Here is a 57,671-nt window from a genome sequence, read left to right as displayed (position 1 = left end):
GGCGGCCCCGGGGGCGGGGCCTGCGGGCTGTGCGGCGGGGCGTCGGAGGGGGCCGGGGCGGCGGGCGTCCGCGGTGCGGCGGCTGCGGCCTGCGGTCGGGGCTTCGGGGTGGGGGTGTCGTCGGTGAGGACGTATCCGGCGGCCATCGCGGCGCCGGCGACGGCGACGACCGCGACGCCGCCGGCCGTTGCGGCGGCCGGGCCGGAGCGGATGCGCAGCAGTCGGCGCAGCGTACCGAGGACGCTGCCGGGGGCCGGGGTGGTGCCGGACGAGGCCGCGGCGGCCGTCCCCGCCCCGGCTCCGGCGCCGAGCAGCGGGAGCAGGAACTTCGCCGAGCCACCGGCCAGGAACACCAGCAGTGCGGGGCCGGTGAGCGCGGGAAGACGGTGGTTGGCGCGGGTGAGCAGGGCGAGGCGGTCGCGGCAGTCGGCGCAGTCCGGGAGGTGTTCGGCGATGCCGTCGGCCTGCCGGGCGGTGGCCTCGCCGCGCAGATAGGCGGGCATCCGTTCCCAGTGGGTGCCGCAGGCGGCCGCCTCGGGGCTGCCGGGCAGTCCGCGCAGGAACGCCTGGCGCATACCCTCCCGGGCGCGGTGGAGGAGGACGGCGGTGGCGCCCTTGCCCGCGCCGATGGCCTTGCCGACGGCTTCCAGCGGCTGGCCTTCGGCCTCGGCGAGCCAGAGGGCCTTCACCCAGCGGTGCGGGAGTTGGTCGAGGACGCGGGCGAGCTGGTCGACGTAGGCGACGCGTTGTGCCGGGTCCTCCGGCGGGGTGGCGCCGCCGACGGTGACGGTCTCGGGCCAGGTCTGTCCGTCCTCGGGGTCGCGGGGGACCTCACGGGCGGCGTCCGATCCGGCGCTGGAGGCGAGGTGGCGGATGGTGGTCCGCAGATAGGCCGGGACGTTGTCGATGTGGTGGCCGCCGTGGATGCGGCGCCAGACGCGGAAGTGCGCCTCGGCGACGACGTCCTCGGCGAGCCAGGCGTTGGCGATCAGCGAGCGGGCGTAGCCGACCAGGCGCGGATGCTCCTGGGCGTACAGCTCGGTGTAGACGTCGACGGCGGAGGCGCCGGATTCCTCGGGGGCGCCGGCCTGTGCGGGGACCGACACCGTGGGGGTGAGCCGGTCCGCGGGCCACGCGGAGTCCGCGGGGGCTTCAGACATGGGGGGCAACCTTCGGATTTCGCCCCGGGACGTGCGGCGGTGGCCGTGCGTTCCGGGGAGGGTCGGTCCGGGAGCTGGCCCGGAGGAGTTCGTCCACCTAGGGGCCTTGATTCTCCCATCTGTCGGGCCATGACCGGCACGTGGCATTGGTGAAAGGCGTCACGGCGCGCTCCCGTACGCCCCGTGTGAGGCGCGGGCGCCCCTCCCGAAAGCGACAACTGAGGGCAAGCCCTGGTGAACAAGGGCAGTTAGGGGCGATCATCTTGAAATGCCTTCAGTGCAGGCAGGGGAGCGTCACCCCGGAAGCTATATACCGACTTGACGCCTCATCAGAGATGCGCGACGGAACACCCCGGCCCGTCCGTCACTTCTCCGCCCTCCCCCCGAAGAGTTGCTCCAGGTGGAGATCGAGCAGGCGCAGCGCCTCCTCCTGGGTGTGGACCTCCAGGAGGAGGTAGGTGGAGAGGCCGTCGGCGAGGGTGACAAGGAGCATCGCCTCGTCGTCCGTGGCGCGGGCGGGCGGGAGTTCGCCGCGGTCGGCGGCGCGGCGGAGCTCCCCGGTGAAGAAGTCGCGGAGGCGGGGGATGCCGTTCCTGGCCTCGGCGCGCAGGTCGGCGTCGTGGACGGCGCGGACGAAGTAGGCGGCGCCGACGAGGGCGCCGGTGCGGCTGCGGTCGTCCAGCGGCAACATGCCGGTCAGGCAGGCCCGGAGGACGTCGCGCGGGGCCGGCTCCCCGTCCATGGCCTCGATGCGGTCGCGGATGCGGCGGTCGGCGAGGGCGTTGATGTGGCGGAGGGCGAAGACGAGCATGTCGCCCTTGGTGCGGAAGTAGTGCTGCAGTTGCCCGAGGGAGATGCCGGCTTCGGCGGCGATGTCGCGCAGTCCGGCGCCGTCCAGGCCGCGGGTGCTCGCCACCCGCCAGAGCGCCTCCGCGATCTCCCGCCGCCTGGCCTCGTGATCGACCTTCTTGGGCACGCCCGGCCTCCCGTCGTCGGGCCGGTTCCGTCCGGCCCGCTTTTGCAAGTCACTCGTACGGTATAACGTACCCACGTCCAATACAGTTGACTTGCCAACGGGGGATCGCCATGCCCGGAACCGGAACCGCACCACCCGCACTACGGCCGCCACACCACCGCGTCGATCCGCGGGCGCGCCGCTGGTGGGCGGTGCGGGCGCTGCTGACGGTGAGCGGCCCGGTGCTGCTGACCGCGGTGGCGCTCGCGGTCTGCGCCCTGCTCTTCTTCCCGGGGGCGCTGCCGTGGCTGGGCCCGCTGCTGGCGGCACCCGTCGTCGCGGCGCTCGTCCACCTCGTGCTGATGCCGCGGGTGCGGTACGCGGTGCACGCCTGGGAGTTGGGTGAGCGGGCGGTGTACGCGTCCGACGGCTGGTACCGGCAGCGGCGGCGGATCGCTCCGCTGTCGCGGGTGCAGACGGTCGACACCGCCCAAGGCCCGCTGGAGCGCCGGTTCGGGCTGGCGACGGTCACCGTGACCACCGCCTCGACCGCGGGCGACATCAGGATCCGCGGGCTGTCCGAGGCGGGGGCGGACGAGCTGTCCCGGCGGATCGGCGCGGCGGCGCAGCTGGTTCCGGGGGATGCGGCATGACGGAATCGACGTATCTCGCCCCGGGCGGCGGGTGGCGCCGGACCCATCCGCGCACCCTCCTGGTGCACGCCGCCTGGCCGCTGCCGCCGCTGACCTCCCTCGCGGCGGCGGCCGTGGTCACCGGTGGGCGGATCCCGCCCGGCACCTGGATCGCGCTGGCCGCGCTCACCGTGTCGTTCGCCGTGGTCACCGCGGTGGGCGCGGTGCGGTGGGCGCGTACGGAGTTCCGGGTCACCGCAGCCGCGCTGGAGGTGCGGACGGGGGTGTTCACCCGGCGGCTGCGCACCGTGCCGCTGGACCGGATCCGTACCGTCGATCTCACCGCGACGCCGCTCCACCGGGTGCTGCGGCTCGCGGCGTTGCGGGCCGGGACCGCGGGCGACGGGAGCGGTGTGCTGACGCTGGACGCGCTGCCGGCCACCGAGGCCCGGCGGGTGCAGGGCGCGCTGCTGGCCCGGGCCTCGTCCGGTGCGGTGGCGGACGATCCGGTGCTGGCGCATTTCTCCCCGCGCTGGCTGCGGTATGCGCCGCTGACCTTCTGGGTGGTCGGCGGGGTGCTGATCGCGGCCGGTACGGTCCACCGCGTGCTGCACGGCATGGGCGTCGACTTCTGGGAACTGGGCTTCGTCCGGCGGGCGTTCGCGGCGTTCGGCACGGTGTCGCCGTGGCTGACGGTTCCCGCGGCGCTGCTGGTGCTGCTGGTCGCCGGGGCGGTCGGCGCGGTGGCGCTGTACGCGGAGAACTGGTGGGGCCACCGTCTGGAGTGGGTCGACGGCGCGACGCTGCGGGTGCGGCGCGGCCTGTTCACCACGCGGACGGTCACGATCGACCGGGCCCGGCTGCGCGGGGTGCTGCTCCGGGAGCCGCTGCTGCTGCGCGCGGGCGGCGGGGCGTCGGTGCGGGCGGTGGCCGGTGGGCTCGGTGACCGCGACGAGAACCGTGCGCGCAGCGGGCTGCTGCCACCGGCGCCGCGGACGTTGGCGGTGCGGGTGGCCGGCGGGGTGCTGGGCGCGCCGTTCCCCGATCCGCCGCTGCCGGGGCGGGGCGCCTCGACCACACTGGCGCGCCATCCCCGGGCGGCGCTGCGCAGGCGGCGGTTGCGGGGGCTGTGCTGGGTGACGCTGCCGGGGACGGCGGTCCTGGCCGGTGGCGGGGTGGCCTTCGCGCCGGCGCTGTTCGCAGGGGCGGGGGCGTACGCGGCGGTGTCGGCGGCGGTGGTGTGGTGGGCGGCGCGGGAGGCGTACCGGGCGCTCGGGCACGGGCTGCACGGTGGCCATCTCGTGGTGCGGTCGGGGGTGTTCGGCCGGGACACACTGGCGTTGGAGCGGTCGGCGGTCGCGGCGTGGACGTTCTCCAGCACCCCGTTCGGCCGCCGGGCCGGGCTGGTGACGCTGACCGCCGCGTTCGCCGCGGGCGAGGGGCGGCACCGGATCCCGGATCTGGCGGCGTCGCGGGCACCGGGTCTCGCCGCGGCCGCCGCGCCGGGCATCGTCGAGGAGTTCCTGGTGGGGACGGCGGAGGGCGGGTGCCACCGAGCGGACGCGGCGGCCGACCCCGGCGGCTACCCGCTTCTCCCCCGCCGATGCGCACCATGACACAGATCACACCCCTTGTGCGTGCACGACCGGGGCCCGTCGTTCGTCCTAGGGGGTGAGTGATGCCGTGAAACGACAGCTGTGAGGAGCCGCCGCGATGCCCGCCACCATCGACCACGCCGTCCAGGTCCGCCTCCTCGCAACGACCCCCGGGCCGCACACGGTCCCCGCCGTGCTGCGGTACCACCCCCGCGATCCGCTGGCGGTGCGGATGTCGTTCCCGCCGGAGATCTCCCTCGACGGGGCCGCGGTGGACTGGGCGTTCGCGCGCGAGCTGCTGGCCGAGGGCGTGCACTCCCCCGTCGGCCACGGCGATGTGCGGGTGCGGCCGGCGGGTCCGGAGCGCACGGTCATGGAGTTCCACGCCGACGAGGGCGTGGCGATGGTGCAGCTGCGCACGGCGGATGTACGGCGCTTCCTGGCCCGCTCGTACGAGGCGGTCCCGGCCGGTCAGGAGCCGACCCACCTCGATGTCGACCGTGGTCTCGCCGCCCTCTTCGGCGCCGCCTGAGCGCCCGGCATCCGCTCCCCCGCGCGTCCCCGGCGGGCACCGTTCCGTGCCCGCCGGGGACGCGGTGTCACTGCTGCGGGAAGCCGAAGCCGTAGCTCTGCTGCCGCAGCCACGGCAGCAGGTCGTCCAGCGCCTCGACGGTGCGGGAGCGATCGCCGCCGCCGTCGTGGAAGAGGACGGTCGGGCCGTTCGTCAGCTCGCCGCGGACGGTCGCCTCGATGGTGGCGACGGAGCCGCCCTCGAAGTCCTTGCTGTCGATGTTCCAGCCCAGCGGCCGCATCCCGTGCTTGGCCGCGAGGGTGCGGCTGTAGGGCGTGAACGCGCCGCCGGGCGCCCGGTAGTAGCGCACCGGCGCGCCCCCGGCCTTCTCGATCATCTTCTGGGCCGGGAGGATCTGGTCCGACTGGTAGCGCTCCGGCCGGTGGTCCATGCCGGTGTCGTGGCTGATGGTGTGGTCGCAGAGCCGGTGACCGGCGGCGACGACCCGGCGGACGAGGTCGGGGTGGGCCGCGGCCTGCGGCCCGATCATGCAGAACACCGCCTTGACGTGGTGGCGTTCGAGTACGTCGAGGACCTTCGGGGTCCACACCGGGTCCGGGCCGTCGTCGATGGTGATGTTGAGGCTGCGGCCGGGGCGGTCCGAGGCGTGCACGATCGACGGGTCCACGGGGCGGGCCGTCGGGCGGTGGGAGGCCGACTGCGTCGCCTCGGGGGTGTCCGCCTCCGCGCTGGCCGGGCCGCCGGGCCAGGTCAGGGCGAGCGCCCCGGCGGCGCCGAGCGCCACCGCCGTCGCGGTGACCGTCTTGAGAATGCCGCGCCCGCTCCCGAAGCGCCCCGCCCTGTTCATGCCGTCCCTCGCACCGTCTTGTGGGTCTGTCCGTGGTCTCGTACGGTCCGGGCGTTTTCCGCCCTCCGGCCGCACCCCCACAGATGCGCAGGAAACCGATCAGGATGCCTCTGTTACCGATCCATCATGAAAGTTCTTGATACTGAACCCATGCCACGTGTACTTCTGATCGAGGACGACGCCGCCGTACGGGACGGGGTGTCCCTCGCCCTGCGGCGGCGCGGCCACGAGGTCGCGGCGGCCGGCAGCGGTGAGGAGGGGCTCGATCTGCTGCCCGGCTTCCGGCCGGACATCGTGCTGCTCGACCTCATGCTGCCGGGCAAGGACGGCTTCGAGGTCTGCCGCCTGATCCGCACCGAGCGGCAGCTGCCGATCATCATGCTCACCGCACGCGGCGACGACCTCGACGTGGTCCTCGGCCTGGAGGCGGGCGCCGACGACTACATCGTCAAACCGGCCCGCGGCGAGGTCCTGGAGGCCCGGATACGGGCGGTGCTGCGCCGCACCGCGCCGCCCGCCGACGGCGCGGCCGCCACCGAACCCGGCCCCGCGCCCGTCGAGTCGTACGGCGCGCTCGCCATCGACCGCGCCGGGCTCGTCGTCGCCAAGGACGGCCGGGACCTCGCGCTCGCGCCCTCCGAGATGAAGCTGCTGCTCTTCCTGTCGGCCACCCCCGGACAGGTCTTCAGCCGCCAGCAACTGCTGGAACACGTCTGGGAGCACAGCTACCACGGTGACGCCCGGCTGGTGGACGCCTGTGTGATGCGGCTGCGGACGAAGATAGAGGACACCCCGCGCAGCCCCCGCTTCGTCCAGACGGTGCGCGGCTTCGGCTACCGCTTCGGCCCCCTGTGAGGTGCCGCCGGCTGCTGCCCCCGGGGCGGCTGCGCGGGCTGCGGGTCCGGCTGGTCGTGGCGTTCCTGCTGGTCGCCGCGGTCAGCGCGCTGACCACCGCCGGGCTGACGTACCGCGAGGCGCGCAACGCCATCCTGCAGCGCTCCCAGGACATGGCCGTCAACGATCTGCGCACCCAGATCAATTCGCTCGCCCCGGAACTGGCCGTACCGCCCACCCGCACCGATCTGGAGGCCCTCCGCCTCCAGCTGGAGCGCTCCGGCACCTCCCGCGACTGGGACGTCCGGGTCCGCTACCGCGGCGTCCCCGGCGGCGACGACGCCCCGGCCACCGGCCCGGTCCGCCTCCCCGCCGAACTGAAGAAATCCGTCGAGCGGCGCCATGTCCCGGCGTTCCAGCGGGTGGTGCGCGACGGTGACCCCTGGCTGCTGATCGGGATGCCGGTGCGCCAGCCCGACGGCGCGCCGTCCGCGCTGTCGGTCTACGCCCAACTCCCGCTGAACGCCGAGGAGGCCAACGTCGAGGCGCTGGTCAGCGCGGCGCAGCGGGGTGCGCTGCCGGTGCTGGCGCTGTCGGTGCTGCCCGCGCTGCTCGCCGCCCGGGGCGTGCTGCGGCCGGTGCGGCGGCTGCGGCAGGCGGCCGGGCGGATCGCCGAGGGGAAGCTCGACACCCGTCTTGAGGTCAAGGGCACCGACGAACTCGCCGGTCTCTCCCGGTCGTTCAACGACATGGCGGAGGAGCTGGAGGCGAGCGTGGCGGAGCTGCGGCGGCTGGAGGCCAACGCCCGCCGGTTCGCCGCGGACGTCTCGCACGAGCTGCGCACCCCGCTCGCCGCGATGACCGCGGTCACCGACGTGCTGGACGAGGACGCCGCGGCGCTGGACCCGGACACCGCGTCCGCGGTCCGGCTGATCAGTCAGGAGACCGGAAAGCTGACGCGCATGGTGGAGGACCTGATGGAGGTCTCGCGGTTCGACGCGGGCGCCGCAGCCCTCCACCTCGACGAGGTGGACGTCGCCGAGACCGTCCGCAAGACGCTTCAGGCCCGCGCCTGGCAGGACGAGGTCGGCGCGGAGCTGCCCGACGGCGTCCGCGCCCGCGTCGACCCGCGGCGGCTGGACGTCGTCGTCGCCAACCTCGTCGGCAACGCCCTGCACCACGGCGGCAGCCCCGTCCACGTCCGGCTGCAGGCCCCCGGGCCCGGCGCGGACCGGCTGCTGCTGGAGGTCCGCGACAGCGGCCCCGGCATCGACCCGCAGGTCCTGCCGCACGTCTTCGACCGCTTCTACAAGGCGGACTCGGCCCGCGCCCGCTCCGAGGGCAGCGGTCTCGGCCTGGCCATCGCCCAGGAGAACGTCCGGCTGCACGGCGGCACCGTCCGCGCCGCCAACGCGCCCGGCGGCGGCGCGGTCTTCACCGTGGAGCTGCCGGTACGGCCGCCCGACGGGACCGGCGCCCCGGCGGCGGACGGCCCCGCCCCGGACGGCCCCGCCCCGGACGGACCCGCCTCGGACACGGACGCCTCCGCCGACCCGGCGCCGGACCGTCCCGCCGCCCCGGACACCCCCGGCAAGGAGGCCGCCGCATGAGCGCGCCCCGCCCCCGTACCGCCCGGATCCTGACCACGACCGCGCTGGCCTGCGTCGCCGTGGCCGTGCCGGCCGGCTGCGGTATCGAGCCCAGCGACGTGATCGACGCGGGCGCCCCGGCCTCCGGGGTGCAGGCCCCGGGACGCCCGGAGACCGGCGTCCAGCTGTTCTTCTACGGACCGGCCGGACTGCGCTCCGCGACCCGCCCGGCCAAGGCACCGGCCGACCCGCAGGCCGCCCTCGACCTGCTGCTCGACGGCCCCGACCACGCCGAACGCCGGCGCGGCCTCTCCAGCGCACTGCCCGAGTTGTCCGGACGGCTGCAGGTGCGCGCGGGCCAGGGCCGGGTCGACATCGGGCTGCCCGTCCCGCCGCGGAAGCTGGACACCGCCGCCCTGAGCCAGCTGGTCTGCACGGCGGCCAACGCCGCCGTCCCCGGCGGCCACCCGCCGTCCTCGGTACGGGTCACGCTGACCGGCTCCGGCTCCCGCATCGGCCCGATGCTGTGCGGCGGCGACACCGCGCTGCCGGTGGTCCAGCCGTCGGCGGTGCCGCCGTCCTGAGTCCGCCGCCGCCCGCGCCGGGCGGGCTACCGTGGAGAGGCGCCCCGCACACGGCAGCGCGGCGCGGCCCGGAACTCCCGCGAGAGGCATCCGATGACCGAGCGCAAACCCCCCGGCGTCGACTTCGAGTCCTGGATCGACAAGCAGATCCGCGAGGCACAGGAGCGGGGTGACTTCGCCGGGCTGCCCGGCGTCGGCAAACCGCTGCCCGGGCTGGACAAGCCGTACGACGAACTGTGGTGGGTCAAGGAGAAGATGACCCGCGAGGATCTCTCCTACCTGCCGCCCTCGCTCGCCCTGCGCAAGGAGGCCGAGGAAGCCGCACAGGCCGCGGCCGACGCGCCGAGCGAGGCGGCGCTGCGCCGCATCCTGACCGCCGTCAACGAGAAGATCCGCGCGGCCCTGCGCGCCCCGCTCGAAGGACCACCGCTCGGCATCACCCCGTTCGACGTCGAGGAACGGGCCCGGGAATGGCGCCGGGAGCACGCCCGCTGAGGCGCGGCGGCAGGCGGCCGGGCGCGCCCCGACGTGCTCCGGCCGCCTGCCGACACGCCCTTAAGGGCTGTCCCGTAATCCCTGGCGGGCGCACGACGCCAGAGATCACGGGACAGCCCTTTGCACCCGCACGGATCAACGAGTTCAAGGTCACAGCGAGAGCCCCTGCTCCAGCTAACGCTCGTTCGCCTAGCCTGCTGCCATGACCGCCGAGTCCCCCGAACTCCCCCTGGCCGCCGCGTTCCCGGACGCCGATCGCGCGCAGTGGCAGCACCTCGTCGCGGGGGTGCTGCGCAAGTCGGGCGCCACCCCGGCGGCGGACGCCCCCGAGGACGCGCTCGCCACCGATCTGCCCGACGGCATCCGCGTCCGCCCCCTCTACACCGCCGACGACGGACACCCCGATGCGGGGCTCCCCGGCTTCCCGCCGTTCGTGCGGGGCGGCCGCCCCGAGGGCGCGACCGTCGCCGGATGGGACGTACGCCAGCGCCAGGCCCACACCGATCCGGGCGTCGTCAACGAGGCGGCCCTCACCGACCTGGAGAACGGTGTCACCTCGCTGTGGCTGCGCGTCGGCGAGGGCGGGGTGCCCGTCGGCGCACTGCCGCGGGCCCTGGTCGGCGTCCATCTGGACCTCGCCGCCGTCGCGCTCGACGCGGGCGCGGAGTTCGCCGAGGCCGCCGAGGCACTGTTCGCGCTGGCCGCCGACGGCGGCGTGGCCCCGGCCGCCCTCACCGGCACGCTCGGCGCCGACCCGCTGGCACTCGTCGCCCGCAGCGGTGACGCCACCGCACTCGACGACCGGCTGGCGGCCGCCGCCTCGCTGGCCGCACGGTGCGCCGCCGAGGCGCCCGGGCTGCGGGCACTGACCGTCGACGCGCTGCCGTACCACGAGGCGGGCGGTTCGGCCGCCGAGGAGCTGGGGTGCTCCCTGGCCACCGGCGTCGGCTATCTGCGGGCGCTGACCGCCGCGGGCCTGGACATCGACGCCGCCTGCGGCCAGCTGGAGTTCCGCTACGCCGCCTCCGCCGACCAGTTCCTGACCATCGCCACGCTGCGCGCCGCGCGCCGCCTGTGGGCGCGCGTCACCGAGGTCTGCGGCGCCTCGCCCGGGGCGCGGGCGCAGCGCCAGCACGCGGTGACGTCGCCGGTGATGATGACCCGCCGCGACCCGTGGGTGAACATGCTGCGCACCACCGTCGCCGGGCTGTCGGCCGGGGTCGGCGGCGCGGACGCGGTGACGGTGCTGCCGTTCGACGCGTCGCTCGGCCTGCCGGACGCGTTCGCCCGCCGGATCGCCCGCAACACCCAGGCGGTGCTGCTGGAGGAGTCGCATCTGTCGAAGGTGATCGACCCGGCCGGCGGCTCCTGGTACGTCGAGCAGCTGACGGACGAGCTGGCGCGCGCCGCCTGGGCGTGGTTCCAGGAGATCGAGGGCGCGGGCGGTCAGGCCGCGGCGCTCGGCTCCGGGCTGATCGCCGACCGGCTCGCGGCGACCTGGGAGCGCCGCTCCCATGAGCTGGCGACCCGCCGCGAACCGATCACCGGCGTCAGCGAGTTCCCCCATCTGGCGGAGGCCCCGGTGCACCGGGAGGCCGCGCCGGTGCCGGCCGGGGGCGGGCTGCCGCGGGTGCGGCGGGACGATGCGTACGAGGCGCTGCGGGCCAGGTCGGACGCGCATCTGGCGGCCACCGGCGAGCGTCCGAAGGTGTTCCTGGCGGCGCTCGGTCCGGCCGCCGCGCACACCGCGCGGGTGGCGTTCGCCGCCAATCTCTTCCAGGCGGGCGGGGTGGAGACGGTGCACGAGCCCGCGTCGGTGGACGCCGGGACGGTGGCCGCGGCGTTCGCGGCGAGCGGTGCGCGGATCGCCTGCCTGTGCGGCAGCGACGCGCTCTACGCGGAGCAGGCGGCCGAGGTCGCGGCGGCGCTGAAGGCGGCCGGTGCGGTGCGGGTGTATCTGGCGGGTGCGCCCGGTGAGCGGCGCGCGGAGTTCGGGCAGGCGGGGGTGGACGCGTACGTCTTCACCGGCTGCGATGCGGCCGGGGTGCTCGCCTCGGCCCTGGATGTCATGGAGGTGGCGTGATGGCCGGGACACGGCGGACGGACGGCCCGGGCACCATCCCGGATTTCCGCGGGGTGCCGCTGGACGGCGCGGCGGACGGCGCGGACCCGAAGCGGTGGGCCGAGGCCGTCGAGCAGGCCACCGGCGCGAGCGTCGCGGACCTGACGTGGGAGACGCCCGAGGGCATCGGCGTGAAGCCGCTCTACACCGAGGCCGACCTCGACGGTGTGGACTTCCTGCGGACGTACCCGGGCATCACGCCGTATCTGCGCGGCCCGTACCCGACGATGTACGTCAACCAGCCGTGGACCATCCGGCAGTACGCCGGGTTTTCCACCGCGGAGGAGTCCAACGCCTTCTACCGGCGCAACCTCGCGGCCGGTCAGAAGGGCCTGTCGGTCGCCTTCGACCTGCCCACCCACCGCGGCTACGACAGCGATCACCCGCGGGTGACGGGTGACGTCGGTATGGCGGGCGTGGCGATCGACTCGATCTACGACATGCGCCAGCTCTTCGAGGGCATCCCGCTGGATCGGATGACGGTGTCGATGACGATGAACGGTGCGGTGCTGCCCGTTCTCGCGCTCTACATCGTGGCCGCCGAGGAGCAGGGCGTACCGCCCGAGAAGCTGGCCGGGACCATTCAGAACGACATCCTCAAGGAGTTCATGGTCCGCAACACCTACATCTATCCGCCGCAGCCGTCGATGCGGATCATCTCCGACATCTTCGCGTACACCTCGCAGAAGATGCCGCGGTACAACTCCATCTCGATCTCCGGGTACCACATCCAGGAGGCGGGGGCGACGGCCGATCTGGAGCTGGCGTACACGCTCGCCGACGGGGTGGAGTACCTGCGCGCGGGGATGGCGGCGGGGATGGACGTGGACGCGTTCGCGCCGCGGCTCTCCTTCTTCTGGGCGATCGGCATGAACTTCTTCATGGAGATCGCCAAGCTGCGGGCGGCGCGGCTGCTCTGGGCCAAGCTGGTCCAGCAGTTCGATCCGGAGAACCCCAAGTCGCTGTCGCTGCGTACCCATTCGCAGACGTCGGGCTGGTCGCTGACGGCGCAGGACGTCTTCAACAACGTGACGCGGACGTGTGTGGAGGCGATGGCGGCGACGCAGGGCCACACCCAGTCGCTGCACACCAACGCGCTGGACGAGGCGCTGGCGCTGCCCACCGACTTCTCCGCGCGGATCGCCCGCAACACCCAGCTCTTCCTCCAGCAGGAGTCGGGGACCTGCCGGGTCATCGACCCGTGGGGCGGCAGTGCGTACGTCGAGAAGCTGACGCAGGATCTGGCGCGGCGGGCGTGGCAGCACATCGAGGAGGTGGAGGCGGCCGGCGGGATGGCGAAGGCGATCGACGCGGGCATCCCCAAGCTCCGGGTGGAGGAGGCCGCGGCCCGTACCCAGGCGCGGATCGACTCCGGGCGGCAGGCGCTGATCGGGGTGAACAAGTACCGGGTGGAGACCGACGAGGAGATCGAGGTCCTCAAGGTCGACAACTCCGCGGTGCGGGCACAGCAGATCGAGAAGCTGAAGCGGCTGCGGGCCGAGCGGGACGAGGACGCCTGCCGGGCGGCGCTGCGGGCGCTGACCGACGCGGCGCGGTCGGGTCCCGGCGAGGGTCTGGAGGGCAATCTCCTGGCGCTGGCGGTGGACGCGGCGCGGGCGATGGCGACGGTCGGGGAGATCTCCGACGCCCTGGAGGAGGTCTACGGCCGGCACTCCGGTCAGATCCGTACGATCTCCGGTGTGTACCGAGACGAAGCGGGCCCCTCCTCCGGTGTCGGCCGCACCCGGGATCTGGTGGCCGAGTTCGAGCGCGCCGAGGGGCGCCGGCCGCGCATCCTGGTGGCCAAGATGGGCCAGGACGGCCATGACCGCGGCCAGAAGGTGATCGCCACGGCCTTCGCCGACCTGGGTTTCGACGTCGATGTCGGCCCGCTGTTCCAGACCCCGGCCGAGGTGGCGCGGCAGGCGGTGGAGGCCGATGTGCACATCGTCGGCGTGTCGTCGCTGGCGGCCGGTCATCTGACGCTGGTGCCCGCGCTGCGCGAGGCGCTGGCTGCGGAGGGCCGGGAGGACATCACGGTCGTGGTGGGCGGGGTGATCCCCCCGCAGGATGTGCAGACGCTGCGGGACATGGGCGCGGCGGCGGTCTTCCCGCCCGGCACGGTCATCCCGGACGCCGCGTACGACCTGGTCCGGGACCTCGCCCGCGCCCTCGGCCACGAGCTGTGAGGCGCTGATGCCCGCGAGGATCGATGTCGAGCGGTACGCGGAGGGGGTCCGGGCGGGTTCGCGGGCCTGGATCGCGCGGGCCGTGACGCTGGTGGAGTCCAGCCGCGCCGATCACCGCGCGGCGGCCCAGCGGCTGCTCGTCGCACTGCTGCCGTACGCGGGGGCGGCGCGGCGGGTGGGGATCAGCGGGGTGCCCGGGGTCGGCAAGTCGACGTTCATCGATGCGCTCGGCTCGCAGCTGACGGGTGCCGGGCACCGGGTGGCGGTGCTCGCCGTGGACCCGTCGTCGTCGCGTACCGGCGGTTCCATCCTGGGTGACAAGACCCGGATGGCGCGGCTGGCGACCGATCCGGCGGCGTTCGTCCGGCCCTCCCCCACGTCCGGGACGCTGGGCGGGGTGGCGCGGGCGACCCGGGAGTCGATCATCGTGATGGAGGCGGCAGGCTACGACGTCGTCCTCGTGGAGACGGTGGGCGTCGGGCAGTCCGAGACGACCGTCGCCGACATGGTCGACACCTTCGTGCTGCTGACGCTGGCGCGGACCGGTGATCAGCTCCAGGGCATCAAGAAGGGCGTCCTGGAGCTGGCGGATCTGGTCTCCGTCAACAAGGCCGACGGTCCGCACGAGCGGGACGCCCGCGCGGCGGCCCGGGAACTGTCCGGCGCGCTGCGGCTGTTGCAGCCACCGGATGCCGCGTGGACGCCGCCGGTGCTCACCTGCAGCGCCCAGGAGGGGACGGGCCTTGCGGAGCTGTGGGAGCGCGTGGAGCAGCACCGTGCGCTGCTGGAGTCGACGGGTGCGCTCGCCGAGCGGCGCCGGGAGCAGCAGGTGGAGTGGGTGTGGACGATGGTCCGCGACCAGCTCGTGGACCGGCTGCGCCACGATCCGGAGGTGCGGCGGATCGCCCCGGACGTCGAGCGGGAGGTCCGTTCGGGCACACTCACCGCGACGCTGGCCGCCGAACGCCTCCTGACGGCCTTCGGGCTGCCTCCCGAGGAGCACTGAGGGGTACTGCGCAACGATGCCCGGGCGGCCGGTGACCGGCCCGCCCGGGCATCGCCGTGTCCGGGCGCCGTGCGGGAGTTGACGGCGTGCCCCGGGTCAGGGGCGGGGCGAGAGGGTGGCCCAGACGGTTTTGCCGGAGCTGTCCGGCAGTGTCCAGCCCCAGGCGTCACTGAGCTGTTCGACGATGCTCAGACCGCGGCCGGACTCGGCGAGCGGGTCGGGCGTGCCGATCACCGGGGCGCCCTCGCCGCCGTCGGAGACCGCGCACATGACGCCGTCGTCGCGGCGGGTCAGGGCGAGCCAGGCGGGGGTGACGACGGGGCCCGCCACGCGGCCGTCGCCGGCCTCGCCCACGGCGTTGCGGACGCCGTAGCGCAGGGCGTTGCTGACGAGTTCGGAGACGATCAGGGCGGCGTCGTCGGTGAGGGCCGCGCATATCTGCCAGCCGCGGAGGGTGGCGAGGGTGAAGCGCCGGGCGTCGGCGACGGTGCGGGCGGAGGCGCTGAGCGCGCAGGCGGCGAAGGAGTCGGGTCCGGGCACCCACCAGCCGTCGTCGCGCGCTCCCTTGCGCGGTGTTGCATACACGGGCACTGCCGGATGTGTCGTCATCACGTCTCCGCGAAGGGGCGCTGCTGGTCTGGGCTGCACTGCTCGGGACAGCTAATATCCTCGTCAGCCGCCCCCCGCTGCAAGTGCATCTGCAATTACATCGGTAAGGACGGTCGCACAGGGGCTTGTTCACGCCATCGTGGACGACGGCCCGGGAACGGTAGGAGGCCGCGCCTCCAGCAAGGGAGCGACAGTGATGGAGACGGTGCCCAACGGCATTCAGTCGACCCGTATCGAGCAGGCCCAGTGGCGCAAGAGCCGACGCAGCAACCCCAGCGGCAACTGCGTTGAGCTGGCGGTTCTTTCGGACGGCGGAGTAGCGGTGCGCAACTCCCGGCACGTCGGCGGACCGGCCCTGGTCTACACCCGCGACGAGATCGCGGCGTTCGTCCAGGGCGCCAAGGACGGCGACTTCGACGATCTGATCGGCCGTGACTGACGCATATGTCGTCCGGATAATCGGTCCGCTGTACGTATCCTTTTCGCAGTGGGACACTTGGCGCTCGCCCAACCACCCAGGGGAGTCAGCATGACCGCCGCGCAGCCGAGCCGCGAACCCTCACTGCGCCATTATCTCGACAACCCGCGCGGCGGTCCGACGGTGCTGCGCATCGTCCTCGGCACCCAGCTGCGCCGGCTGCGGGAGGCCGCCGGAGTCTCCCGCGAAGCGGCCGGTGACGCGATCCGCGGCTCCCACGCCAAGATCAGCCGCCTGGAGCTGGGCCGGGTGAGCTGCAAGGAACGCGACATCTCCGATCTGCTGACGCTCTACGGCGTCACCGCCGAATCGGAGCGCGCCGACTTCCTCGCACTCGCCCGCCGCACCAGCACCCCTGGCTGGTGGCACCAGTACAGCGACGTCCTGCCCAGCTGGTTCGAGACACACATCGGTCTCGAAGAGGCGGCGTCGGTGATCCGGACGTACGAGGTGCAGTTCGTCCCGGGCCTGCTGCAGACCCCGGACTACGCCCGCTCGGTGGCCCGGCTCGGTCATCCGCGGGCGTCGGAGGAGGACATCGACCGGCGGGTGGCGCTGCGCGTGGAGCGCCAGAAGCTGCTGACGGCGCCGCATGCGCCCCGGTTGTGGGCGGTGATAGACGAGGCGTCGCTGCGGCGTCCGCTGGGCAGCCCGCAGGTCATGGCCGACCAGCTGCGTCATCTGCTGGAGATGGCGAAGCTGCCGAACGTCACACTGCAGATCGCGCCGTTCAGCCTCGGCGGGCTCGCGGCGGCCGGTGGGCCGATCACGATCCTGCGGTTCCTGGAGCCGGACCTGCCGGACATCGTCTATCTGGAGCAGCTGACCAGCGCGCTCTACCTGGACAAGCGCGACGACGTGGACCACTACCTCGCCGTCATGGACCGGCTGAGCGCCCAGGCCGAATCGCCGCGCGGTTCGCTGACGATCCTGGAAAAGCTGCTGCACGAGCTGAGTTGAGCCGCCCGACGGCATCACATATGAGGGAGGCGGGGCCCGGCAGCCCCGCCTCCCTCATGTCTTCCGGGCGGATCAGTTCTTGCGCGCCACGCCGCCGTACTCGATCCACTCCAGCGTCGTCTGCTTCGGCCCCATGCTGCCGTCCGGCTTCCAGGTGGAGACCTCGACGAGCCCCGGCTCCAGGATCTCCAGCCCCTCCAGGTACGCCTCCAGCTCGCTCGCCCGCCGCACCCGGCCCCACTGCCCCTGGGTGGAGACCCGCATGAACTCCGTGACGAAGTCCCGGGTGGCCTTGTCCTCGCTGACCAGGTGACAGACCACCAGGAAGCTGCCGGGGCAGAGCTTCTCGGCGACGCGGGTTATGAGCGCCTTGGGATCGTCCTCGTCCTTGATGCAGTGGAGTACGGAGACGAAGAGCGCGGCGACCGGCTGGTCGAAGTCGATGAGCCGCTCGACCTCGGGCCGGGAGAAGATGCCGTCGGTGTCGCGCATGTCCGCCTGGATCACGGCGGTGCGGTGGTCCTCCTCCAGCAGCGCCCGGCCGTGCGCGAGGACGATCGGGTCGTTGTCGACGTAGACGACCCGGGACTCGGGGTCGACCGCCTGGGCGACCTGGTGGACGTTGTCCTGCGTCGGCAGACCTGAACCGTGGTCGATGAACTGGCGGATGCCCTGCTCCTGCGCGAGCCAGCGCACCGCCCGCTGCAGAAAGCGGCGGTTGTTGATGGCCAGCGCCTTGGTGCTGGGCGCGACCTTGTCCAACTCGTCGCATGCCTCGCGGTCGACGGAGTAGTTGTCCTTGCCGCCGAGGTAGTGGTCGTACATCCGGGCCACGCTCGGGATGCTGACATCGACGACAGTGGACAGCGGCTGGGGCTCTTGGCTCATGACTAACGTTCCCGTCGTTCGGCGCCACCGGCATGGTTCTGCGGCCGCCGTACGAACGGACGGCCGGGCCGGGCTCCTCCCCAACATACCTACGGATGTGCGGTTGTTGCAGTTGGGACCGGGGATCGATCTCCCAGCGCCCCTGTGTGGGAGGGCAGTTGACGGGGACGTCGGGCACGGGCTGGGCAACCGGGCGGAAGGACGGCGCCACGGGGGACGGACCGCCGCCCGGTGTGGCCGGGAACGGTCCCCCCGTTCGGGGGCGGGCCGCCGCCACGCCACTCAGGGCGGCGGCCCCTTCCCTGTCCCGGCGTCACCCGTGCCGGGTGCGCCCACGCGGTACGGACCGGCCCCGCGCGGGGGCAACACCTGATCCGTACCGGCTCCCGGCGCCGCCCGGTCACCCGAAGACCGGCCGCCGCACGAGGGAGCGCACCGGGCGCCTACCACTCCCGGCACGTCCTACACCTGCCGTCTTCGAGCGAACGGTGCGCGGCCGCTGCGGCGGGTCAGGCCGCGGGGATGTCGAAGTAGCGGTGGAGCCCGGCGGCGAGAGTCAGATCGCCGCCGGCCACGATCTTGCGGGTGAGGAACATCGTCACCGGATTGCCGTTGCCGGAGACCAGCTTGAGGAAGGCGGCGTCCCCCATCACCAGGGTCAGCCGGGCGTCGGCGGCCGACCGGCCCTCGGTGACCGTGCAGCGTCCGTCGGCGATGAGGGTCTCGTACACCACCTCGGACTCCCCGGTGATCCGCCACCGGATCAGCGCCCGCAGCTCCCCGGCGGCCTCCGGACGGAACTGCTCACCCATCCGCCCGAAGATCTCCCCCAGCACCCGCGTGCGCAGCTCCCCGGTGGCGATCTCGGTGATCTGACGGGTGCTGAGCCCCTTGACGATCCCGGCGAACTCCTCGGGGGTGACCCCCGCGAAGTCCAGCCCCGCCAGTCGGTCCCGGACGTCGTCGACCACGGAAAACTCCCTACCAATCGGTAAAATCCACTGATAAGCGAGGTTACGGGGCGGGGAGCGCGGCAGGCAACAACACCCCTGGTCACAGCGGGTGGCGCGGCCGGCGGCCCGGGAACCGGCCGCCACCCCGGCGGCCGCTGTCATCCCACCCGCCACAACCGGGTAGGCAGTCCCCCATGACCACACAGATGCGCGAGCCGGAGCAGAGCGGAACACCGTCGCAGCAGGGACCGACCGTGGCGGACATGGTGAAGGCCAACGAGGCCAACTGGGACGCCCGCACCCCCGTCCACGTCGCCAGCGAGTTCTACGGACTGGACGGCTCCCGCACCGCCGAGGACTGGTTCGCCCCCTTCGAATGGCAGGACCTGGGCGATCTGCGGGGCCGCGACCTCCTCCACCTCCAGTGCCACCTCGGCACCGAGACCGCCGCCTTCGCCGACCGCGGCGCCCGCGCCACCGGCCTCGACTTCTCCGCCGCCGCCCTGACCGAGGCCCGGCGGCTCGCCGCCGAGGGCGGCCGGGACCTCACCTTCGTCCACTCCGACGTGCACCGCGCGCCCGAGGCCCTCGGCGACCGCCGCTTCGACGTGATCTACACCGGCAAGGGCGCCCTGTGCTACCTCCCCGACCTCACCGCCTGGGCCCAGGTCATCGCCTCGCTGCTGCGCCCGGGCGGCATGCTCTACCTCGTCGAATTCCACCCGCTGCTCGACGCGCTCGGCCCCACCCCGACCCCCGACAACCAGGAGCTGCTGCTGCGCCACGACTACCTCGCCGGGCGCGGCCCGCTGCGGAGCGACAGCCCGCACACGTACACCGATGGGCCGGAGCTCGCGGACGCGAGGACCAGCTACGAATGGCGGCACGGGATCGGCGAGGTCGTCACGGCGGTGTCCGGCGCCGGGCTCCGCGTCGATGTGCTGCGGGAGACGGAACAGGCCCCGTGGAAGCGGTTCGACACGATGGTCCCCGGCGACAACGGCTGGTGGCGGCTGCCGCCCGACGAGCCGATCTTCCCGCTGCTCTACGCCCTGCGCGCCACGAAGGGCTGACGCCGTGCCGGGTCCGCGCGGGTGGTGTGCGCGGCGGGCGTCCGATGCCGCGCCCGGTCTACCGGCGGCGGTAGACCGAGCGCAGCACCGCCTCCTTGGCCGGTCCCTCGATGCGCCACTCCAGCTCCCAGGTGTCCGGCCCGGTCACGGTGAACGTTCCGGCGTAGCGGTCGGCGGCGCACGGGTGGACGGTCTGCCAGTGTCCGGTCCGCAGATCGAGGTCGTGGAAGGGGCGGCCGTCGGCGAACTCCACCGCGGCCGTCCCGTCCGGCCGGGGCCGCAGCCACAGCGTCCGCCCGGCCGGATGCACCGTGTCCGCCCAGGTCAGCTCGCCCTCCTCGACATGGAGCAGCGCACCGTCGGCGCCCTCGGGCCGGAACTCCGCGATCCCCCGGAAGCTGCCCTCGGCCCCGGCCCGTACGTCGAGGACGCGCCGCTCGATGGACCAGCGGCCGGTGAGGTAGGCCGCCACGTCGGGCACCGGACGGCAGGGACGGGCGGCGCGGGGCGAGGCGGGCGGGGGCTGCGGAGGGCCGCCGGGTGCGGTGGGCATGGACCGATTCTCCCCCGCCGGGCGCGGCACCGTTCCCGTACGGGCGGCCGGTCGGCTCCCTTACGGGGTGCGAGCGGCGCCGGGTCCCGTCATTCCGGGGCGAAAGGAGCGGACGCGCCGCGTCCGCGGGCGGTGTGCCGCGGGCTGGACCGGCCGGGTGGCCCGGCCCCCTTACGGGCTGTCGTGGCGACGCTCAGGGGAAAGCCCGGGGTGCCGTGCCGTGCGGAGCACCGCCGCCGCGCCTACGCTCGGTACCGAGATCATCACCCGGGTGCGGACCGCCGGGCCGCGGCCCGCGGCGCCCGCACCCCGGCGGCAGGCGGCGCCCCGCCCACCGCCGGCCTGGCGCGACAACCGGAGACCGGAGGCATCCCCATGCCGGACCTGTTCATCGGCGGCCGCTGGATCACAGCGGCCGACGGCCGGCGGCGCGAGATCCGCTGCCCGGCGGACGGCACCCTGGTCGCGACCGTCGACGAAGGCGGCCCCCAGGACGCGGCCGCCGCCGTCGGCGCCGCCCGCAGCGCGTACGACGACGGTCCCTGGCCGCGCACGCCCGCCGCCGACCGCGGTGCCCTGCTGCTGCGCGTCGCCGAACTGCTGGTGCGCGACACCGACGCGCTGGCCCGCGCCGAATCGCTGGACACCGGCAAGCGGCTGATCGAGAGCGTCTACGACATCGGCGACATCGCCAACTGCTTCCGCTACTTCGGCAACCTCGCGGCGTCCGGCGGCACCGACCGGGTGGTGGACACCGGACAGCCGGGGATCGAGAGCATCGTCCGCCATGAGCCGGTCGGCGTCTGCGCCCTGATCACCCCGTGGAACTACCCGCTGCTCCAGACTGCGTGGAAGGTCGCCCCCGCGCTCGCCGCCGGGAACACCTTCGTCCTGAAGCCCAGCGAGCTGACCCCGCACACCGCGATCCATCTGATGCGGCTGCTGGCCGAGGCGGGCCTGCCGGACGGCGCGGCCAACCTCACCCTGGGCACCGGCCCGCTCGTCGGTGCCCCGCTGACCGAGGACCCCAGGGTGGACCTGGTCTCCTTCACCGGCGGCCTGGTCACCGGGCGCCGGATCATGGCGGCGGCCGCCCCCACCGTCAAGAGGATCGCCCTGGAGCTGGGCGGCAAGAACCCGAACATCGTCTTCTCCGACGCCGAGTTCGACACCGCCGTCGACCACGCGCTGACCGCGGTGTTCCTCCACTCCGGCCAGGTCTGCTCGGCGGGCGCCCGGCTGCTCGTCCAGAACGACCTGCACGACAGCTTCGTCGACGAGTTGGTCGCCCGTGCCCGGCGGATTCCGCTCGGCGGCCCCTTCGACGAGCACGCCCGCACCGGCCCGCTGATCTCCGCGGCACACCGCGACAAGGTCGCCGCGTATGTCAAGACGGGTCTGTCCGAGGGCGCCGTCCTGCGCTGCGGCGGCGGGCCACCGCAGGACCCGGCGCTGCGCGACGGCTTCTACTACCTGCCGACGGTGCTGGACGAGTGCACCCCGGACATGTCGGTGATCCACGACGAGTCCTTCGGGCCGGTGCTGACCGTCGAGCGGTTCCGTGACGAGGACGAGGCGATCCGGCTCGCCAACGACACGGTGTACGGCCTGGCCGGCGCGGTCTGGACGCAGGACGCCGAGAAGGCCCACCGGGTGGCGTCCCGGATGCGGGCCGGCACGGTCTGGATCAACGACTTCCATCCGTATGTCCCGCAGGCCGAGTGGGGTGGCATGAAGCAGTCCGGTGTCGGACGGGAGCTGGGGCCCGCGGGCCTCGCCGAGTACCAGGAGGCCAAGCACGTGTGGCGGAACACCGCGCCGCGGCCGCAGAGGTGGTTCGAGTGAGCGAGGCGGGCCCGCCGCCTCCCGGTACCCGGGACGACGGCATGCATGACGACGACGCTTCGCTGGCCGAGTTCGGCTACAAACCGGAGCTGAAGCGCACCCTCGGCAACTTCCACACCTTCGCCGCCGGTATCAGCTACATCTCCATTCTCACCGGCACCTTCCAGCTGTTCTACTTCGGCATCACCCACGGCGGACCGGCGTACTGGTGGTCCTGGCCGATGGTGTTCTGCGGGCAGCTGATGGTCGCGCTCTGCTTCTGCGAGCTGGCCGCCCGCTATCCGGTGGCCGGGTCGATCTACAACTGGGCGAAGCGGATGGGCGGCCCGCACGTCGGCTGGCTCGGCGGCTGGATGATGCTCACCGCCACCATGGTGTCGCTGGCCGCGGTGGCCCTGGCCTATCAGGTGACGCTGCCGCAGATCTCGTCGTGGTTCCAGTTCATCGGCAACGGCAGCGGCCGGACCGACGCGGCGGCCAACGCCGTACTGCTGGGCAGCATCCTCATCCTGTTCACGACGCTGGTGAACGCGTTCGGCGTCAAGCTGATGGCGCGCATCAACTCCGTGGGTGTCGCCATCGAGTTGATCGCCGCGATCGTGCTGATCATCCTGCTCGCCGCGCACATCACCCGCGGCCCGTCCGCGGTGACCAAGACCTTCGGCCTGGGCGCCGGCCAGAGCCTCGGCTACTTCGGCGCCTTCCTGACCGCCTCGCTCGCCTCGGCATACGTCATGTACGGCTTCGACACCGCGTCCTCGCTGGGCGAGGAGTCCAAAGATCCGGGCCGCAACGCCCCGCGCGCCATCCTGCGGGCCCTGTGCGCCTCGTGCCTCATCGGCGGTCTGATCCTCCTCTTCGCCCTCCTCGCGGTGCCCGATCTGCACGCCAAGGAGCTGTCCGTGGACGGGCTCCAGTACGTGGTCCTCTCCACGCTGGGCTCGACGGTCGGTCAGATCGTGCTGTGGTGCGTGGTCATCGCGATCACCGTCTGCGAACTGGCGGTCCACACCGCGGGCATCCGCCTCGCCTTCGCCATGGCCCGCGACAACAACCTTCCCGCCGCCTCCCTGCTGGCGAAGGTCAGCCCGCGCTTCCAGACGCCGGTACTGCCCGCGGTCATCATCGGTCTGGTGGGCGTCGCGATCCTGCTGATCAACGTCAATCAGCCGCAGATCTTCTCGGTGATCACCAGCATCGCGATCATCATGATCTACCTGGCCTATCTGATGGTCACCGTCCCGATGCTGGTCCAGCGGCTCCGCGGCCGCTGGACCCCGGCCAAGGGCACGTTCTCCCTGGGCCGCTTCGGCCTCCCCGTCAACATCCTCGCCGTCCTGTGGGGCCTGGCGATGTCCCTCAACCTCGCCTGGCCCCGCGCCGCCGTCTACAACGCGACGGGCCCGCAGCACTGGTATCTCCGCTGGGGCGCCTTCCTCTTCATCGGCGTCGTCGCCGGCGGCGGCTTCCTCTACTACTGGTTCGTCCAACGCAAACGCACGGGGGTGCTGGAAGGACATGCCGCGGGGTCGTGAGCCCTGCGCCGCCCGGAAGGGAGGGCAGGCCGTTGGGGTGCGCACCCGACCGGAGGCGGTGGCGACGCCCGAAGGCCGGACGCCGCCACCGCTCACCGTCAGGCCGGTGAGAGGGCCGCCCCGCCCAGGTGCCGGGCGAAGAACCGGACCGCGCTGTCGGCCTCGAACCGGGGCAGTCCCAGGTGCCTGCCCGCGTTGGCGTGCAGGGTCTTCTCCGTCGAGGCGAAGGCGTCGAACAGCGACAGAGCCGCCTCGCGCGGGATGCGCTCGTCGTCCCACTGCAGCGCGAACTCGATCGGGACGGTGATCTGCTCCGCCTTCTCGATCAAGACGTCGGGCCAGGTGGCGACGTAGACCGCGGCCGTGATCCGGGGCTCGGCGGCCACCAGCGGCACCCCGATCGCGGTGCCCAGGCCGATGCCGAAGTAGCCCACCGGGCCGTCGGCGCCGATCTCCGGAAGTTGCTGGAGCGCGTCCAGGGCCGCCCGCCACTCGGGGACGGCGGACTCCGCCAGGCGGGCGTTGTACCGGACGACGATCGGGCCTTCCGGTTCGCCCGCCGCCTGCGCGCTACGCAGCGCGGCGATCTCCTGCTCGTCGTACGCGCTGCGCGGCCGGTCGCCGTGGCCGGGCGCGTCGAGGACGGCGACATGGAAGCCGCAGCCGGTCACCAGGCGCTGGGCCCGGCCCGCCATCGCGGGGTGCTTCTTGTGGTGGCCGCCGCCGTGGCCCATCAGTACCAAGGGCGCGGGCTCGGTGCCGGAGGCGGGCGACCAGAGAACTCCGGGGACGCCGCCCACGGTGAAGTCGCGTTCGCGTATGCCGTGCGACGAGGAATCGGTGGTGAAGTGCGGAGAGTGCATGAGGTGTGGCCTTTCGGGAGTGCCTGGTGGTCGAGGCGCTCCCGGCGACACCTGGGTCAATCGCCGGCCGTGACGGAAAGGGGGAGCACCCACGTCGATACTGCGTTCATGGGTCTCACCTCCTCGGGCGGTGTCACGGTCGAGGACAAGCTAACAGGCCGGTCTGCGTTCGTCCCCATCCTTTTTCCCACCGCCGATCGTCGACCGCGGACGGGGGCGGGCGGGCCTTCACCCCGCGGGTGACGGCCGGGGCGTGCTGCGGCAGGCCCCGGCCGGCCGTCAGCCGAAGAACTTCTGCGCGGCGCGCACCCCGTCGGCGAGGGCCTCGACCTCGTCCGTCGTGTTGTAGACGTAGAAGCTCGCCCGGGTGGTCGCGGGGATCTGGTACCGCTGCATGATGGGGCGGGCGCAGTGATGCCCCACCCGGACCGCCACCCCGTGCTCGTCCAGCACCTGGCCGACGTCGTGCGGATGGATACCGTCGACCGTGAAGGCCACGGTGGCACCGCGGTCCTGCAGTTCGGCGGGGCCGACGATCTGCACGCCCGGGATCTCCGCCAGCAGTTCCAGCGCCTTGGCGGTCAGCTCGCTCTCGTGCTGCATCACGCGCTCCATGCCCAGCGCGTTGAGGTAGTCCACGGCCGCGCCCAGCCCGACGGCCTGCGCCGTCATCGGCACCCCGGCCTCGAACCGCTGCGGCGGCGGCAGATAGGTCGAGTGCTCCATCGTGACGCTCTCGATCATCGAACCGCCGGTCAGGAAGGGCGGCATGTCCGCCAGCAGCTCCCGGCGGCCCCACAGCACGCCGATCCCGCTCGGCCCGAGCATCTTGTGACCGGAGAAGGCCAGGAAGTCGACCCCCAGCCGGGAGACGTCGACCGGCCGGTGCGGCACCGACTGCGCGGCGTCCACCAGCACCAACGCGCCCACCTGATGGGCGCGTTCGGCGATCAGTTCGACGGGGTTGAGCGTGCCCAGCACATTGGACTGGTGGGTGAGCGCGACCAGGACGGTGTCGTCGGTGAGCAGGTCGTCGATCGTCTCGAGGTCGAGCCGACCGTCGTCCGTCAGCGGGAACCACTCCAGCGTCGCCCCGGTCCGCCGCGCCAGTTCCTGCCAGGGCACGAGGTTCGCGTGGTGCTCCATCTCGGTCACCACGATCTTGTCACCGGCCTTGATCCGGCCGCCGTTGCCCAGCGCGTACGCGACGAGGTTGATCCCCTCGGTGGCGTTCTTGGTGAAGACCACCTCGTCCTCGCGCGCGCCGATGAAGGCGGCGATGGATTCCCGGGCCGCCTCGTACGCCTCGGTGGCCTCCTCCGCCAGTTGATGGGCGCCCCGGTGGACCGCGGCGTTGTGCTGGAGGTAGAAGTCGCGTTCGGCGTCCAGCACCGGAAGCGGCTTCTGCGTCGTCGCCGCGGAGTCGAGATAGACCAGCCGCGAGCCGCTTCGCAGCACGCGCTGAAGGATCGGAAAGTCCCGCCGGATCTTCTCGGTGTCGAGGCCGCCGGCGCTTGGCAAGGTACTCACTCACACATCCCTTCGTGGCACTTGTCTCACGATAATAGCGGCGATTCTCCGTTAGAAAGCGACTCGATTTCACGATGCGAGATGCAATGTGAGACGCGACGGATGGCGGCGGGTTGCGGCAGACTGGAAACACCGAGCGGCCTTACGGGCAAGGGGTGTTGACACGCCGAAGGCAGGCCCCATCCGAAGCCGCAAAATGCGGAACTGACGGGGCATCAGGGAGCCCGTAAGCACTCCCCCACGACCACTCCCCCCACGGGCCTCCCGCTCCGGGGCCGCGGGGCCAAGTCCCGCACGACCTCCGCGTCGCCGACCTCTCGGCCGACCTCGCACCGTGCGAATTCCGCCCCTCGATCCTCACACATGCAGCCAACTACTGCCGAACGGGAACGAGATGGTGTCAGCGGCCGCTGCGCAGGCCCCGGCTACCGGTCGCCGCCACCGCGCCCGGCGTAGTGACGGGCGGCCCGGACGCGGTTGCCGCACCGGTCCGAGCACCAGCGCCGGGCCGCATGGGACCGGAGGAACAGCCGGACGCAACCACGCGCGCCACAGCGGGTGAGCTTGCCCGCCTCGCCTCCGGACAGCAGGTCGACGCCATCCTCGGCCAGCCGCGACAACGCGGCGGCGACGTAGTCCGCGCCGGGGCGACGCTCCGCCACCACCAGACCGCCCCCTTCGACCCAGCGGACCGTACGCACACCGGGAGCTTGCGCCAGCGCGGCGTTGACCGACTCCAGGACCGCAGCGCTCGGAGTCGCCTCCTCGATGTGAGCCTCGAAGAGTGCACGCAGCGCCTCACGCAGCGCACACAGGCGCACCAACTCAGGCTCCCGGCAGGTCACTTCGGAAGCGATCAGACCGCGTCCGGCCAGCCACGTATGCGCAGCACCGGCGTCCGACAGCTCATCGAAAGGGCCGCTCGGCAGCGCGAACGCCGTGTTGATCAGGGCGAGCGACAGATGACTGCCCTCGCCGGGGGCCACGGTCCGGGGCGAGGGGCGTCGTCGGGCAGCATCCACGACCTAACGGTATCACTCGCGATTATCCATGATGCCGTGAAGAGCGCCCACCTGCCACGGGATGCCTCACCCTTCCTCAAGTACCGCCCGGATCACGTGCCGGGCGTTGCGCGCCATCGCCGGGTTCGTTTCGCGGTAGTACGGCAGCGCGATCAGCGCCTGCGAGAGGGTGCGACCCCGTCCGCGGGTCCAGGTCGCGTCGTCGACGCCCAGCGCCTCGCGGAAGACATCCCGTGCGCCGGGCGGCAGCAGGTTCCAGGCGGGGAAGAGATCGCACGCCGGGTCCCCCGCCCCCAGGCAGCCGAAGTCGATCACCGAGGTGAGCCTGCCGTCGGCCACCAGCAGGTTGCCCGGCATGAGATCGGCGTGCAGCCAGACCGGCGGACCGTCCCACTCCGGGGCCCGCAGCGTCTCCTCCCACACGGCGAGGACGGCATCGCAGTCGACACCCTCCTGAGGAATTCCGCGCAACTCCGCGATCGCCCGCCGGGTCCCCGTATCGAGCAAGGCGGCCGGGCCACCACGGTGGGCCAACGGCGCGCCGGGCAGGGTGATGCTCCGCATCGCCGTCACGAAGCCGGCCAGATCCTCGGCCAGCAGGGCCGGCGCACTCAGCGCCCCCGCCTCGGGGTGCTCCCCCGCGAGCCAGCGGTACACCGACCACGGCCACGGATACCCCTCGGCGGGCTGCCCGGCGGCGAGCACCTCGGGGATCGGCGTGGGCAGCTGGGGCGCGAGCCGTGGCAGCCAGGTCCGTTCCAGCGCAACATCGCCGACCCCGCCCTTCACCAGCGGGAGCCGTACGACCAGGTCGTCGCCGAGCCGGTACATCGCGTTGACCGTGCCACCGGACGCCAGCCGCTCCACGGCCAGCCCCGCCCACTGGGGGAACTGCCCGGCGATCAGTCGCCGTACGAGGTCGTCGTCGATGGGGTGCATGCCGGGGTGTAGGGGCTCTGCGCGCATGGCCCCCATTCGAGCGGTGGACGCGGCGAGGGGCAACCGCTTTCCCGGCAGGCCGCAGTGCCCAACGGGCCGAGGCCGGGGTCAGGTCTAAGAAAGAACCCGCCCGGCACAGGATCGTGGCGGGCGGGTGGGACGGGGAGCGTTGTGCAGAACGCGTCAGGTGAGCTGCGCGGCCGTAGTCGTGGCGCAGTTCTTGACGGCGTCCCAGATGCCTTCGCCCAGTGACGCGAAGAGTTTCTCCGGGTTGTCCGCGAGCCAGGAGATGATGTCGTCCCACTTGCCGATCGTGAACCGCTGGTCGAGGTCGAAGTCGACCAGGTGCGCTTCGAACAGGGACGCATGGCAGTCCGCCGTCAGGTGCAGGGTGGCGCCATTCCCGTCGACGGTGAGGTCGAAGCCACCTCCCGCGTGGATGGCCACCAAGCTTCCGGCGGGCACCGGGAGGCCGCCGAGCTCCACACCCCGGTGAATGGTGACGTCGAAGTCCAACTTGACCCGAGCCGAGGCCTTCAGTCCGGTGCTGTTGAGGGTGCAGCTCATGTCCGCGTGCAGCACGTCCGGCAGGTCCACGGCGGTCGTGAAGGCGAAGCCCTCGTTGCCGAGTTCCGCCTCGACCGAGGCCGACAGACCGAGGAGGTCGAGCTTGCCGGAGAGGCAGAAGATCTTCGCCGGGAGGTGGCCGGTTCGGATGCCGCGGGTGTCGAGGAGGTACTGGGGCCCCTTGGTTCCGCTCGCGTCCGAGAGGGTGAAGACGTCGGCCAGCTTCAGCGGTTGGGCGATGTTGCTGTAGGCGTAGAGGCCGTCGTCGCTGACGTTGACCTCGAAGCGCCAGTTGTTGCCGAAGAAGTCGATGTCTCCCTTGGCGTAGAAGCCCTGCTTCCACTCCTCGTTGGTCACGGGGTTGGTCCAGCCGCCGGGAGCGGTGACCACACGCATCTCCAGCTTGTGGAGCGCGATCTGCTTCAGAAAGGCGAGCTGGTCCGGCGGGGTGCCGAGGACGGCGAGCAGGTTCCAGATCGAGATGCCGGTGTCCTGGTGGACTTCCTCCAGATCGAAGCGGAAAACGGTGACGTACGGCTCCGGACTGAACCCGCCCTCGACGTCGAGCTTCAGGGCGGCGTCGCCGATGACCACCGAACCGCCTCCGCCCAGGGTGAGCCCGGTTTCCGCCCCGGAACCGATCTGCAGGTAGAAGCCCTGGACATCGAAGCCTTCCACGCCGAAGGCGTTCTTCCACGTGGGGAGGTGATCGGATGAAGGCGGCTCGGTGAGGCCGGCGAGGCGGATCGCGGTGCTGCGCACCGGACTGTGCGTGGACTCGCCCGCCTGGTGCGGCGTCGCGTCGTGGAGGGGGCGGCCGTCGGCCCCGGGGACGGGGTCCGCCGTGAGCAGCGTGTGCCCGGGGGCCCGGAGTGCGTAGGCCAGTTGGTGCGGCGAAGGTCGTCCGGCGGCTTGTGCTGCACCGGGACCGGCGGGCTTGAGCGCCAGGAAGAGGTGGAACTCCGGGCCCTTGAGGGCCCCGCCGGCCACGAACTGCAGCAGGGTCGCAGGAGCGGACCCGACGGCCGGAACGGTGAAGTTCCACGAGGTCTGGAGCGACACCTCCCGCTGCGCCGGGCGGATGGTGAGAGTCAGGCCGCCGAAGCCGTCGCGGGTCTTCTGCTCCGCGAGGGATGCGGTGAACTCGGAGTCCTGGACCGGCGTGGTGAGCCGCGCCGTCAGGTGGATGCCGCCGGAGTCCTGGAACAGCGCCTGCAACGGTGCCAGCGGCCCCGTCAGCTCCAACTCGGTGAAGAACGTGAGGCCCTTGTCCAGCGTGGCGGGCAGGGTGTCGGGCGGGTTGGCTCCGGCATCGACGGGCACCCCGTCGGCGGAGCTGATGGCGAGCCCGGACTTGGCGAACGTGATGCCGTCGAGGAAACCGAGGGCCGAGGCCCAGGCCGACACCTTCCCCGGCGACCAGGCCCAGTCCTGCTGCCAGAGAGCGGCAGCGAACTGGGTGCCGCCCTCCGCCTTCTTGGCCGCCTTGCCGAAGAACGTCAGCCGCGCCGCGTCGAACGCCGCCGTGGTGCGGACCGTCAGCTCATAGCTCCTGCCCGCGGCCGGCTCCCCCGCCAGCGCGTTCCCCAGCCGTACGGCCACAGCGGGGTGGCGGAGGGAGACCCGCGGCAGGTCGGCGGGCAGCGGCACGTCGGCGTGGCAGGCGAGGGACTTCAAAAGCTCGGTCAGGTCGAGGTCGGGGAAGTCCCCGTCGAGCTCGAAGGTGCCGGGGAGGGCCCACTTGGCGGAGAACTTCACGACGGAGTCGTCGCCGCTGCCGCCCGAGGCCGGACCCAGCTCGGCCTTGGCCGACAGGGTGCCGGTGGTTCCCGGACCGCTGTCCGGCTGCTGCTGTACCGCGCCACCGGGGGCGCCCTCGCCGCCCTCGCGCGCCAGCTCCAGCCCGGCCTCGGTGAGCGTGATGCGGGCGGCGCCGATGTCGATGTGCCATGCGGAGGACACGGACGCGTCCACCTCGTACGCGCCCTTCTTGGGTGTCGCGGTGCCGGAGAACTTCTTCAGCGTCAGTTCGGGGACGCCGGTGAGGTCGGTGTGCGGCAGGAAGCGCTGGAGCACGTCCCGCAGCTCGGCCGGCGTGCTCTCGTCGAGGGTGAGCCGGAAGGTGCCGGGCGGGATCTCCGCGGTGGCACGGAGGCTGACGTTGCCCGCGACGAGGAAGTCACCGTGGCCGGTGACCTTCGCCGAGCGGGATTTCTGAAGCGGGTTCGTGACGGTCAGCGCGGCGCCGACGCCGGTCAGGGCGAGGTCGTCACCCACGATCGGCCACTTCGTGCCGGGCGTGCTCTCGACGGTGGCGGTGACCTGGGTCAGGGCTGCCGCCAACCCGCCCTCGGCGCATGCTGAGGGATCGATGGTGGCGGTGATCCCGGTGAGGTGGACGGAGTCGCCGAGCGGGAAACCCTGGCCGGCGAGTTGCCGGGCCGCGGCGCCGGTGCCGTTCCACGCGGCGAGGTCGTCGGGCGACAGCTTCTCGGGAAGCCGGTCGGCGCTGAGAGCGAGCACACCGCCGCCGGAGGGGAGCGGAGCGCTGATCTTCGCCCCGCCCACCTGCCCGAGGACCAGGTCTGCGGCCAGCCGCAGGCCGTACGTGACCGAGGAGCCGTTCGCCTCCTCGTCACGCGAGCCGGCCGACAGGTGGAAGGAGGCGGACAACTCCCCGTCCGGCCGGGGCGACGAGCGCAGCGCGATGTCGGTGCGGACCCCGCCGGCCGGCTCCTTGGCGGGGCGGCGTACGACCGGTCCGCTGAGCGACAGGTCCCCGGGCCCGGACCGGAGCAGCGCGGCGAGGCTGCCGAGCTGCTCCGGGTCGTTCACCTGAGCGGCGTGGAAGGTCAGGCCGGGGTTCAGCGCCGGGTACCCGTCGCGCGGGGGCCGGGCCGCCGAGGTGAGCAGGAGCGCAGGCGGCGCCGGGAAGGTGAGGAGGGCCAGGTCGCTGCCGGCGGTGGCGGGGAAGGAGGTGGCGAAGGTCCAGTCCGCGGGGACGACGAGCGGGACGTAGAGGGTGGGGTCGTGGTCGAGGGGGTCGAGGCCGAACTCGATCCCGTGGACCGGCAGACCGGTGAGGCCGAGGCCGGTGACGGTGAGCGTGCCGTGCACGACCACGCCGCCGTCGTGGTCCTCGCGCCGGAGGTCCGTGACGGTGAGCGCGCCGTCGAGCCAGGTGCCGATGAGCGCGGCCGCGCGACCGGCGCCGAGGCCGGCGGCGGGGAGCGTGAGGGTGGTGCCCTGCGTGGACCGGGTGAGGAGGGCCTTGAGTTCGTCGATCGTCATGGGGAGGTCAGCCTTCGGTCTTGGCGCGGATGACCGCGCGGGCGTTGTCGGTGAGCGCCTTGGCGATGTCGGTCCGGTGGGCGTCGGCCGTGCTCTGCACACCGTCGATGATCTTCTGCTTGACCTCGTCCTTGTTCAGCACCTGCTGGATGATCCGCTCGAAGGGGCTGGGCTCCTTGAGCCTGACCGTGACCTGCAGGTCCTTCGTGGCGATGGCGAGGGTGAGCGCGTCAAGGCCGATGGCGAGCTCGTCGGCGTCGCGGCCGCTGAAGGACAGGGCGGCCGTCGCCGAGGGCTGGTTGACGGTGACGGTGAGGTCGGCCTCGATCGTGTCGTCGTCACTCGCCGCGGGGCGTTCCGGGGCCGCCGCCTGAGCGGCCGCGGCATCGGGGAAGGACACGACGCCCGTGCCCGTGAGGGTGAGCGGAGGCCCGGGAACCCTGGCGTCGCCCGGGAGTTGGCCGAACCTCAGGGTCACCCCGATGCCCCCGTCCGTCAGGGCGGCGTCCTTCGCCGGAATCAGGACGTTGGAGATGCCCTTGATCGAGCCTCCCTTGAAGCTGAGGCCGGCGGTCGCGACGCCGACCTTGGACGTGCCGAGGTCGATGTCTTCGAGGCGGTACGGCTCCACCGTGGGGTCGGTCACCCCGAGCACGACGGACGGCGGGTAGAAGCCGGAGCCGGTGTCGTTCACAGACGCCCGCAGCCGGTCGAAGAGGTAGACCTCCAGCGGCCCGTACCCCGGCGGGAAGCCGCTGTCGTCCGAGGGCAGGCTGCCCGTCGGGACCGCGCCGAGCATCCCGTCCACCGCCTTGACCAGCTGGGTGGTGACCGTGGAGGAGAACTGGTCGCGGAAGGAGGGGTCGGCGAGGATGGCGACGAGCTTCCCGGTGAGGGCCTGACCGGCGTCGGGGGAGTTGAAGGCGTCGGCCGCCGCTTGCTTCCAGCCGTCGAGGGTGGCTGCATCGATCGTGCTGCCCTCGACGGTCAGAGACTGCTCGTCGAGGTGGAACGCCGGCTGCGACGCGACGGTGATCGACTCGATGGTCAGCCGCGGGGTGCGGTCCGCCCCCGTGCCCGTGGCCTCGGCACACAGCACGACGTCGAAGGCGAGGTCCCGGGCCGTGGCGGCGAACTGTCCATGGCCCTCGATCTCCTGACGCGGCCACTCCACCCCCTCCATCCCCTTGGCCACGACCTTCGTCGGCGGCTTCAGGCCGTCTCCCCCACTGCCGTCCCCGAGGTCGTCGATCACCACCACGTGCTGCACCAGGCTGTACGTGCCCTTGATGGTGAGCTGCTTCTGCCACCCGTGCGTGTCGTGCGCTGCGATGGCGACCCGGATCGTGCCCCGGTAGCCGTTCTCGGTGGGCGTGAGGTGCTGCAGTTCACCGACCGAGGCGTTCGCCAGCCCGTCGACCGTGACGGAGGTCAGGGACAGCGAGGGGTAGGGGCGCTCGGCGTCCTGCTGACTGGTGAAGGGGTCGAGGGTGTCCGGAAGGCCGGACACACCGCGATCCCTCGCTTCTTCCCACGCGAGTCCCACGCGCATCCACCACTGGGCGGCGATGTTGCTCCCGATCGCCTTGCCCTCGGCGCCGGCGAGCTCCCCGAGGTCCCAGGTGTCGACGTTCAGCGGATGCAGCGTGTGGCCGTCGGCGGCGCGGATGTCCTTGAGGGCGGTGGGCAGCCAGTACGGGCTGTCCGGGTCGTTGACGCGCTTGTACATGGTGGCGTAGAGGAAGTTCATCAGCTCACTGGCCACAGGGATCTCCTCGGATTCCAGGGGTGGTCGGTCGGGGCGGGCTGCCGGGCCGCGGTCAGGCCCCGCGGTCCACGACGTGCAGGGCCAGGTCCTCCAGCGCATAGCGGTACCGTCCGGCCGGGAACGGGCGCAGCAGCTCGACGGCTTCCAGCGCCTGGGCGCGGGCATCGGCGTACGCGCGCGAGAAGCCGCGGCCGCTGCGGACCTCGGCGAGCGTCCTCTCCAGGGCCTCGGCGCCGGTGGGCTCGCCGCGCATGATGCGGCTGACCGCGTGCTCCGGACCCCACTCCTGCATGGCGTAGATCAGCGGCAGGGAGGCGCGGCGGCGCAGCAGGTCCATGCCGCGTGGCTTGCCGGAGCCCGCCTCGTCCTGGGCGAGGTCGAACAGGTCGTCCATGACCTGCAGGGCGCGGCCCAGCCGACGACCGTAGAACCCGGCCCGGCGGGCGTCGCCGCTGTGCCCGTCGGCCAGCGTCACCCCGGCCTCGGCCGCGAGGCCGAACAGGGCGGCGGTCTTGCGGTCCGCGGTGCGCCAGTACGTCGTGGCCAGCAGCTCCGGGTCCTGGGCGAGGTCCGTACGCAGCTCGTCGAGTTCGCCACAGCCGATCTGGAAGGCGGTGTCGAGGACCAGCTCGATCAGGCCCATGTCGCTGTCCCGGTCGATGGCCCGCACGAAGCCGCGGATGGCTTGGACGAACTGCAGGTCGCCGACGAGTACAGCGGTCTCGGTGCCGCGTGCGGAGTTGACCGAGGGCAGGCCGCGGCGCAGGGCGGCGCCGTCCACGATGTCGTCGTGGATCAGCGTCGCCACGTGCAGCATCTCCAGCGAGACGGCGCCCTGGAGCACCTTGTCCGGGAGCGGTCCGGGGCCGTGCACCATGCGGGCGGCCAGCAGCAGGACGGCCGGGCGGAGCCGTTTGCCGTGCCGGTACAGGGCTCGTTCGTCGTCGGTGAGGTACTCCTGCTGCGGGGCGAGCGCCTGTTCGAGGAACGACTCGAAGCGCGGTACGTCGTCAGTGAGCAGGTGGGTCCACACCCCGCCGAGGACGTCTTCGGCGGGGGCGGTCGTGTCGAGGATGAGCACGGGTCAGGACCGTCCGTCCTGCGGGTGGGTGTAGCCGGTGATGCCGGTGAAGGCGGCGTGGCGGACGGTCTCGGCAACGGCGTCCTGCAGCAGCGTGTGCACGAACCGCATGGCCGCGAGGCGTTCGCGGGCCACGTCGGCGGCCGTTCCTCGCCACTCCTCGTCGTCGATGCTCAGCGCGAGGTCGGGCAGTTCCACCGTCACGTCCGCCGGTGTGCCGTCCGGCGCGAGACGGGTGGTGATGCGGACGTCCTCCAGGCGTGCCGTGCACGCGCCCGTGTACAGGGTGTCGGTCGCCTGCGGCCCCTGCATCGCCTCGTCGTGGTAGGCGGCGGCGCCGAACTCCTGGACGAGGGTGTGTTCCTCGCCGGACAGTGTGATCCAGTCCTCCGCCTCCTCCGGCCGGGTCTCCTGGTCCGCCGCCGGGAGCTCTTGTACTTCCCCGTCGGCGAAAGCGGCGAGTCCGTTGTAGCGGGCCATTTCCTCCGGGGAGACCGCCGGCATTTCCCCGGAGTGCTGGTCGATGGTCGTGTAGACGTCGTCCTGCGTCATGAGGGTGGTCCGCCGGCCGTCGTTGCCGGTGTCCTGGACCGACTTGGAGAAACCCTCGGCGGCCGTGGCCGCCTCCCGGAGACGCTGGGCCCTGTCGGGATCCTTCTGCTGGATCCGGGCGGCCTCGGTGGTGAGCGCGGTCTGCACCGTGGTCCGCTGCTGCCATGCGTGCGCGTTGTACTGGACGTGCTCTTGCGGGTCCTCCCAGCGGTTGACCGGCTGCGCGTCACCGCCGGACAGCCGGGCGCCGGGGGCGTCGTCCGGATCGGTGGTGCCGTAGGTGTGTTCCGCCATGCGCTGGGTGATGCCCTTTTCGGCCCACTTCTTGCGGAGGGTGGAGGACACCGCGGAGCTGCCGTTGAAGATGTCGTAGTAGCTCTCGTTGTGCGTGCCGTAGTGGATGAGGGCTTGACGGCCGTTCTCGGTCTTCATCAGCTTGGTGCGGTGAGCATCGGCGCGGGCGGTCCACCGGCGGACGGTCTCTTCATCCGGGTGGTGGGGTGCGACGGCGCGGGCCCCGGCCGGCAGGGTGGGCTGCCGCGCCTCTTCGGAAAGCGCCCGGAGGTTGCCGGCGGTGTCGATCTCCCTGATCTCGTCGGGCCGGGTGTCAAGGGCGTAGCGGCCGGTGAGGACGAGGGCCGGGATGCGGTGGACGGTGTGGCGGGTGCTGCTGCGGATCTCCTCGGCGAGTGCCTCGGACTGTCCCTCGGCGCGTAGCTGGAGCGCACCGAGGCGGAAGCTCAGCGAGCCGGTGGGGTAGTCGAGGGTGCCGGGCATCTCCACACTGCGGGCCAAGGGGTAGCCGGGGGTGTCGGCGAGGTGGAGCATCTCGGCCTCGGGGCCGGGCCGGGCATCGCCGGACTGCGGGGGCTGGGGCGTGTTCAACAGGTCTCCTGAAGTGGTCGGTCGGACAGGGGGAAGGAGCGGCGCGGGGACGGTTCAGGAGACGGCGAACGTGCCGCTGACCATGAGCATTCCGTCGTGGGAGCCCAGTTCCGGCGCCGTCAGCTTCACGGACACGGTCTGGTCGTTGAGGGCGATGTCGGTGCCCAGCGGCTTACCGAGCGGGATGTCGACGGTCTTCTTGCCCTCCAGCACGTCCTTGACGACCGCCGGCGCGGCGAGGGCCAGGAGATTGGCGGGCACGGCGGCCAGCTTGGCGGCATCGGACACGGGTTTGAGGGTGACGGACTTCAGGACGATCGTCTCCAGCGTCGCGGAGAGAGCCGTGTCCGTCAGGTCTGTCGCCTTGAAGGTGACATGGGGTTCCTGCGGGTCGAGGATGACCTCGAAGTCGATCAGCGCATTCACAGTGCGGGCCTCCTGGGGTGAGGGAACGACGAGAAAGAGGGGCTCAGGACTCCTGGGAGGCCTTGAACAGCGCGCATCCCTTGCCGGGGGCGATGGGGAACAGGTCCACGCCGACCGACCACGGGAGGTCGAAGTTGGCGGAGAGGGTGGTCGGGTCGTTCTCGTCGACCGTCACGTTGTCGACCTTGCGGAACGTCGCTTTCCACCAGACCGAGGCGACTCCGGTCAGGGTCCTGTCGTCGTCGGCCAACTGCGTGCCGTGCCACTGGTCCAGTGCTCCCTGGACGAGGCGGGCCAGCATGTCCCGGCCGACGAGGAGGAAGACCTGCTTGTCCGACGGCCAGTCGGTAGCCGTACCGGCGGCGGGTGTCCGATCGGTTCCGGCGGTCGCCGTGAGGACCAGGTGCGTCCCGGTGACGTCCCACAGGACGGGGGCGAGGGTCACCTGCCGGCCGAAGAGGTCCTGGACGGGGATCTTCACCCCGTGCACCAGATTCTTCGCCTGGTCGAGGACGTTCGGCACGACGACCTTCTCGACCATGATCCTCGTGTACGTGTCCGGAATCTCGGACAGCCACACACCGAGCGGCACGACGGTGAGGGCGCCCCCGTCGACCTTGACCTGGACGGCGACCTTGACCTCGCCCACCCCCTGCGGGAGAGGAACACCGGCGGTGGTGCCGCCCACTTGTAACTGCGGTGCGTGGATCTGCAGGACGCCCGAGTCGGGGAGGTCCGTGATGCCCTGCGCCTTGATCATCTCGACCCAGAGACCGGCGTCCGGTTTCTCCAGAGCGAGTTCGGGCGGCTCCAGGAAGTCCCAGGAAAAGGTGTAAGTGATGCCGTCGATGGCCTCGGGGCCGTAGTTCCCCCGGAACACCGCACGGTGCCGACTGTGCAGGGAGGTGATTCCCGAGTTGAGTGCGTCGGCGTGGATTCCAAGTGCGAGGTCATATGGCTTTTCGGTCACGGCAGCCGATTCAAGGGGCTGTTCGGAGGGTGAAACAATCTGTTCCCAGCCATTATCCGAGGCTGGTTTTCTCTGCGAACGCACAAGCCATTCCCGTATTTCCGCGCGCGTCGATTCCATAGCGCAAAGCCGCCCAGGTGGTGCGGTGGAAAGTGCCGAAATCCATCCGGTACCGTCCCCGCCGGCGGGGAGGAGGCCCGGGCCCGGCATGGGGGCTCCGAAGTCCCTACCGCTGGGTGACCGTCACGTCCCCCTGGAGCGCGAGCGCGTCACCGACGCGTGCCAGGGTCAGCCCCGTCGGCGTGGCGTCGAGGTGGACGGGATCCACGTCGATGGGGATGGCCGGGAAGTCGCCCACCGGGAACTCGACGCCGCGCAGCGCGCTCCCGACGATGCCGCCGAACGTCGACGACAGGGCGTCGACCACCCACGAGACGATCATGCTCACGATGTCGCCGCGGGTGGGTACGAGCTTCAAGCCGAAGGAGGTCACGTCGACGGCCGTGGCCTTGAGGGTCGTCCCCGACATGGCCAGGGTGAGCGTGACCGTCGGATCGGGCTCCAGGAAGAGGTCGAAGAACGCGTCCGTCGACCCGCCCAAGAGCCAGTTGATGCCAGCGCTTCCGCTGCCGGAGACGGCGGTGTGGACGCGCACGGTCGGCACGTCGTCCCACACGACCTGGCACCGCACATGGTGGATGGTGACATCGGCCTTGTAGTACGCGCTGCTGCCCAGGAAGTCCTTGCTGTCACCTGCGCGGAATGCCTTGCCCTCCAGGTAGGCGGTCGCCAGCTGCGCGATGCGCTCGACCGCGCCCCGCCCAAGGAGGGCGAAGAAGGGACGCTGCGGCCGGCTGTCGGGGAACGGGGGCTGCGGCGTGCCGTGCTCGGCCAGGTTGAAGGCGGCCAGCGCCTGCTGCGGCTGGATGACGGGGACCGGCGTCGACAGCGCCAGGCCCGGGATCTGCGGTGCGGGCAGAGTGATGCCCGACAGGACCTTCCGCGACTGGTCGAGGACGTTGGGGAGCACCACCTTGTCCAGGAAGACCTTGTCGACCTTGCTTGGCGCATCAGCGGTGGCCTTGAGGGGGTTGAGGCTGAACATGCCCGTGCCGGACGTTGCGGCCTGGACGTCGACGGTGACCGCGATGTCCTCCTCCACGGGGTTCCCGTTCCCCGAATCGACCTTGATGTGCACCTTGTTGAGCCGCACCTGGAAGGTGCTCCCGTTCAGCGAGTCGCGCAGGGCGGTGACGTGCTCGGCGAGCTCACGCCCGGCCATCCGGCCCGCGGCCGCCCCCTCGGTGAGGTGAGCGCGCAAGGCGGACTCGGAGAGCGAGGGAGGCGGGGCGGGGTCGAAGATCAGGGCTTCCTTGATGTCCCAGGAAACGGTGAACGTGACGCCTTCCACATCGAGGGGCTCCGAGCCGGTGAAGTACCGCGGATAGAGCTGTTTATAGACCTCCTTGGACGTCGCGTTCACGACGTCGACATTCGCCCCCACCATGAGGTCGCAATTCACGCATGCCCCTCTTGCAGTTCTTAACCAGCGGTCAGGCCGACCCATACCGAAGAGCCCGGACGCAGCTTCGGCAAAGCGAATCCGGGTACGAAGACGTGACATGGGCGACGGCACCAATAATGGTGGGGTGCTTGCGGCCCGTTCAAGGCCGCAGGAGAATTTCCGACACGCCTCCGATGCCTCGTTACTTCGGATTGCGTCTGGCCGGTGCGTGTTGACCTCCGCTTTCCACACGGCCCGCAGCCCTCGCCGGGCCGCATGTTTGGCGCGATCCGAAGCAGGCGGCCGGATGAGTCAACCAGCGCACCCCGTAGCCTGCCTGGGGACCGGGCGGTAAGCATCCGTCTGCACCACCGCGGCGCGGTTCCGCCCACGCTCCGGAGCGGTCGGCATCGCCCCCGGCGATCCGTGGACACGGCTGGTCACAGCACAGCCCGGAAAACCAGAAAGACCCCAGATCAACTGGGGTCTTTCGCTGGTGTCCGAGGGGGGACTTGAACCCCCACGCCCGATAAAGGGCACTAGCACCTCAAGCTAGCGCGTCTGCCATTCCGCCACCCGGACCAGGTGTGGTCTTCGCGGGGTGTTCCCCGCGGCGACATGGACAACAATACCAAGGTTTCGGAGTGCCTTTCACCTGCGTATCTGCTGGACAGATCGGCACACGGTTACCGATAAGGGGCAAAGCGTTCGCGGCGGGCCGGCCACCCCGCGTGAATCAGGGGCCCCAGGCGTCCCATGTCCCCTCGAAGCCCGGTCGGCGGCCCTGACCGTGGACTTTCCGTGAGTGCGGTCCGTGCATGACCAATCCTTGGCTCGATCACCCCCCTCCTCCCCCTGGACAGCGGGCGGGCGATGCGGGATAACGGGTTCATACAGTATTCGTCGACTGTATGCAATCCACATCCGACCACGTCAGGGGTCGTCCGCGGGCGGTCCCACGAAGGGAAGCGATGCCCCATGCCCGAGGACGCACAGGACCTCATCTCCGGCGGGCACCTGGTTGCGAAGGCGCTCAAGGCGGAGGGTGTGGACGTCGTCTACACCCTCTGCGGTGGGCACATCATCGACATCTACGACGGCTGCGTCGACGAGGGCATCGACGTCATCGACGTACGGCATGAGCAGGTCGCCGCGCACGCCGCCGACGGGTACGCACGGATCACCGGAAAGCCGGGGTGTGCGGTGGTCACCGCGGGACCCGGGACGACCGATGCGGTCACCGGGGTCGCCAACGCCTTCCGGGCGGAGTCGCCGATGCTGCTGATCGGCGGGCAGGGGGCGAGCACCCAGCACAAGATGGGGTCGCTCCAGGACCTGCCGCATGTCGACATGATGGCGCCGATCACCAAGTTCGCGGCGACCGTGCCGGACACCGCGCGCGCCGCCGACATGGTCTCGATGGCGTTCCGTGAGTGCTACCACGGCGCGCCCGGGCCGTCGTTCCTGGAGATCCCCCGGGACGTGCTCGACGCCAAGGTGCCCCGGGAGCAGGCGCGGGTGCCGCAGGCCGGGCACTACCGGGCCTCGACGCGGTCGCCGGGTGACCCGGACGACGTACAGAAGCTCGCCGATCTGCTGGTGCGGGCCGAGCGGCCGGCGATCCTGCTGGGCAGCCAGGTCTGGACGACGCGCGCCACCGACGCGGCCACCTCGCTGGTGCGGGAGCTGAACATCCCCGCGTACATGAACGGTGCCGGGCGCGGGACGCTGCCGCCCGGGGACCCGCACCACTTCCAGCTCTCGCGGCGGCACGCCTTCTCCCGGGCCGATGTGATCGTCATCGTCGGGACCCCGTTCGACTTCCGGATGGGGTACGGCAAGCGGCTGTCGCCGGACGCCACCGTCGTCCAGATCGATCTGGACTACCGCACCGTCGGCAAGAACCGCGATGTGGATCTGGGGATCGTGGGCGATGCGGGGCTGGTGCTCGGCGCCGTCGCCGAGGCCGCGTCCGGGCAGCCGGCGGGCGGCTCCGTGCAGCGCAAGGAGTGGCTGGAGGAGCTGCGGGGCGTGGAGCGGGCGGCGCTGGAGAAGCGGCTGCCGCAGCTGCGCTCGGACGCGCACCCGATCCACCCGTACCGGCTGGTCAGCGAGATCAACGACTTTCTCACCGAGGACTCGGTCTACATCGGGGACGGCGGCGACATCGTCACCTTCTCCGGGCAGGTGGTGCAGCCGAAGGCGCCGGGGCACTGGATGGACCCGGGGCCGCTGGGGACGCTCGGCGTCGGGGTGCCGTTCGTGATGGCGGCGAAGCAGGCGCGGCCGGAGAAGGAGGTCGTGGCGCTCTTCGGGGACGGCGCGTTCTCGCTGACCGGGTGGGACTTCGAGACGCTGGTCCGCTTCGACCTGCCGTTCGTCGGGATCGTCGGCAACAACTCCTCGATGAACCAGATCCGTTACGGGCAGCGCGCCAAGTACGGCGACGCGCGGGAGCGGGTCGGCAACACCCTGGGCGATGTGCCGTACGACCAGTTCGCTCGGATGCTCGGCGGGCACGGCGAGGAGGTGCGCGATCCGGCGCAGATCCGGCCGGCGCTGGAGCGGGCGCGGGAGAGCGGGAAGCCGTCGCTGATCAATGTGTGGGTGGACCCGGACGCGTACGCCCCCGGAACGATGAACCAGACGATGTACAAGTGAGGTGAACCCGTCGTGACCAAGGCACTTGAGGGCGTCCGCGTCCTCGACATGACGCATGTGCAGTCCGGGCCCTCCGCCACGCAGTTGCTGGCCTGGCTCGGTGCGGACGTGGTCAAGCTGGAGGCGACCACCGGGGACATCACGCGGCGGCAGCTGCGCGATGTGCCGGACGCCGACTCCCTCTACTTCACGATGCTCAACTGCAACAAGCGGAGCATCACCCTCAACACCAAGAGCCCGCGCGGCAAGGAGCTGCTCACCGAGCTGATCGCCCGCAGCGACGTCCTGGTGGAGAACTTCGGCCCCGGCGCCGTGGACCGGATGGGCTTCCCCTGGGAGCGCATCCAGGAGATCAACCCGCGGCTGATCTACGCCTCCATCAAGGGCTTCGGCGACGGCCCGTACACCGCGTTCAAGGCGTACGAGGTGGTGGCCCAGGCGATGGGCGGGGCGATGGCGACGACCGGGTTCGAGGACGGGCCGCCGCTGGCGACCGGTGCGCAGATCGGTGACTCGGGGACCGGGGTGCACTGCGTCGCCGGCATCCTCGCCGCGCTCTACCAGCGCGAACGGACCGGCCGCGGCCAGCGGGTGAATGTCGCGATGCAGCATGCGGTGCTGAATCTGTGCCGGGTCAAGCTCCGCGACCAGCAGCGGCTGGCGCACGGGGCGCTGGCCGAGTACCCGAACGAGAGCTTCGGCGAGGAGGTGCCGCGCAGCGGCAACGCCAGCGGCGGCGGGCAGCCCGGCTGGGCGGTGCGGTGCGCGCCCGGCGGGCCGAACGACTACGTGTACGTGATCGTGCAGCCGGTCGGCTGGCGGCCGCTGACCGAGCTGATCGGACGCCCGGAGCTGGCGGACGATCCGGAGTGGGCGACGCCGGAGGCGCGGCTGCCGAAGCTGGCGAAGATGTTCCAGCTGATCGAGGAGTGGAGCGCCACGCTGCCCAAGTGGGAGGTGCTGGAGCGGCTCAACGCCCACAACATCCCGTGCGGTCCGGTGCTGTCGACGAAGGAGCTGATCGAGGACGCGTCGCTGGTCGCCGACGGGATGGTGGTGACCGTCGACCACCCCGAGCGCGGGGCGTTCACCACCGTCGGCTCACCGCTGAAGCTGTCCGACTCCCCCGTCGACGTCGACCGTTCGCCGCTGCTGGGCGAGCACAACCAGGAGGTGTACGGCGGCGAGTTGGGCCTCGCCGACGAGGAACTGCGGCTGCTCGAAGCGAACGGAGTGATCTGATGGCGGAGCACGGGAACGAGGCGGGGCGCGCCCGCGCGGTGCGGGCGGTTCTTGAGGCGGCGCGGGCCGAGGGGCGTACGGCGCTGACCGCGCCCGAGGGCCGGCGGGTGGCCGAGGCGTACGGCATCGCGACGCCGGCGGAGGGGCTGGCGGAGACCGTGGACGACGCGGTGGCACTGGCCGACCGGATCGGGTTCCCGGTGGCGCTGAAGATCGTGTCGCCGGACATCGTGCACAAGACGGAGGCGGGCGGGGTGCGGACCGCGCTGGCGTCCGCCGCCGAGGTGCGCACCGCCTTCTGCGACATCGTGCGGAGCGCGCGGGCGCACTCCCCCGGGGCGCGGATCGACGGGGTGCTGGTCCAGGAGATGGTCTCCGGCGGTCAGGAGGTGATCGTCGGGGCGGTGACGGACCCGACGTTCGGGAAGGTGGTGGCGTTCGGGCTCGGCGGGGTGCTGGTGGAGGCGCTGGGCGATGTCACCTTCCGGCTGGCGCCCGCGGGCGAGGCGGACGCCGCGTCGATGCTGGACTCGATCCGGGCGGCCGAGGTGCTGCGCGGGGTGCGGGGCGCGCCGCCGGTGGACCGCGGGGCGCTGACCGAGTTGATCGTGCGGACGTCCGAACTGGCCGCGGACTTCCCGGAGATCGCGGAGATCGACCTCAACCCGGTGTTCGCGTCGGCGGACGGGGTGCGCGCCGCGGATGTGCGGATCCTGCTGGCGCAGGGCGCGCCGGTCGAGCGGCGGCGGCGTTCGCGGGAGGAGATCCTGACCGCGATGCGGCGGTTGATGCGGCCGCGGTCGGTCGCGGTGATCGGGGCGTCGGCGGAGTCCGGCAAGATCGGGAATTCGGTGATGCGCAATCTCGTCGACGGCGGTTTCCCCGGCGAGATCCATCCGGTGAACCCGAAGTCCGACGACATCCTGGGCCGTAAGGCGTACCGCTCGGTGGCGGAGGTGCCCGGTGAGGTCGATGTGGCGGTGTTCGCCATTCCGGCGCCGCTGGTGCCCGCGGCGCTGGAGGAGGCCGGGCGCAAGGGCATCCCGAACGCCGTGCTGATCCCCTCCGGCTTCGCCGAGACCGGTGAACACGCCCTCCAGGAGCGGCTGGTGGCGATCGGTGAGGAGTACGGCATCCGGCTGCTGGGGCCGAACATCTACGGCTACTACTCCACCTGGCAGGACCTCTGCGCCACCTTCTGCACGCCGTACGACGTGCGCGGCGGGACGGCGCTGACCTCGCAGTCCGGCGGGATCGGGATGGCGATCCTGGGCTTCGCGCGGGCCACCGGTACGGGTGTCTCGGCGATCGTCGGGCTCGGCAACAAGGCGGACGTCGACGAGGACGATCTGCTCACCTACTTCGCCGAGGACGAGCGCACCGACTGTGTGGCGATGCATCTGGAGGACCTCAAGGACGGCCGGGCGTTCGTGGCGGCGGCGCGGGCGACGGTGCCGCACAAGCCGGTGGTGGTGCTGAAGGCGGGGCGGACCGGCGCGGGCGCGCGGGCCGCCGGCTCCCACACCGGGGCGCTGGCCGGGGACGACGCGGTCTACGACGACATCCTGCGGCAGGCGGGGGTGATCCGGGCGCCGGGTCTTGCGGAGATGCTGGAGTACGCGCGGGCGCTGCCGGTGCTGCCGGCGCCCGCCGGGGACAACGTCGTGGTGATCACCGGTGCGGGCGGCTCGGGTGTGCTGCTGTCGGACGCGATCGTCGACAACGGGCTGCGGCTGATGGACATCCCCGCCGATCTCGACGCGGCGTTCCGGCGGTTCATCCCGCCGTTCGGTGCGGCCGGGAACCCGGTGGACATCACGGGCGGGGAGCCGCCCTCGACGTACGAGGCGACGATCCGGCTGGGCCTGGAGGATCCCCGGATCCATGCGCTGGTGCTCGGCTACTGGCACACCCTCGTCACCCCGCCGATGGTCTTCGCGGAGCTGACGGCGCGGCTGGTCGCGGAGTTCCGCGAACGCGGGATCGAGAAGCCGGTGGTGGCGTCGCTGGCCGGGGACACCGAGGTCGAGGAGGCGTGTGCGTACCTCTTCGAGCGGGGCGTGGTGGCGTATCCGTACACGACGGAGAAGCCGGTGGCGGTGCTCGGGGCGAAGTACCGCTGGGCGCGGGCCGCGGGGAAGCTGCCGTGAGACCGGGCACGGGGACGTGCGGAGTGCGGACAGGAGGGAACTGACGGCATCCATGCGAGGGGCAGGCGACGGACGATGAGTACGGAGACGGAACGGGACGAGGACAGGAACGGGGACGACGGGGACGCGGCGGACCTTCGGGCCGGGTACCGCAACGTCACGGACGGCAAGGGGCGGGTCTACCGGATCGGCGAGAGCGACCGGCAGTTGCTGGGGCACTCCCGCAAGCTGATGGTGTATCTGCCGTGGATCGCGATGATGGCGATCAGCGTGTCGGAGTACGCGTACGGCTCCGCCGAGGACACGCTGTCGCGGGCGCACGGCTGGTCGCAGAGCGGCACCTTCTGGATTCTGAGCGTCTGGGTGTTCTTCCAGGCGGGCATCGCCTTCCCGGCGGGGTGGTTACGGGAGCGGGGGGTGCTCACCGCGCGGTCGGCGATGTACCTCGGCTCGGTGCTGTGCCTGGTGGGTTTCGTGGCGCTGGCGCATCTGGAGAGCGTGGCGTTGGCGCTCGTCGGTTTCGGCGTGGTCGGCGGTCTCGGTTCGGGGCTGATCTACGCGACCTGCATCAACATGGTCGGCAAGTGGTTCCCGGAGCGGCGGGGCGCGAAGACCGGCTTCGTCAACGGCGGCTTCGCCTACGGCGCGCTGCCGTTCATCTTCCTCTTCAACTACGCCTTCGACACCTCCGACTACGACGAGGTGCTGGACCTCATCGGGGTGTACGTGCTGGTCGTGGTGGCGGCCTGTGCGTGGTTCTTCCGGGATCCGCCGCCGAACTGGTGGCCGCCGCACGTCCCGCCGCCGACCGGGAAGCCGGCGGGCGTGGCGCCGGCGGGCGACCGGCGGAGCGCGGCGAGCCTGGCGAAGAACCCGCCCGCGGTACGGCAGTTCACCCCGAAGGAGGCGCTGCGCAGCGGGATGCTGCCGCTGATGTGGCTGTCGGTCGTGCTGACGGCCGGGGTGTCGATCTTCGGGATCTCGTTCCAGGTGGACTACGCCCGCGAAGTCGGCTTCGGGCCGCTGGTGGCGGCCTCGTCGATGGGGGTGATGTCCGTCGTCAACGGCGTCGGGCGGGCCGTCATGGGGTGGCTGTCGGACCTGTGGGGCCGGAAGACCACGCTGGTGGCCGTCATCGTCGTGCTGGGGCTGGCGCAGTTCGGGGTGATCTGGGCGGGGCACGTCCACAGCCAGTGGCTGTTCCTCGTCTTCGCGTTCCTCTCCGGCTTCGGCGGCGGCGCGTTCTACCCGCTGTTCGCGACGCTGACCCCGGACTACTTCGGGGAGAACTACAACGCCACCAACTACGGCCTGGTCTACAGCGGCAAGCTGATCAGCGGACTGTTCGGCGGCGGGCTCGGCTCGATGGTGGTGGGCGCCTGGGGGTACGACGGCGCCTACGCACTGGCCGGCGGGGTCTCGCTGCTGGCGGCCGGGTGTGTGCTGCTGCTGCGGCAGCCGGGCCGGGAGCGGCCGCGGGCGGCGGTGGCCGGGGAGCGGGCGGTCAGCCGTGAGCTGATCTGAGACACCCGGCGGGAGCGGGCGGTGCCGGGCAGGCGCCGCCCGCTCCGGTCATCCGTCGGTGGGGGTGCCCGGTGCCTCGTGGGTGCCCTCGGCGATGGCGCGGTGGTGGCGGACCACCTCGCTGATGATGAAGTTGAGGAACTTCTCGGCGAATGCCGGGTCGAGCCGGGCGTCGGCGGCGAGCGTGCGCAGCCGCTCGATCTGGGCGGCCTCGCGGGCCGGGTCGGCGGGCGGCAGGCTGTGCCGGGCCTTCAACTCGCCGACCTGCTGGGTGCACTTGAACCGTTCGGCGAGCAGATGCACCAGCGCGGCGTCGAGGTTGTCGATGCTGCTGCGCAGGTAGAGCAGCCGCTCCCGGGCCGCCCGGTCGGAGACGGCGGCCGCCTCGCCGGCCTCGGGTGCGCTCTCCTCGCTCATATGCGTCTCGCCATTCGTCATCGGTGGTGCGTGATCGGATGCAGGTTACCGGTCCGCCGCGGTGCCGGTCAGCGGCGTCTCGGGGAGCGGACCGGACGGGTCACCCGCGCCGTTCCTCCGGTCCGCTCTCCCGCGCCCGCTCGTGGTAGGTCCGGCGGGTGTGCTCGGTGTGGGCGCGCATCACAGCGGTGGCGCGGGCCTCGTCGCGGTCGGCGATGGCGGCGATCAGCTCGCGGTGCTCGATCCAGGACTGGGCGCCGCGCTGCCGGGCCACCGGGGTGTAGTACCAGCGCACCCGGCGGCCGACCTGTGCGGCCAGCTCGGCGAGGACGGCGTTGCCGGCCAGCTCCATCACCTTGGCGTGGAACGCGGCGTTGGCCGCGACCGCGCCGTCCACGTCGTCCTCGCGCACCGCGCGCTCACCGGTGGCGCACAGCTCCTCCAGGGCGGCGATGCCCGGCGACCCGGTGTGTGCGGCGGCCAGCCGGGCGGCCTCGGCCTCCAGCAGCGTACGGACCGTCAGCAGCTGGTCGGCCTCCTCCTCGGTCGGCTCGTGGACGAACGCGCCCTGGGCGGGCCGCAGATCGACCCAGCCGTCGGTGTTCAGTCTCTGGAGCGCCTCGCGGACCGGTTGGCGGGAGACGCCGAGGTGCCCGGCGAGTTCGCTCTCCACCAGGTGGGCGCCGGGGCGCAGGGCGCGGGTGGTGATGAGTTCGAGCAGTGCCTCGTAGACCCGCTCGCGCAACGGGCCGGGCCGTTCGAGTTTCGGGACGGCTCCGTGCGGCAGTCCGCTGGACAGCATCGGGTCCCCCTTGGTGTGGTGGCCGGGGCTCGGCCCTCGGGGGCGGCGCCGGACGGCCCGCCCATTGGCTATCGTCTACAGTTTACCGAGTACGTTGTACGGTTGTCCCCGTTCCGCCGCGCCCGCATCCGGCGACGGCACACCGGGTCGCCGTACGGCGGGTGGAGGCAGACATGGGACGGGTCACCGAACGGCGCCGCGTCATCCGCGTACGGAACGGCTCCGTGGGGGCCCGGCCGGACACCCTGGTCGTCGAGGAGCCGCTGGAGATCCGGCTCAACGGCAAGCCGCTGGCGATCACCATGCGCACCCCGGGCGACGACTTCGCGCTGGCGGCCGGTTTCCTCGTCAGCGAGGGCGTGTTGGCCTCCGCCGCGGAGCTGGCGAACATCGTCTACTGCGCCGGCGCCACCGACGACGGCGCGAACACCTACAACGTCGTCGACGTCCGCCTCGCCCCCGGCGTCGCGGTGCCGGACATCAGCCTGGAGCGGAACGTCTACACCTCGTCGTCGTGCGGACTGTGCGGCAAGGCGAGCCTGGAGGCGGTGCGCACCACCGCGCGCTGGGCGCCGGACGCCTCCCCCGGCCCCGCGGTCCGTCTCACACCGGAGTTGCTGAGCACCTTCCCCGACCGGCTCCGCGCCGCCCAGCGGGTCTTCGACCGTACGGGCGGGCTGCACGCGGCGGCGCTGTTCGCCCCGGACGGTGAACTGCTGGACGTACGCGAGGACGTCGGGCGCCACAACGCGGTCGACAAGGTCGTCGGACGCGCGCTCCAGGACGACCGGCTGCCGCTGTCGTCGTGTGTGCTGATGGTCTCCGGCCGGGCCTCCTTCGAGCTGGCGCAGAAGGCGGTGATGGCCGGGATCCCGGTGCTCGCCGCCGTCTCCGCCCCCTCGTCGCTCGCCGTGGACCTCGCCGCCGAGACGGGCCTGACGCTGGTCGGCTTCCTGCGCGGCAGCTCGATGAACGTCTACGCGGGCGCGCACCGCCTCGGCCTGGACGAGGCGGACGCCGGGAGCTGAGCCGGGCGGCGGTCAGCCGCCCGCGGTCTTGCCGCCGTCGGCCGGTTGCACGATCCGGGTGAGCAGCGCGATCAGCTGATCGCGCTCGGCGGGGGTCAGGGCGGCGGTCAGCTCGTCGTTGGCGCGGTCGCCGAGCCGCTGCGTACGGCGCAGGACGCGCCGCCCCGCCGTGGAGACCTCGACGGCGTTCTTCCTGCGGTCCCTGGGATCGGGCGTCCGCGTGACCAGCCCGTCCCGTTGCAGGTCGTTGACGACGGTGACCATGTCCTTGGGGTCGATGCCGAGGGTGCGGCCCAGCTCCGCCTGGGAGATCGGCCCGCGCTCGGCGACCGCGGAGAGCACCGCGTGGTGCATCATCCGCATGCCCTCGGCGGCGAGCGCCTCGGCGACCAGCCGGTGCCCGCGGGCCGCGGCCCGCCCCAGCAACCAGCTCGGCAGCACACGGATGCGGCGGGGGGCGTACGGAGCGTCGGCCATGGGCCCACGGTAGCGCCGCTCCATGGGAATCCCCAACGAAAATCCATTGGCCGTCCCCATGAATATGGCTACCGTTGGGACCTCCAACGATTTTCTGGAGGTGTGCCCGTGCGCCGCATCCGTCACGACATCCACGGCGGTCCCGAGGTCCTGTACGTAGAGGAGGCCGAACCGCCGGCGCCCGGCCCCGGCGAGCTGCTGGTCCGCACGGAGGCGATCGGCGTCACGCTGCCGGCGGTGCGCCGGGTGCGCGGCGGCGGTCCGCTGCCCGGGCTGCCCGGTGACGAGGTCGCCGGGGAGGTGGTCGCGCTCGGCCCGGGCGTCACCGGCTTCACCGTCGGCGACCGCATCGCCTCGTTCGGCCTCCCGGGCGCCTACGCCGAACTCGCCCTCGCCCCGGCCGCGTTCGCCTCCCGACTGCCCGACGGGGTGAGCGCCGCGCAGGCCGTGGCGCTGATCCGGGGCGGGCATGTGGCGCTGGCCGTGCTCGACACCGCGGCGCCCCGGGGCGGCGAGTCGGTGCTGATCACCGCGGCGGCGGGCGCCACCGGCCATCTCGCCGTCCAACTCGCCAAGGCGCGGGGCGTACCGCGGGTGGTGGCCGCCGTCGGCACCCCGGAGAAGGTGGAGTTCGTCCGGGGACTCGGCGCCGACGAGACCGTCACCTACGACGAGGAGTCCTGGGGCGCGCCGGTCGATGTCGTGCTGGACGGCGCCGGGGGCGAGTTGCTGCCGCGCGCGCTCGGTGCGCCGGCGCCGGGCGGGCGGCTGATCCATTTCAGCTCCGGCGGCGGCACGCTCGCGGCGTACGACCTGCTGGCCGGGGCGAAGACCGTCACCGGGATGACGATGCGTCATTTCGCCGCGACCCGGCCGGAGCGGTACGCGCACCACCGCGCGCAGCTGTGGGAGTGGGCGGCGTCCGGGCGGCTGCGGGCCACGCTCCACGCCGAGCTGCCGCTCTCCGACGCCGCGGCGGCCCACCGCCTCGTGGAGGCGCGGGCGAACCTGGGGAAGATCGTGCTGCGGCCGGACGCCGGGGCGGTGCGGTAGCCGCCGCGGGCGCGGTGCCGCTCGCGCCCCGGCCTCCGCCCCGGAGGGCCGCGGGCCGGACGGGTGAATTCGGCGGGGCCGCGGGCGAACGGCCGCACACTCCTTGTCGGGGTGTAGTGACGGCAGTACGTTCCGTCACACACGACATGGGACGTGGGATGTCCTGTGGATGACGCCGATGCCTCGAAGGGCAGGCCGGACCATGACGTCACTTCTCCGTGCACCCTCCCGCCCCCGCCCGAGACCCCGGCGGCGCCGCGCCGTCGCCGCCCTCACCGCCCTCGCCGCCCTGGCGCTCACCCTGCTCCCCGCCGCCCCCGCGGGCGCCACGGCGGACAGCACCGCACCACCCGGCGGCTTCGACCAACGGGTCCTGTTCAGCGCGGCCCAGGACCCGGGCTACGCCTGCTTCCGCATCCCGGCGGTCGTCCGCTCCGTCCGGGGCACCCTGCTCGCCTTCGCCGAGGGCCGGGTGCACGACTGCGGCGACGCCGGGGACATCGACCTCGTCCTCAAACGCTCCACCGACGGCGGCCGCACCTGGGGCCCGCTCCAGGTCGTCAACGAGGGCGGCGGCGACACCCACGGCAACCCGGCGCCGGTCGTGGACCGGCGCACCGGCCGCATCGTCCTCGCCGAGACGTACAACAAGGGCCGCACCGACGGCCTCAGCTGCGCGACGCCCTGCGACCGCACCCCGCACCTCCAGTACAGCGACGACGACGGCGCCACCTGGTCGGCGCCGCGCGATCTGACCCGCGCGCTGCGCCCCGCCGGGTGGAACTCCTGGTACGCGACGGGCCCGGTGCACGGCATCCAGCTCACCCGGGGCCGCCACGCCGGGCGCCTCGTCCTGGGGGTCAACGCCGAGAGCTGGGCCGGTGGCCGGGTCACCGCCAACCACGCCGCGCTGGTCCACAGCGACGACGGCGGCACCACCTGGCGCGTCGGCGCCGTCGACACCTGGCCGGTCGCCGCCGACGGCACGTTCCGTCAGAAGCCGTCGGAGATGACGCTGCTGGAGCGCGCCGACGGGTCGGTCTACGTCAACGCCCGCGAGCAGGACGGCACCGACCTCGGCAACCGCACCGCGGCGGTCAGCGGCGACGGCGGCGCGTCCTTCACCCACCCGTTCCGCACCCTGCCCGACTTCCTCGCGCCGATGGTGCAGGCGTCGGCGCTGCGCCTGCCCACCGCCGGGGGCGGCAGCCGCACCCTCCTCGCCGCCCCCGCCGACCCGGACCGCCGCCGCACCATGACGATCCGCTCCTCGTACGACGAGGGCCGCACCTGGGAGGCGGCCGACCGGGGCGCCCGCGTCACCGGCGACTGGTCCGGCTACTCCGATCTCGTCCCCGTCTCCCCCGGCGTCACCGGACTCTTCTACGAGGCGGGCGCCGCCGACGCCCGGGACGAGATGCGGTTCGCCCGCTTCACCGACGCCTGGCTCGGCCCGCGCCGCGGCCCCGACCCGACCACCCCGGACCGCGCACCCGGCGCCCGCCCGGCCACCGTCCTCGGCGGGGCACACACCACCTCCGGCGTCCTCGGCCGGGCGCTGGCCTTCGACGGCACCGACGACGCCGTCGACGTCCCCTTCCGCACCTCGCTCCCGCTGGGCGACGCACCGTTCACCTGCGCCCTGTGGTTCCGCTACGACGCGACCGGCGGCGAGCAGCCGATGCTGTGGCTCGGCGGCTCGGGCAGCAAATCCCCGCAGGTCACCCTGGTCGGGGACCCGGCGCATGGCCGGATCACGGCGACGCTGACCACCGTGGCGGGCGCCGCGCCGCCGGTCACCACGGCGCTGTCGACCGCGGGCGCGTACAGCGACGGCCGCTGGCATCTGCTGACGCTGCGCCGCGGCGGCGGCCGGTTGCAGCTGACGGTGGACGCCGCGGCCACGGCCGCACCGGACACCCCGGGGTCGGTCAGCCGCGGTACGGCCTTCGGCGTCCGCCTCGGCGCACGTCTCGACGGCCGCGCCCACTTCACCGGCGCCCTCGACGAGGCCGTCGTCTACCGCCGGGCGCTCTCCGACGCCGAGCTGACCGCCCTGCGCACCCCGGGCCGCGCCCCGGCCGGGCCCGCCGTGCTCCGCCTCGGGCTGGACCGGGTGACGGCGCCCTGACGGGAGCGGCCCCGTGCGGCAGGGGCCGTCACCGGGACTCCCCGGCGCCCACGGGCTCGCCGTCGCGGGCCGGCGCCGGGGCGTCCGCCGAGCCGCCGCCCTCCGGGGTGTCCGTCCCGGTCCCCGCCTGCTCCGCCCGTGCAGCGAAGCGTTTCGCCAGCACCGCGCAGACCATCAGCTGCATCTGGTGGAAGAGCATCAGCGGCAGCACCGCAAGACCCGCCTGGGCGCCGAAGAGGACGCTGGCCATGGGCAACCCGGCGGCCAGGCTCTTCTTCGACCCGGCGAAGGTGATCGCGATCCGGTCGGCCCGCCCGAAGCCCAGCTTCCGGGAGCCGTACCACGTCAGGGTCAGCATCACCGCGAGCAGCAGCCCGAGGACACCCAGCAGGATCAGCAGGCGCAGCGGGGAGACCTGGTGCCAGATCCCGGCGGTCACCCCGGCACTGAAGGCGCTGTAGACGACCAGCAGGATCGAGCCGCGGTCCACCAGGCCGAGAACCTTCTTGTGCCGGGTGAGGAATCCGCCGATCCAGCGGCGCAGCACCTGACCGGCCAGGAACGGCAGCAGCAGCTGGCAGACGATCGAGACCAGCGCCCCGCCCGAGACGCCGGGCCCCTCCCCGTCCAGGACGAGCGCGGCGAGCAGCGGGGTGATGACGATGCCGACGAGGGAGGAGAACGAGCCGGCGCAGATCGCCGCCGCGACGTTGCCGCGCGCGATGGAGGTGAACGCGATGGACGACTGGATCGTCGACGGCACCAGGCACAGGAACAGCACGCCGGTGTAGAGCCCGCCCGGCAGGACGTACGGCACCAGGCCGCGGGCGGCCAGGCCGAGCAGCGGGAAGAGCACGAATGTGCAGGCCAGGACGGTCAGGTGGAGTCGCCAGTGGCGGAGTCCGGCCATCGCCTCGGCGGTCGAGAGGCGGGCGCCGTAGAGGAAGAAGAGGAAGGAGACGGCCCCGGTGGCGGCGCCGTCCGCGACGGTGGCGGCGGAGCCGGTGGCCGGGAGGAGCGCGGCGAGTCCGACGGTGGCGAGCAGCGCCAGGATGTATCCGTCCACGGGGAGCCAGGAGGGGAGGGCGAGGGCAGGGCGGCGCATGATCTCACTTCGGTAGACGGTCTTCGGATGGCGGCATGGACGGTGCCCTCTCCAGAGTGCCGGGCCCCACGGATATCGGGAACCCCGTTCGCCGCGCTCACTGTGATGCCGGAACGTGATTACCATGACCACACCGGCCCGTTTTGGCCACGCCACTCACCCGGACGCGGTCCCGCGGTGGCCGGACCACCGCCCACCCGAGGTGCCCCGTGTTCGATCCCGCGCAGTTGCGTACGTTCCTGACCGTCGCGCAGACCCTGAGCTTCACCCAGGCCGCGCACCGGATGGGGCTGCGGCAGTCGACCGTCAGCCAGCACGTACGGAAGCTGGAGGAGGCGGCCGGGCGGCGGCTGTTCGCGCGGGACACCCACGGGGTGGAGCTGACCGAGGACGGCGAGGCGATGCTCGGCTTCGCCCGCACGATCCTGGAGGCGAACGAGCGCGCCGCCGGGTTCTTCACCGGGACGCGGCTGCGCGGGCGGCTGCGGTTCGGGGCGTCCGAGGACTTCGTGCTGACCCGGCTGCCGGAGATCCTGGAGGGGTTCCGGCACGCCCACCCCGAGGTCGATCTGGAGCTGACCGTCGAACTGTCAGGAACCCTCCATGAACTTCTCACGGCCGGGCGGCTCGACCTCGTCCTCGCCAAGCGGCGCCCGGAGGGGCCCGAGGGGCAGCTGGTGTGGCGGGACCGGCTGGTGTGGGTGGGCAGCGACCGGCTGCGGCTCGATCCGCACCGCCCGGTGCCGCTGGTCGTCTTCCCGCCGCCCGCGGTCACCCGCGCCCGGGCGCTGGAGTGTCTGGAGGAGCACGGCCGGGCCTGGCGCATCGCCTGCACCAGCGGGAGCCTCAACGGGCTGGTCGCCGCCGCCCGCGCCGGGCTCGGGGTGATGGCGCACACCCTCGGCATGATCCCGCCGGGCCTGGTGCGGATGGCGCCGCGGGCCGGGCTGCCGGAGCTGGGCGGGGTGGACTTCGTCCTGCTGCACGGGCGGCGCGCCTCCGCCGCGCGCGGTCCCGCCGAGGCGCTGGCCGACGCGATCCTGGCCGGGGGCGACCGGCTCCAGCTGCCGTGACGGCCGGTGGGCCCGGGCGCCGGATTCCGTCCGGGACGGCCTGCGGATTCACCCTTCCGGTGCAGAGATTTGGTGCAGATACGGTCCCCGGGTGGTGATCGTTCCGCCGGTGGATGACCGGTGCATGTCCACTCTTCCGGGGAGTGGTCCGTTTCCTCCGGACCACCTGCGGGCGCGCGGCACCGTCCGGAACGCGGTAAGGCCCTCCCGCAAGGCGAAACCGTGGGGTACGGTCGCGGCCGTGTGAGGAGTACCACAAGGAGCTGGGTCATTGCGCGAGTTCACCGTGGAGCCGTTGGCTACCGGGCCCCGGGTCGGTGGGCTGGCGGACACCGTTTTCGACCACGCCGCCCGTGACCCGGGCCGGGCCGCGCTCGCCCGTAAGGACGACGAGGGGCGCTGGAGCGACGTCAGCGCCGGGCAGTTCCGGGACGAGGTCATGGCGCTGGCCAAGGGCCTGCTCGCCCAGGGCGTCCGGTTCGGCGACCGGGTCGGGATCATGTCCCGCACCCGGTACGAATGGAGCGTCTTCGACTTCGCCATCTGGGCGATCGGCGGCCAGTCCGTACCGCTGTACCCGACCTCCTCCGCCGAGCAGGTCTTCTGGATGCTGCACAACGCGGACGTGACGGCCTGTCTGGTGGAGCACGAGGATCACGCGATGACCGTCGGTTCGGTCATCGGCCGGCTGCCGCAGCTGCGCCGGCTGTGGCAGCTCGACGCGGACCCGGTGGCCGAACTGACCGCGGCGGGCGCGCATCTCGACGACGACGTGGTGCACCGGCACCGGATGGCGGTCACCCCGGACGCCATCGCCACCATCATCTACACCTCGGGCACCACCGGCCGCCCCAAGGGCTGCGTCCTGACCCACGCCAACTTCATGGCCGAGGCGGACAACGTCCTCGAACGGTACGACGCGGCGTTCCACTCCCGCCCCGGCGACGAGGCGTCCACCCTGCTCTTCCTCCCGCTGTCGCACGTCTTCGGCCGGATGATCGAGGTCGCCGCCCTCCGCGGCAAGGTGAAGCTGGCCCACCAGCCGGAGCTGAGCGCCCGCGCCCTCCTGCCCGACCTGCGCAGCTTCCGGCCGACCTTCGTCCTCGCGGTGCCGTACGTCTTCGAGAAGGTCTTCGCGGCGGCGCGGCGGCAGGCGGAGGCCGAGGGCCGGGAAGGGCCGTTCGACAAGGCCGTCGATGTCGCGGTCCGGTACGCCGAGGCCATGGAGCACAAGGCGTTCGGCACCGGCTCCGGACCCGGCGCCGCCCTGCGGATGCAGCATCAGTTCTTCGACAAGGTCGTCTACAGCAAGGTCCGTGAGGCGCTGGGCGGCCGGGTGCGGCACGCGATGTCCGGCGGCTCCCGGATGGAGCGCCGCCTGGGCCTGTTCTTCGCCGGTGCGGGGGTGCGGGTCTTCGAGGGGTACGGCCTGACGGAGTCCACCGCCGCCGCGACCGCCAACCCGCCCGAGCGCACCCGGTTCGGCACGGTCGGCACGCCCATCCCCGGCACCACCGTCCATGTCGCGGACGACGGCGAGATCTGGCTGCGCGGCGGGCAGATCTTCCAGGGGTATCTGGGCGATCCGCAGGGCTCCGGCGCCGTGCTGCACAACGGCTGGTTCGCCACCGGCGACCTCGGCGCCTTCGACGAGGACGGCTATCTGACGATCACCGGCCGCAAGAAGGAGGTGCTCGTCACCTCCGGCGGCAAGACGGTCTCGCCGGTGGTCCTGGAGGACCGGGTCCGGGCGCACCCCCTGGTGGGGCAGTGCCTCGTGGTCGGCAACGACCGGCCGTTCATCGCCGCGCTGGTGACGCTGGACCCGGAGGCCGTCACCCACTGGCTGACGATGCGCGGCAAACCGGACATGCGCCCCACGGAGCTGGTGCGGGACCCGGATCTGGAGTCGGAGATCCGGCGGGCCGTGGTCGCCGCCAACACTCTGGTGTCACAGGCCGAGTCGATCCGTACGTTCCGGATACTGGCCCATCAGTTCAGCGAGGACCAAGGGCTGCTGACGCCGTCGCTGAAGCTGAAGCGGAAGGCGATAGAGGCGGCGTACGCAACGGAGGTGGAGGCGCTGTACCGGAATTGAGCGGGGTGAGTACTCCGCACGGGTGGACCAGGGAGTTTTCTCCTCTCACGCGGGAATGCGGAACGGCGGGTGGGCGTTGTCGTCGGTGGACATGCACGACGACGTAAGGATCGATTCCCCGTGAGCCAGGTCCCGACCATCACGCTCAACAACGGCGTCACGATGCCGCAGCTCGGTTTCGGCGTCTGGCAGGTGCCGGACGACGAGGCGGCCGCCACCGTCGGCCACGCCCTGGAGGCCGGCTACCGCAGCATCGACACCGCCGCGATCTACGGCAACGAAGAGGGCACCGGCCGGGCGCTCGCCGCCTCCGGCATCCCCCGCGACGAACTCTTCGTCACCACCAAGCTCTGGAACTCCGAGCAGGGCTACGACTCCACGCTGCGCGCCTTCGACACCTCCCTGGCCAAGCTGGGCCTGGAGTACGTCGACCTCTACCTGATCCACTGGCCGCTGCCGGCCAAGGACACCTACGTCGACACCTACCGCGCCTTCGAGAAGATCCTCTCGGAGGGCCGGGCCCGCGCCATCGGCGTCTCCAACTTCCTCCCCTCCCACCTGGAGCGGCTGATCGGCGAGACGTCGATCGTCCCGGCGGTCAACCAGATCGAGCTGCACCCGTACTTCCCGCAGGCCGAGTCCCGTGCGGTGCACGCCCGGCACCACATCGCGACGGAGGCGTGGTCGCCGCTGGGCCAGGGCAAGGACCTGCTGGCGGAGCCGGTGCTCGGCGAGATCGCGGCCAAGCACGGGGTGACGCCCGCCCAGGTGGTGCTGCGCTGGCACCTCCAGCTGGGCAATGTCGTCATCCCGAAGTCGGTGACGCCGGCGCGGATCGCCGCCAACATCGACGTCTTCGGCTTCGAGCTGGACGACGCCGACCTCAAGGCCGTCGCCGGTCTCGACAACGGCACCCGGCTCGGCCCGGACCCGGCCACGTTCGACGGCGCCTGAGCCCGGCAGCACGGCGGGGGGGGGCCCCCCCCTTTTTGGGGGGGGGGGGGGAGAAGTCCTTTGGGGGGGTTGCTTTCCCTGGTGTTGGTGGTTGTGTTTTGGGGTGCTCCCCCGGCTCCCCCCT

The 57,671-nt window shown here is 72.3% G+C and carries 47 protein-coding genes and 1 tRNA gene (1 of these 48 cut by a window edge); 25 read left to right on the top strand and 23 right to left on the bottom strand.

Annotation, left to right across the window (positions count from 1 at the left end):
* Window positions 1-1,160 carry the 5' portion of a sigma factor gene (locus ACZ4U4_RS28760; protein ID WP_467880186.1) on the bottom strand. 379 nt of this gene lie to the left of the window's left edge, so the window shows 1,160 of its 1,539 coding nt (coding positions 1-1,160); its start codon is at window positions 1,158-1,160; its stop codon lies beyond the left edge, outside the window.
* A gap of 364 nt (window positions 1,161-1,524) precedes the next feature.
* Complete coding sequence (locus tag ACZ4U4_RS28755) at window positions 1,525-2,136, bottom strand: TetR/AcrR family transcriptional regulator (protein WP_467880182.1); 612 nt, start codon at window positions 2,134-2,136, stop codon at window positions 1,525-1,527.
* 110 nt (window positions 2,137-2,246) lie between these two features.
* Here ACZ4U4_RS28755 and ACZ4U4_RS28750 point away from each other — a divergent pair, with 110 nt between their 5' ends.
* The 3 genes from ACZ4U4_RS28750 (at window position 2,247) to ssgD (ending at window position 4,874) form a co-directional block, all read left to right on the top strand.
* Window positions 2,247-2,768: a PH domain-containing protein gene (locus ACZ4U4_RS28750; RefSeq protein ID WP_467880179.1), complete on the top strand. Its 522-nt coding sequence runs from the start codon at window positions 2,247-2,249 to the stop codon at window positions 2,766-2,768.
* Window positions 2,765-4,363: a PH domain-containing protein gene (locus ACZ4U4_RS28745; protein ID WP_467880176.1), complete on the top strand. Its 1,599-nt coding sequence runs from the start codon at window positions 2,765-2,767 to the stop codon at window positions 4,361-4,363. The genes ACZ4U4_RS28750 and ACZ4U4_RS28745 overlap by 4 nt, the downstream gene beginning before the upstream one ends.
* Before the next feature lie 97 nt (window positions 4,364-4,460).
* Window positions 4,461-4,874, top strand: a complete 414-nt coding sequence (gene ssgD, locus ACZ4U4_RS28740; protein WP_467880173.1) for a spore wall synthesis regulator SsgD — start codon at window positions 4,461-4,463, stop codon at window positions 4,872-4,874.
* Window positions 4,875-4,941: 67 nt separating this feature from the next.
* Here ssgD and ACZ4U4_RS28735 read toward each other — a convergent pair whose 3' ends face one another.
* A complete protein-coding gene (locus tag ACZ4U4_RS28735) occupies window positions 4,942-5,721 on the bottom strand; it encodes a polysaccharide deacetylase family protein (protein ID WP_467880170.1) in 780 nt (259 codons plus the stop codon).
* A 150-nt stretch (window positions 5,722-5,871) separates the two neighbouring features.
* Here ACZ4U4_RS28735 and ACZ4U4_RS28730 point away from each other — a divergent pair, with 150 nt between their 5' ends.
* From ACZ4U4_RS28730 to meaB, 7 genes are all read left to right on the top strand, one after another.
* Entirely contained in the window at window positions 5,872-6,576 is a 705-nt protein-coding gene (locus tag ACZ4U4_RS28730; RefSeq protein WP_467880167.1) for a response regulator, read from the top strand.
* A complete protein-coding gene (locus ACZ4U4_RS28725) occupies window positions 6,573-8,165 on the top strand; it encodes an ATP-binding protein (RefSeq protein WP_467880164.1) in 1,593 nt (530 codons plus the stop codon). The genes ACZ4U4_RS28730 and ACZ4U4_RS28725 overlap by 4 nt, the downstream gene beginning before the upstream one ends.
* Window positions 8,162-8,728 carry a hypothetical protein gene (locus ACZ4U4_RS28720; RefSeq protein WP_467880161.1) on the top strand — a complete coding sequence of 189 codons (567 nt, stop codon included), beginning with the start codon at window positions 8,162-8,164 and terminating at the stop codon, window positions 8,726-8,728. Before ACZ4U4_RS28725 ends, ACZ4U4_RS28720 begins: the two co-directional genes overlap by 4 nt.
* 93 nt (window positions 8,729-8,821) lie before the next feature.
* Window positions 8,822-9,223 (top strand): DnaJ family domain-containing protein, encoded by a 402-nt coding sequence (locus ACZ4U4_RS28715; protein ID WP_467880158.1) that lies wholly within the window; start codon window positions 8,822-8,824, stop codon window positions 9,221-9,223.
* A 202-nt stretch (window positions 9,224-9,425) separates the two neighbouring features.
* Entirely contained in the window at window positions 9,426-11,306 is a 1,881-nt protein-coding gene (locus ACZ4U4_RS28710) for a methylmalonyl-CoA mutase family protein (RefSeq protein WP_467880155.1), read from the top strand.
* Window positions 11,306-13,534, top strand: coding sequence for a methylmalonyl-CoA mutase (gene scpA / locus ACZ4U4_RS28705; RefSeq protein WP_467880152.1), 2,229 nt, complete (start codon window positions 11,306-11,308; stop codon window positions 13,532-13,534). Before ACZ4U4_RS28710 ends, scpA begins: the two co-directional genes overlap by 1 nt.
* Window positions 13,535-13,541: 7 nt before the next feature.
* Window positions 13,542-14,540: a methylmalonyl Co-A mutase-associated GTPase MeaB gene (gene meaB / locus ACZ4U4_RS28700; RefSeq protein WP_467880149.1), complete on the top strand. Its 999-nt coding sequence runs from the start codon at window positions 13,542-13,544 to the stop codon at window positions 14,538-14,540.
* A gap of 96 nt (window positions 14,541-14,636) precedes the next feature.
* Here the strand turns inward: meaB and ACZ4U4_RS28695 are convergent, their stop codons facing one another.
* Entirely contained in the window at window positions 14,637-15,131 is a 495-nt protein-coding gene (locus ACZ4U4_RS28695) for an ATP-binding protein (RefSeq protein ID WP_467880147.1), read from the bottom strand.
* A 214-nt stretch (window positions 15,132-15,345) separates the two neighbouring features.
* Here ACZ4U4_RS28695 and ACZ4U4_RS28690 point away from each other — a divergent pair, with 214 nt between their 5' ends.
* Both ACZ4U4_RS28690 and ACZ4U4_RS28685 read left to right on the top strand, forming a co-directional pair.
* Window positions 15,346-15,588 (top strand): DUF397 domain-containing protein, encoded by a 243-nt coding sequence (locus tag ACZ4U4_RS28690; protein WP_467880144.1) that lies wholly within the window; start codon window positions 15,346-15,348, stop codon window positions 15,586-15,588.
* 90 nt (window positions 15,589-15,678) lie between these two features.
* Complete coding sequence (locus ACZ4U4_RS28685; RefSeq protein ID WP_467880141.1) at window positions 15,679-16,587, top strand: helix-turn-helix domain-containing protein; 909 nt, start codon at window positions 15,679-15,681, stop codon at window positions 16,585-16,587.
* Between the two features lie 72 nt (window positions 16,588-16,659).
* Here the strand turns inward: ACZ4U4_RS28685 and ACZ4U4_RS28680 are convergent, their stop codons facing one another.
* Together ACZ4U4_RS28680 and ACZ4U4_RS28675 are read right to left on the bottom strand one after the other, a co-directional pair.
* Window positions 16,660-17,475 carry an SAM-dependent methyltransferase gene (locus ACZ4U4_RS28680; protein WP_467880138.1) on the bottom strand — a complete coding sequence of 272 codons (816 nt, stop codon included), beginning with the start codon at window positions 17,473-17,475 and terminating at the stop codon, window positions 16,660-16,662.
* A 509-nt stretch (window positions 17,476-17,984) separates the two neighbouring features.
* Window positions 17,985-18,446 (bottom strand): SCP2 sterol-binding domain-containing protein, encoded by a 462-nt coding sequence (locus tag ACZ4U4_RS28675; RefSeq protein ID WP_467880136.1) that lies wholly within the window; start codon window positions 18,444-18,446, stop codon window positions 17,985-17,987.
* Window positions 18,447-18,634: 188 nt separating this feature from the next.
* Here ACZ4U4_RS28675 and ACZ4U4_RS28670 point away from each other — a divergent pair, with 188 nt between their 5' ends.
* The gene (locus tag ACZ4U4_RS28670; RefSeq protein ID WP_467880327.1) at window positions 18,635-19,501 is read left to right on the top strand and encodes a class I SAM-dependent methyltransferase; all 867 of its coding nucleotides are present in this window, start codon (window positions 18,635-18,637) and stop codon (window positions 19,499-19,501) included.
* Window positions 19,502-19,559: 58 nt separating this feature from the next.
* Here the strand turns inward: ACZ4U4_RS28670 and ACZ4U4_RS28665 are convergent, their stop codons facing one another.
* Window positions 19,560-20,054, bottom strand: a complete 495-nt coding sequence (locus ACZ4U4_RS28665; RefSeq protein WP_467880133.1) for a DUF6314 family protein — start codon at window positions 20,052-20,054, stop codon at window positions 19,560-19,562.
* A 375-nt stretch (window positions 20,055-20,429) separates the two neighbouring features.
* On the opposite strand from ACZ4U4_RS28665, the gene ACZ4U4_RS28660 reads away from it, so the two are divergent.
* On the top strand, window positions 20,430-21,899 hold the full coding sequence (locus ACZ4U4_RS28660; RefSeq protein ID WP_467880130.1) for an aldehyde dehydrogenase family protein: 1,470 nt from the start codon (window positions 20,430-20,432) through the stop codon (window positions 21,897-21,899).
* 41 nt (window positions 21,900-21,940) lie between these two features.
* Window positions 21,941-23,434, top strand: coding sequence for an APC family permease (locus ACZ4U4_RS28655; protein ID WP_467880127.1), 1,494 nt, complete (start codon window positions 21,941-21,943; stop codon window positions 23,432-23,434).
* 98 nt (window positions 23,435-23,532) lie between these two features.
* Here ACZ4U4_RS28655 and ACZ4U4_RS28650 read toward each other — a convergent pair whose 3' ends face one another.
* From ACZ4U4_RS28650 to ACZ4U4_RS28595, 12 genes are all read right to left on the bottom strand, one after another.
* On the bottom strand, window positions 23,533-24,297 hold the full coding sequence (locus tag ACZ4U4_RS28650) for a dienelactone hydrolase family protein (protein ID WP_467880124.1): 765 nt from the start codon (window positions 24,295-24,297) through the stop codon (window positions 23,533-23,535).
* Between the two features lie 279 nt (window positions 24,298-24,576).
* Window positions 24,577-25,827 carry a cysteine desulfurase gene (locus tag ACZ4U4_RS28645; RefSeq protein ID WP_467880121.1) on the bottom strand — a complete coding sequence of 417 codons (1,251 nt, stop codon included), beginning with the start codon at window positions 25,825-25,827 and terminating at the stop codon, window positions 24,577-24,579.
* A 425-nt stretch (window positions 25,828-26,252) separates the two neighbouring features.
* Entirely contained in the window at window positions 26,253-26,849 is a 597-nt protein-coding gene (locus ACZ4U4_RS28640; RefSeq protein ID WP_467880119.1) for a CGNR zinc finger domain-containing protein, read from the bottom strand.
* A 66-nt stretch (window positions 26,850-26,915) separates the two neighbouring features.
* Complete coding sequence (locus tag ACZ4U4_RS28635; protein ID WP_467880116.1) at window positions 26,916-27,815, bottom strand: aminoglycoside phosphotransferase family protein; 900 nt, start codon at window positions 27,813-27,815, stop codon at window positions 26,916-26,918.
* Between the two features lie 156 nt (window positions 27,816-27,971).
* The gene (locus ACZ4U4_RS28630) at window positions 27,972-31,646 is read right to left on the bottom strand and encodes a hypothetical protein (protein ID WP_467880113.1); all 3,675 of its coding nucleotides are present in this window, start codon (window positions 31,644-31,646) and stop codon (window positions 27,972-27,974) included.
* A 7-nt stretch (window positions 31,647-31,653) separates the two neighbouring features.
* A complete protein-coding gene (locus ACZ4U4_RS28625) occupies window positions 31,654-33,411 on the bottom strand; it encodes a hypothetical protein (RefSeq protein ID WP_467880110.1) in 1,758 nt (585 codons plus the stop codon).
* A 55-nt stretch (window positions 33,412-33,466) separates the two neighbouring features.
* Window positions 33,467-34,495: a polyprenyl synthetase family protein gene (locus ACZ4U4_RS28620; RefSeq protein ID WP_467880108.1), complete on the bottom strand. Its 1,029-nt coding sequence runs from the start codon at window positions 34,493-34,495 to the stop codon at window positions 33,467-33,469.
* 3 nt (window positions 34,496-34,498) lie between these two features.
* Window positions 34,499-35,932 (bottom strand): hypothetical protein, encoded by a 1,434-nt coding sequence (locus ACZ4U4_RS28615; protein ID WP_467880105.1) that lies wholly within the window; start codon window positions 35,930-35,932, stop codon window positions 34,499-34,501.
* Between the two features lie 54 nt (window positions 35,933-35,986).
* Window positions 35,987-36,358: a hypothetical protein gene (locus ACZ4U4_RS28610; RefSeq protein ID WP_467880102.1), complete on the bottom strand. Its 372-nt coding sequence runs from the start codon at window positions 36,356-36,358 to the stop codon at window positions 35,987-35,989.
* Window positions 36,359-36,401: 43 nt separating this feature from the next.
* A complete protein-coding gene (locus ACZ4U4_RS28605) occupies window positions 36,402-37,328 on the bottom strand; it encodes a hypothetical protein (protein WP_467880099.1) in 927 nt (308 codons plus the stop codon).
* A 226-nt stretch (window positions 37,329-37,554) separates the two neighbouring features.
* Window positions 37,555-38,850, bottom strand: coding sequence for a hypothetical protein (locus tag ACZ4U4_RS28600; RefSeq protein WP_467880097.1), 1,296 nt, complete (start codon window positions 38,848-38,850; stop codon window positions 37,555-37,557).
* Window positions 38,851-39,326: 476 nt separating this feature from the next.
* Window positions 39,327-39,414: transfer RNA gene (locus tag ACZ4U4_RS28595), tRNA-Leu, on the bottom strand.
* A 396-nt stretch (window positions 39,415-39,810) separates the two neighbouring features.
* Between ACZ4U4_RS28595 and ACZ4U4_RS28590 the strand changes: the two genes are divergently transcribed.
* The 4 genes from ACZ4U4_RS28590 to ACZ4U4_RS28575 all read left to right on the top strand — a co-directional run bounded on the left by ACZ4U4_RS28590 (window position 39,811) and on the right by ACZ4U4_RS28575 (window position 46,409).
* The gene (locus tag ACZ4U4_RS28590; RefSeq protein WP_467880095.1) at window positions 39,811-41,493 is read left to right on the top strand and encodes a thiamine pyrophosphate-binding protein; all 1,683 of its coding nucleotides are present in this window, start codon (window positions 39,811-39,813) and stop codon (window positions 41,491-41,493) included.
* 12 nt (window positions 41,494-41,505) lie between these two features.
* The gene (frc, locus tag ACZ4U4_RS28585) at window positions 41,506-42,735 is read left to right on the top strand and encodes a formyl-CoA transferase (protein ID WP_467880092.1); all 1,230 of its coding nucleotides are present in this window, start codon (window positions 41,506-41,508) and stop codon (window positions 42,733-42,735) included.
* Complete coding sequence (locus ACZ4U4_RS28580; RefSeq protein ID WP_467880089.1) at window positions 42,735-44,885, top strand: acetate--CoA ligase family protein; 2,151 nt, start codon at window positions 42,735-42,737, stop codon at window positions 44,883-44,885. Before frc ends, ACZ4U4_RS28580 begins: the two co-directional genes overlap by 1 nt.
* 75 nt (window positions 44,886-44,960) lie before the next feature.
* Window positions 44,961-46,409 (top strand): OFA family MFS transporter, encoded by a 1,449-nt coding sequence (locus tag ACZ4U4_RS28575; protein WP_467880087.1) that lies wholly within the window; start codon window positions 44,961-44,963, stop codon window positions 46,407-46,409.
* A 48-nt stretch (window positions 46,410-46,457) separates the two neighbouring features.
* On the opposite strand, the gene ACZ4U4_RS28570 is transcribed toward ACZ4U4_RS28575, so the two are convergent.
* Together ACZ4U4_RS28570 and ACZ4U4_RS28565 are read right to left on the bottom strand one after the other, a co-directional pair.
* A complete protein-coding gene (locus ACZ4U4_RS28570; protein ID WP_037677390.1) occupies window positions 46,458-46,826 on the bottom strand; it encodes a chorismate mutase in 369 nt (122 codons plus the stop codon).
* A 100-nt stretch (window positions 46,827-46,926) separates the two neighbouring features.
* On the bottom strand, window positions 46,927-47,628 hold the full coding sequence (locus ACZ4U4_RS28565; RefSeq protein WP_467880084.1) for a GntR family transcriptional regulator: 702 nt from the start codon (window positions 47,626-47,628) through the stop codon (window positions 46,927-46,929).
* A 173-nt stretch (window positions 47,629-47,801) separates the two neighbouring features.
* Between ACZ4U4_RS28565 and fdhD the strand changes: the two genes are divergently transcribed.
* Entirely contained in the window at window positions 47,802-48,656 is an 855-nt protein-coding gene (fdhD, locus tag ACZ4U4_RS28560; RefSeq protein WP_467880081.1) for a formate dehydrogenase accessory sulfurtransferase FdhD, read from the top strand.
* Window positions 48,657-48,668: 12 nt separating this feature from the next.
* Here the strand turns inward: fdhD and ACZ4U4_RS28555 are convergent, their stop codons facing one another.
* Window positions 48,669-49,133: a MarR family winged helix-turn-helix transcriptional regulator gene (locus ACZ4U4_RS28555; protein ID WP_467880079.1), complete on the bottom strand. Its 465-nt coding sequence runs from the start codon at window positions 49,131-49,133 to the stop codon at window positions 48,669-48,671.
* 108 nt (window positions 49,134-49,241) lie between these two features.
* Between ACZ4U4_RS28555 and ACZ4U4_RS28550 the strand changes: the two genes are divergently transcribed.
* Window positions 49,242-50,186 carry a quinone oxidoreductase family protein gene (locus ACZ4U4_RS28550; RefSeq protein ID WP_467880076.1) on the top strand — a complete coding sequence of 315 codons (945 nt, stop codon included), beginning with the start codon at window positions 49,242-49,244 and terminating at the stop codon, window positions 50,184-50,186.
* A 202-nt stretch (window positions 50,187-50,388) separates the two neighbouring features.
* Entirely contained in the window at window positions 50,389-52,317 is a 1,929-nt protein-coding gene (locus ACZ4U4_RS28545) for an exo-alpha-sialidase (RefSeq protein ID WP_467880073.1), read from the top strand.
* A 28-nt stretch (window positions 52,318-52,345) separates the two neighbouring features.
* Here ACZ4U4_RS28545 and ACZ4U4_RS28540 read toward each other — a convergent pair whose 3' ends face one another.
* The gene (locus ACZ4U4_RS28540) at window positions 52,346-53,422 is read right to left on the bottom strand and encodes a bile acid:sodium symporter family protein (RefSeq protein WP_467880070.1); all 1,077 of its coding nucleotides are present in this window, start codon (window positions 53,420-53,422) and stop codon (window positions 52,346-52,348) included.
* A 209-nt stretch (window positions 53,423-53,631) separates the two neighbouring features.
* Between ACZ4U4_RS28540 and ACZ4U4_RS28535 the strand changes: the two genes are divergently transcribed.
* The 3 genes from ACZ4U4_RS28535 (at window position 53,632) to ACZ4U4_RS28525 (ending at window position 57,547) form a co-directional block, all read left to right on the top strand.
* Window positions 53,632-54,495 (top strand): LysR family transcriptional regulator, encoded by an 864-nt coding sequence (locus tag ACZ4U4_RS28535; protein WP_467880067.1) that lies wholly within the window; start codon window positions 53,632-53,634, stop codon window positions 54,493-54,495.
* 271 nt (window positions 54,496-54,766) lie between these two features.
* Entirely contained in the window at window positions 54,767-56,593 is a 1,827-nt protein-coding gene (locus ACZ4U4_RS28530; protein WP_467880065.1) for an AMP-dependent synthetase/ligase, read from the top strand.
* Between the two features lie 120 nt (window positions 56,594-56,713).
* Window positions 56,714-57,547: an aldo/keto reductase gene (locus ACZ4U4_RS28525; protein ID WP_467880062.1), complete on the top strand. Its 834-nt coding sequence runs from the start codon at window positions 56,714-56,716 to the stop codon at window positions 57,545-57,547.
* The last annotated feature ends 124 nt before the right edge of the window (window positions 57,548-57,671 follow it).

Source organism: Streptomyces sp. NPDC029159, assembly GCF_055564055.1.
Note: the sequence above shows the minus strand (reverse complement) of the source record. Positions and strands in the feature narration are given on the sequence as shown.

Coding starts and splice junctions, on each gene's coding strand:
- ACZ4U4_RS28745 (WP_467880176.1), top strand. CDS start 2,765: ATGACGGAATCGACGTATCTCGCCCCGGGCGGCGGGTGGCGCCGGACC.
- ACZ4U4_RS28680 (WP_467880138.1), bottom strand. CDS start 17,475: ATGAGCCAAGAGCCCCAGCCGCTGTCCACTGTCGTCGATGTCAGCATC.
- fdhD (WP_467880081.1), top strand. CDS start 47,802: ATGGGACGGGTCACCGAACGGCGCCGCGTCATCCGCGTACGGAACGGC.
- ACZ4U4_RS28575 (WP_467880087.1), top strand. CDS start 44,961: ATGAGTACGGAGACGGAACGGGACGAGGACAGGAACGGGGACGACGGG.
- ACZ4U4_RS28545 (WP_467880073.1), top strand. CDS start 50,389: ATGACGTCACTTCTCCGTGCACCCTCCCGCCCCCGCCCGAGACCCCGG.
- ACZ4U4_RS28570 (WP_037677390.1), bottom strand. CDS start 46,826: ATGAGCGAGGAGAGCGCACCCGAGGCCGGCGAGGCGGCCGCCGTCTCC.
- meaB (WP_467880149.1), top strand. CDS start 13,542: ATGCCCGCGAGGATCGATGTCGAGCGGTACGCGGAGGGGGTCCGGGCG.
- ACZ4U4_RS28630 (WP_467880113.1), bottom strand. CDS start 31,646: ATGACGATCGACGAACTCAAGGCCCTCCTCACCCGGTCCACGCAGGGC.
- ssgD (WP_467880173.1), top strand. CDS start 4,461: ATGCCCGCCACCATCGACCACGCCGTCCAGGTCCGCCTCCTCGCAACG.
- ACZ4U4_RS28670 (WP_467880327.1), top strand. CDS start 18,635: ATGCGCGAGCCGGAGCAGAGCGGAACACCGTCGCAGCAGGGACCGACC.
- ACZ4U4_RS28750 (WP_467880179.1), top strand. CDS start 2,247: ATGCCCGGAACCGGAACCGCACCACCCGCACTACGGCCGCCACACCAC.
- ACZ4U4_RS28565 (WP_467880084.1), bottom strand. CDS start 47,628: ATGCTGTCCAGCGGACTGCCGCACGGAGCCGTCCCGAAACTCGAACGG.
- ACZ4U4_RS28710 (WP_467880155.1), top strand. CDS start 9,426: ATGACCGCCGAGTCCCCCGAACTCCCCCTGGCCGCCGCGTTCCCGGAC.
- ACZ4U4_RS28650 (WP_467880124.1), bottom strand. CDS start 24,297: ATGCACTCTCCGCACTTCACCACCGATTCCTCGTCGCACGGCATACGC.
- ACZ4U4_RS28720 (WP_467880161.1), top strand. CDS start 8,162: ATGAGCGCGCCCCGCCCCCGTACCGCCCGGATCCTGACCACGACCGCG.
- ACZ4U4_RS28730 (WP_467880167.1), top strand. CDS start 5,872: ATGCCACGTGTACTTCTGATCGAGGACGACGCCGCCGTACGGGACGGG.
- ACZ4U4_RS28685 (WP_467880141.1), top strand. CDS start 15,679: ATGACCGCCGCGCAGCCGAGCCGCGAACCCTCACTGCGCCATTATCTC.
- ACZ4U4_RS28635 (WP_467880116.1), bottom strand. CDS start 27,815: ATGCGCGCAGAGCCCCTACACCCCGGCATGCACCCCATCGACGACGAC.
- scpA (WP_467880152.1), top strand. CDS start 11,306: ATGGCCGGGACACGGCGGACGGACGGCCCGGGCACCATCCCGGATTTC.
- ACZ4U4_RS28590 (WP_467880095.1), top strand. CDS start 39,811: ATGCCCGAGGACGCACAGGACCTCATCTCCGGCGGGCACCTGGTTGCG.
- ACZ4U4_RS28540 (WP_467880070.1), bottom strand. CDS start 53,422: ATGCGCCGCCCTGCCCTCGCCCTCCCCTCCTGGCTCCCCGTGGACGGA.
- ACZ4U4_RS28660 (WP_467880130.1), top strand. CDS start 20,430: ATGCCGGACCTGTTCATCGGCGGCCGCTGGATCACAGCGGCCGACGGC.
- ACZ4U4_RS28655 (WP_467880127.1), top strand. CDS start 21,941: ATGCATGACGACGACGCTTCGCTGGCCGAGTTCGGCTACAAACCGGAG.
- ACZ4U4_RS28665 (WP_467880133.1), bottom strand. CDS start 20,054: ATGCCCACCGCACCCGGCGGCCCTCCGCAGCCCCCGCCCGCCTCGCCC.
- ACZ4U4_RS28715 (WP_467880158.1), top strand. CDS start 8,822: ATGACCGAGCGCAAACCCCCCGGCGTCGACTTCGAGTCCTGGATCGAC.
- ACZ4U4_RS28580 (WP_467880089.1), top strand. CDS start 42,735: ATGGCGGAGCACGGGAACGAGGCGGGGCGCGCCCGCGCGGTGCGGGCG.
- ACZ4U4_RS28735 (WP_467880170.1), bottom strand. CDS start 5,721: ATGAACAGGGCGGGGCGCTTCGGGAGCGGGCGCGGCATTCTCAAGACG.
- ACZ4U4_RS28690 (WP_467880144.1), top strand. CDS start 15,346: ATGGAGACGGTGCCCAACGGCATTCAGTCGACCCGTATCGAGCAGGCC.
- ACZ4U4_RS28555 (WP_467880079.1), bottom strand. CDS start 49,133: ATGGCCGACGCTCCGTACGCCCCCCGCCGCATCCGTGTGCTGCCGAGC.